We start from the raw sequence: 57,671 nt of genomic DNA on the forward strand, positions 1-57,671 counted from the left end.
CGAACACGGAAGTTAAGCTCTTTAGCGCCGATGGTAGTTGGGGGCTTCCCCCTGTGAGAGTAGGACGTCGCTAGGCACCTTAAAAAGTCGAGGATTTATTCCTCGGCTTTTTTTATTTGCAGTTTTTTAGTAAATATTAATCCAAACAATATTATTATGGTTCCTGCCAATTATATAGTCTTCAGGCGATGAAAGTGGGGTCGTAACACGTAAGGAGTAGATGAATTTCTACTTTACCCAAATTTTTAGCGGTAATATCCACAATTCACAAATTGTTCAATGAAAACGTTTAGAATTTGAACAGTTTGTGAAGACCTTCACATTAGGCTTTATTTTTTTATAAAAAGGAGTAGAATAGGAATCAGTAAGAAGTTGTTATAAAACAGTTTATCAAAAGAATCACATTTTTAGTGGTTGTTATAATACAAAAACGTATATTTGAAGGGAGATTTTACAATGTGGGTTATTACAGTATTTGAGAAAAAGGACGTTCGTATTTTTGAATACACAAATAAAAATGAAGCAACAAAAGCTTTAGGCGGATTTAAGAAAAACGCAATTTTATCTTTCACAAAATAAGCTAACAAAAAACTCGTAACCATGAAAATTTGGTTACGGGTTTTTATTATGTAGAAAAACAAAATGGTTAGAGATCTAGTTTGATTTCACGATCTTACCGCACTGTTACGCGGGATAAATTTATAAAAATTCTACACTATTGCTGATTGGAGTGGAAGGCGACTCAGCTCCCGTGGGAAAGCGAGACAGGCGAGACCCTTCACGGAGCGAATGTTTTTTGTGCGAAAGCGTAGTGTCAACGTAGCGGCAGCAAATGTTTTATCTGCGCGAAAGCAAAGCGAGTAGCCTAGAACTGAAATCACCCCTTCGATATGCCGAAGCCATTAAAGAACCCCACATTCCAATGAAGGCCAACACAGGCGTAATTAGGCCACTATGCTTAAAAAATTTTTCAATGCCAATACATAGCATTTACTTGCTCTTTATTTTAAAGCGTATTATAATAAAGTTGTAAGTGGGACATAATTTTATATAGTGGGACAAAAAGTAACCCACTACTATTAAAAAGGGAGTAGGTTAATATGTTATCTGTACCTGAGGCACAGCAAAGGCTACTTCCAGAAATGTATCCGCTTCTACAATCGAGATATCGTATTTTGCAAACAGTTCAGCTTATGCAGCCAATTGGGCGTCGAACACTTGCAGATTCACTTAAAATGACCGAACGAGAAATTCGTAAAGAAACGGATATTTTACGTGAGCAAGGGTTATTAGATTCTCAAAAGTCGGGTATGGTATGTACAGACGAAGGTGAAGCAGTTATTGATAAGCTACGAGCACTAGTTTATGAATGGTCTGGTCTGACACAGCTAGCTAAATTACTGGAAAACCATTTTGGCTTACAGCATGTAATTGTTGTTCCAGGTGATTACAATGAAGACGATACGATATTAACATTGCTTGGAAAAGAGGCAGCACAACAATTTATGGCAACTAGCTTTGATGGTCAAACAGTAGCTGTTACAGGTGGAAAGTCGGTTGCATCACTTGCGCAATTTTTACATCCAGCTGATACACACAACATCAAATTTGTTGCTGCTCGTGGTGGTATTGGACATGAAATGCAAATGCAAGCCAATACACTTGTCTCAACATTTGCCATGCAGATGAATGCACAGTATCGCACGTTGTTTTTACCGGAGCATTTAAGTGAGCAGGCCTATCAAGCAATGTTAACAGAGCCAATGGTAACTGAAATGATGAATTATTATGATCATGCAGATTGTGTTATCCATGGTATTGGCTCGGCAGAGGAAATGGCTGTTCGTCGCAATTCATCGGCTGAAGATTTACGGATACTCGAAGAAAAGGGTGCAGTTAGTGAAGCATTTGGCTATTATTTCAATGCAGAAGGCGAAATTGTACATCGAATTCGAACAATCGGTATTCAGTTTGAGCAAGTTCAAAGAAGTAAGCATGTTATAGCAGTTGCTGCTGGTAAACAAAAAGTGAAGGCAATGCTATCGTACTTTAAGGTTGCTCCAAAGCAAACCATTTTTATAACGGATGAGGTAGCCGCAAAAGCGATTGCTGAAGGTTTACCTTCTTTATAAATGACTAAGGAACTCGTATTTAAGCGGGTGTTAAAAACCTTTGAATGAGAATAAAGCCAATTGCGGATATTATAAATGTCCGAGGCAAAAATAAATTATTTAAACAATATTGGAGGAATTGACAATGGCATTAAAATTAGCGATTAACGGATTTGGACGTATTGGACGATTAGTATTTCGTGAAGCTATGAAACACGATGAAATCGAAGTGGTTGCAGTAAATGATCTAACAGATGCAGGTCAACTTGCACACTTATTAACTTATGATTCAGTACACGGTATCTATGATGCTGATGTTTATGCAGAAGGCGATTCTTTCGTAGTAAATGGAAAGAAAATTAACGTGTATGCAGAAAAAGATCCTGCTAATTTACCTTGGGGTGAACTAGGTGTTGATGTAGTACTTGAATGTACAGGTAGATTCCGCTCTATGGAAGAAGTCGGAAAACATGTTCAAGCAGGTGCAAAAAAAGCTATCCTTTCGGCTCCAGCGAAGGGCGATATGCCAACGTTTGTAATGGGTGTTAACCATGAAGATTATAACCCTGAAACAGATGATGTTATTTCAAACGCTTCTTGTACAACAAACTGTCTAGCGCCAGTTGCAAAAATACTTGATGAAAAATTTGGTATTGAACGTGGTATGATGACGACAATTCACTCATATACAAACGATCAACGTATCCTTGACTTCCCGCACTCTGATCCACGTCGCGCACGTGCTGGTGCAGTGTCAATGATTCCAACAACAACAGGGGCAGCAGTAGCAGTTTCAAAAGTATTACCTCAATTAAAAGGTAAATTAGACGGCTTCTCTATGCGTGTACCAACACCAAACGTGTCATGTGTTGACTTAGTAGTGGAGCTAAAATCAGAAGTAACAAAAGAATCCATTAATGCTACATTAAAAGAAGCTTCAGAAAAAGAGCTTAAAGGTATTTTAGGATACAACGAGCTACCATTAGTGTCAATTGACTACAATGGTAACCATAACTCTTCAACTGTAGATGGTCTTTCTACAATGGTATTAGAAAATAGTATGGTAAAGGTTCTAGCATGGTATGATAACGAAATTGGTTACTCTACTCGTTTAATGGACTTAGCTTTATATATCGCAGAAAAAGGATTTAACAATAAATAAGTGTCATAATTCGATAACTAAAGTAAAAAGTGTGACATAATACTGCTTTTTGCGCACAAAAAGTATAGCCTTTATAATATCTAACAGATATAATATACAAGGGTAATGGAGTAAGGGAAATTTACCCTTACTCCTTTTTTATACGTAATATAAAATCGACGTGCAGGTTATGCAATTGCAAGACATAGAACGTGACTTTTGCTACTATAAAGGCAAGTAAAGGGTACTCTCCATAATGTGGGTTGATGTCCGTTCCGACTGGGCGACTCCTTGAGTACATATTTTAACAAATGTCATGTCTAACTTTTGGTGATAGGTGAGATAAAGAGTATTTCATTAAAGGTTTGGATGATACTAGCTGAAAAGGCTTGTTATAACTTTATGTGTTGATGGAACAATAAAACAGTTACGTGAATGATGTGAGGAGCCAAGATGGGTGAATCCAGGAACTTCACGACTTAAACTTTGAAGGGGGTTTCTTCATGTTAAATAAGAAGACGATGAAAGATATTGATGTAAAAGGGAAGCGCGTATTTGTACGTGTAGATTTTAATGTACCGATGGCAGATGGTGCGATTACTGACGAAACACGTATCCGAGCAGCAATCCCTACAATTGAATATTTAGTGGAGCAAGGTGCCAAAGTCATTTTAGCCTCTCATTTAGGACGTCCAAAGGGTGAAGTAAAAGAGGATATGCGCTTAACTGCAGTAGGTGTACGTTTAGCGGAATTAATGGGTAAGCCTGTTACTAAATTAGATGAGTCAATTGGTGATAAAGTAGAAGAAGCTGTTGCAAATATGCAAAATGGTGACATTATGCTACTTGAAAATGTGCGCTTCCACGCTGGTGAAGAGAAAAATGATGCTGCATTAGCAGAGCAATTTGCAAAATTAGCGGACGTTTACGTTAATGATGCGTTTGGCGCAGCTCACCGTGCACACGCGTCAACTGAAGGAATTGCTAAACATGTACCGGCAGTATCTGGTTTCCTTATGCAAAAGGAATTAGATGTGCTAGGTAAAGCATTATCTAAGCCAGAGCATCCATTTACAGCCATTATCGGTGGTGCCAAAGTAAAAGACAAAATCGGTGTAATTGAAAGCTTATTAGAAAAAGTAGATCACTTAATTATCGGTGGCGGTTTATCATTCACATTCATTAAAGCGCAAGGCTATGATATCGGTAAATCTTTATTAGAGGAAGATAAAATCGACTTAGCAAAATCCTTTATTGAAAAGGCAAAGGCAAAAGGCGTGCAATTACATATGCCAATCGATGCAGTTGTCGCAAACGAATTTTCAAAAGATGCTGAAACAAAAATTGTTGGTGTAGACGCTATTCCAGCAGATTGGATGGGCTTAGATATTGGTCCGAAAACGGCTGCTAAATATGCAGAAGTTATTAAAGATTCTAAATTAATCATTTGGAATGGACCAATGGGTGTCTTTGAAATGGATAAATTTGCGAATGGTACAAAAACTGTAGCGGAAGCTATGGCAACAACAACTGGTTATACAGTAATCGGTGGCGGGGATTCTGCAGCAGCAGTGGAAAAATTTGAAGTTGCCGATAAAATGGACCATATTTCTACAGGTGGCGGTGCATCACTTGAATTGATGGAAGGGAAAGAACTTCCGGGAATTGTGGCATTAAACGATAAGTAAAACGGAATAAAACATATAGGAGGCAAAAACAATGCGTAAACCAATTATTGCAGGTAACTGGAAAATGTATAAAACATTTGAAGAGGCTATTCAGTTTGTCGATGCGGTACAGGACAAAATTCCTTCAAACGATAAAGTAGACGCTGTTGTTTGTGCACCAGCACTTTACCTACCTACGCTTGTGCAAATTGCGAGTGAATCTGAGTTAGCTATTGGTGCACAAACGATGCACTATGAAAACGAAGGTGCCTTTACTGGAGAAGTTAGTCCAGCTCAGTTAGCAAGTGTGGAAGTAGACTATGTTATTTTAGGACATTCTGAACGACGTGAATATTATAACGAAACAGATGAAGCCATCAATAAAAAGGTTGCTGCAGCACTTGCACATAATATCGTACCAATTATTTGCTGTGGAGAAACGCTTGAGGAACGTGAAGCGGGAACTACTGAGCAAAAGGTTGCTCATCAAATTACAGCTGCACTTGCTGGATTTGGGGCACAAGAAGTAGAGCATATGGTAATTGCCTACGAGCCTATTTGGGCAATTGGTACAGGTAAAACAGCTACAGCAGAAGATGCTAACCAAGTATGCGGTGCAATTCGTGCAGTAATTAAGGAATTATATAATGCTGAAACGGCCGCTGCTGTACGTATTCAATATGGCGGTAGCGTAAAGCCTGAAAACATTCAGGAATTATTATCAAAAGAGCATATCGATGGCGCTTTAGTTGGTGGTGCAAGCCTACAACCAGATTCATATTTAAAATTATTGGAGGCGGCAGCAAATGCCTAAAAAGCCAGTAGCATTAATTATTTTAGACGGCTTTGCATTCCGTGATGAAACGTTCGGAAATGCAGTAGCGCAGGCAAACAAACCTAATTTCGATCGTTTTTGGAATGAGTTCTCGCACTCAACATTAACGGCAGCAGGTGAAGCGGTGGGGTTACCCGATGGACAAATGGGGAACTCTGAAGTTGGACACCTGAATATCGGAGCTGGACGTATTGTCTATCAAAGCTTAACACGCTTAAACAAATCAATTCGTGATGGAGATTTCTTTACGAATCAAGCATTTTTGGATGCAATGGCACATGTGAAAGCACATCAATCTAAGCTTCATATTATGGGCTTACTATCAGATGGTGGCGTACATAGTCACTATGAGCATATGTTTGCACTATTAAAGCTTGCAAAGCAACAAGGCTTAGACAAAGTCTTTGTACATGGTTTCTTAGATGGTCGTGATGTTGGACCGACAACAGCTTTAGACTATATTAAAGAAACTGAAAAACAAATGGAGGAAATTGGCGTAGGTCAATTCGCTTCCATTCATGGTCGTTATTATGCGATGGATCGTGATAAACGATGGGATCGTGTAGCCCTTACGTACAATGTACTAGTTGATGGTGTTGGTCAAACAGCCGATAGTGCAACAAGTGGTGTAGCTGAATCATATGAACGTGATGTAACAGATGAGTTTGTTATTCCATTTAGCGTTCAAGAGCATGGTGAAGAAGTGGCAACGATTGACGATAATGACGCAGTTATTTTCTTCAATTTCCGCCCTGACCGTGCAATTCAACTATCTAAAGTGTTTACAAATGATGAATTTGATGGCTTTGCAATATCAGCTAAACATCCAAAGAATTTAAAATTTGTATCTTTCACACATTATAGTGATGAAGTAAATGCACAAGTTGCGTATGAAAGCGACAACTTGAAAAATACGATTGGTGAAGTGTTAGCTTCTAATGGTAAAACACAGCTTCGTATTGCAGAAACAGAAAAGTATCCGCATGTTACATTCTTTATGAGTGGTGGTCGTGAGGATAAATTTGACGGGGAAGAACGTATTTTAATTGCATCTCCAAAGGTTGCAACATACGATTTAAAACCTGAAATGAGTGCCTATGAGGTAACAGAAGCATTGCTTGCAGAGATTGAGGCCGATAAATTTGATGGCATTATTCTTAATTTCGCTAACCCTGACATGGTTGGGCATAGCGGAATGTTAGAGCCAACAATCAAGGCCATTGAAACAGTCGATGAATGTCTTGGGAAAGTAGTAGATGCACTCCTTGCAAAAGGTGGCGCAGCTATTATTACAGCTGACCATGGTAACTCTGATGAAGTACTTACTTTAGAAGGGGCTCCAATGACAGCTCATACAACAAATCCTGTTCCAGTAATTGTGACAAAACCAAATTTAATGTTAAGAAATGGTGGCATTTTAGCCGATTTGGCGCCAACCATGTTAGAATTATTAGAGGTGTCACAACCTTCTGAAATGACAGGTCAATCATTAATTGAAAAAGAGGAGAATTAATTATGCCATTTATTACACAGATTTATGCGCGCGAAGTTTTAGACTCACGTGGGAACCCAACAGTAGAAGTTGAAGTATTTACAGAATCAGGCGCTTTTGGACGCTCTATCGTACCATCAGGTGCATCTACAGGTGAATATGAGGCAGTAGAATTACGCGACGGTGACAATTCACGTTACCTAGGCAAAGGTGTATTAAAAGCAGTTGAAAATGTAAACACAATTATTGCTCAAGAGCTAGAAGGTAACTACTCAGTTCTTGATCAAGTAGTCATCGACAAAGCTTTAATCGAGCTAGATGGCACAGAAAACAAAGGTAAGTTAGGTGCCAACGCTATTCTAGGTGTATCAATGGCAGTTGCACATGCTGCGGCAGATTATTTAGATGTACCTCTTTATCAATATCTTGGTGGGTTTAACGCAAAACAACTACCAGTACCAATGATGAACATCATCAATGGTGGCGCTCACGCTGATAACAACGTAGACATTCAAGAATTCATGGTAATGCCTGTAGGAGCAGAATCATTCCGTCATGCATTACGTATGGGTGCTGAAATCTTCCACAGCTTAAAAGCAGTACTTAAAGCGAAAGGCTATAATACAGCTGTAGGTGATGAAGGTGGTTTTGCACCAAACCTTGGTTCTAACGAAGAAGCAATTACTGTAATTTTAGAAGCAATCGAAAAAGCTGGCTATAAAGCAGGTGAAGAAGTGAAACTTGCAATGGACGTTGCTTCATCTGAATTATTCAATAAAGAAGATGGCAAATATCACTTAGAGGGTGAAGGTGTTGTCAAAACTTCTGAAGAAATGGTTGACTGGTACGAAGAGTTAACTGCTAAATACCCAATCATCTCAATTGAAGATGGCTTAGACGAAAACGACTGGGCAGGACACAAATTATTAACAGACCGCATTGGCGCTCGCGTACAATTAGTAGGTGACGATCTATTCGTAACAAATACGAAAAAATTAGCGGCTGGTATTGAGCAAGGTGTTGGTAATGCAATCCTTATCAAAGTTAACCAAATCGGTACGTTAACAGAAACATTTGAAGCGATCGAAATGGCAAAACGCGCTGGTTACACAGCAGTTATCTCACACCGTTCTGGTGAATCTGAGGATGCAACAATTGCTGATATCGCAGTTGCTACAAACGCTGGTCAAATTAAAACAGGTGCTCCATCACGTACAGACCGCGTAGCTAAATACAACCAACTTCTTCGCATCGAAGATCAACTTGGTTCAACAGCTGAGTATCTTGGTTTAAATTCATTCTATAACTTAAAATAAGCTATTCCTTAGTAGCTTTACTGGTATCGCCTCAAAGGTATGAAAATACTTTTGAGGCGATTTTTTATTGCTTGGGCGGTTTACAGATGGCAGCTTTTGGCAAAGTGATCGGATCCCCAATAGAACAGAGGAAAGGCTATGCAAGTGCAATAGTTAGTCTATTATTATATATTTAATTCGTTAGTAAAACATACATTACATATAGGGGAAAAGCTTAGAAAATGTAGAATACTATACTAAGAGGAGAGTGAAATTATGAAAGTTATTGAAACAGAACGGCTTACCCTTCGTCTACAAACAACAGAGGATGCAGATTTTATCCTTGAGCTCGTGAATGATCCTTCATGGCTAGAGTTCATTGGTGATCGCGGTGTAAGAACAGTAGAGGATGCGCGTGAATATATAGTGAATGGAGCAATTCGTACGTATGAGCAATCTGGCTTTTGTTTTTATTTAGTTGAAAGAAAAGAAGATCAAAGCCCGTTAGGAATTTGTGGTTTTGTTAAAAGAGAGTCGCTAGAAGATGTGGATATTGGTTTCGCTTTTCTTCCTAAGTATTGGGGAAAAGGGTACGCCTATGAAGCAGCATCAGCGACATTAGCATATGGTCTAGATACACTAGGACTAAATCGTGTTGTAGCTATCACAACTCAAGATAATCATGCTTCAGGCAAGTTACTCGAAAAAATTGGCTTACAGTTTGAAGGATTGGTTCAACTTTCCAATGATTCTGAAGAACTTAGACTTTTTTCGTTCAATAGTCACTCGAAAATATTATGAAAGCAAAGGTGAGCATGTGAATATTAGAGAAGCGAATGAATTAGATTACCCGGAATTAAGAAGAATTTATTTGGAATCGCGTCGTGAAAATTTCCATTGGGCCGCATTAGAAGAAATGACTTTAGACGATTTTGATAAAGATACTATAGGAGAGCATATAATTGTAGCGGAAGAGGATAATCATCTACTTGGATTTGCTTCATTATACTTGCCAGATAACTTTATTCATAATTTATTTATTAATCCAAATTACTTTGGAAAAGGAATAGGGGGTCACTTACTGAATGCCTCCATAAAAAAAATGAATAAACCATTAAGATTAAAATGTGTATCCGAAAATCATATGGCGTTGAAATTTTATGAGAAGAATGGTTGGAAGAAGGTAAACGAAGAAGGGGAAAAGGAAAAATATTGGGTTATGATATTTGAATAAAAGAACTTAGTTTCTTTCGTTTAGAACTGACCCCCTAATAGGTTCACTTTTTTTAAAGTGTCACTATTAGGGGGTTAGTTCAATTCAACCTTCCGTATCCTTATTTATGTTGTATTATTTGGTTGGGAGGATCAAAACCTAAACCTTGATAGTATTTATTTCATTGGGAGGGAGCATGAATTTTAATATGATTGAGGGAGAGAAAAATAACTGGATGCCACGGTTAGAATTTATCCTTAAGGAAGGTGAAGGGAAGGCATTTCCTTCATTTGATCGATATGCTCACTTATACAAAGAAAATAAAGATTCTATTAAACAAGCATTATTGGACTTTAAAGGGATTAGAGCTTTAAATATAAACAAGCTTCAGACTCAACTTAAGCCTTTGCATCTAGAATGGAAAGGGTACCATCCTGATTTTGGCGTAGTAAAAGTAAGAGAATTACTTTCTACTTGGGTTGTTCATGATTTAACACATATAGCTCAAATTGTTCGAGTAATGGCCAATCGATATACAACAGATGTCGGGCCGTGGAGTGAATACTTAGGCATATTGAAAAGGAATTGAGGGATGGGCTGAAATCATACAAAAGTAAACCTTCCTTCATCGTTCTAAAGGAAGGCTTACTTTTGTTAAACATTGCCCTTCGTTTGAAAAGAAGTTTTTTGGTCTAAATGATAGCTGATAAATGTTAGCAATGAGGCAAAGATTGCGACAATTCCTCCTAACCAAGATACATCAATAAGCTTCATATTCGTTGTGACAAAACCTCCAAGAGCTGATCCAAGTGCAATACCAACGTTTACAGAGACAGGAGTTAGAGATGAAGCTAAATCTCTCGCAGCTGGATAGTGCTTATCCGCCAAATCAATAAAATACAATTGCATGCTAGAGTTCATTGTATAAACTATAAGGGCTATAAAAGATATGTTCAACAGTCCTAAAACAATGGAATTTGAAGAAAAATAAAATAGCCCAAGAATCATTGCTTGTATAAGAAATATATATCGAAGCTTGCCGATTCCATTACGTGTCACCAATTTTCCACCTATTATCGTACTAAAGATTGATACTACCCCATAAAGCAAGAATACTAGACTAATATATCTTCCCGGGACAACTAGTACGTCAAGCAACAAAGGGGTTAAATAAGTGTATACGGTATATGTAGCTCCAATACTCAAAGCTGGAATAAAGAACGCTATGATAATACGCAAATTAATTAATAAGCCAATTTGTTTCTTTAAAGAGCTTTTTGCTCCTGTTAGCCCTTTAGGTACTGTAGTTGAGCTAGCAATTAACGAAATAATCCCTAATAGAGCGGTAAACCAAAAGGTTATCCGCCAGCCACCTAATTGTCCAATAAAGGTACCAATCGGCACTCCAATTACACTAGCTATAGTAAAACCTGTAAAGATGATTGAAATAACAGGTCCTCTCTTTTCAGTTGGCATTACCTCGCTAGCAACAGCCATTGCAAGTGCAATTAAAACCCCTGTCACAACAGCAGTAAGTATTCTCGAAATAATAAGTAGCCCATACGTTGCCGATAAAGCCGATAAAATATTTCCTGCAATAAATAGTACGATTAATGTGAGCATGAGTGGATACTTTGAGAATCGGCTGGATATTGCTGTTAAAATCGGCGTACCGATTGCAAAAGATATGGCAAAAGTCGATACAAGAGCGCCAGCTGTAGAGATGGAGATTTTTAAGTCGGTTGACACTTCGGATAATAGCCCGACAATGACAAATTCACTCGTTCCAAGGACAAAGGTCAATAAAAATAAATTTAAAGTCAAAAATTTCTGCTGCTTAGTCAAAGCGATACCTCCTCCCTTACCATTTCAAAACTAAGCTCTTTCAACAGCAATCTGAACCTCTGCAACGTAAGATTCAGGATCGTCTAATTTTTCATGAGGAATGCAGATTTCACGGCGAGGCTCATTGTCCTTTAAGCGATAGCCATTTCGTTCAATCCATAATGCTAGTTCCGTACTTGCGGTGCATCGGCTAGTTGTGGAGCAATGATGAACAAGCGTGGCCATCATCGGAGCTTCTGGCAATCTTTTTACTGTAAAGAGAGAATGACTTGGTATATCGAGCGTTAACGGACGAGCTACCTCTATATCAATAGCATCCTCACACTCTTCACAGCCATGCCAAAGAACCAATTGGGACAAAGAAGAATGTCCAAAGGACCCTAAATAATCATCCAAAAGTTGTAACATCTCAGGGATTTCTCTAAATGATGCTTTTTTACGATAAGACAATACGAGTTGTGGCTGAACTTCTTTTAGAACGACATCAAGTGAAGCTCCATTTTTTTCCTCATTCTCAATAGTACACAGACTTTCCTTAATTCGAGCCATTCTAGCGTTTTCAACATCTAAAATGGATTGAATCTCATTTTGCTTCACTCTGAACATCCCTCTAATTTGATCAAGAGAGATATTCTCTCCCTGCATTTGACGAATTTGCTCCAAGGAGAACCCCAATTCTTTGAACGCTAATATACGATGGATTTGAAACATTTGGTCAGCTGAGTAATACCGATATCCTGAAAATTTGTCAGTATAAGCAGGCTTCAGCAAATTTAATTGGTCGTAGTAACGTAATGTCTTTACAGATACTTGGCTAAGTTTTGAAAACTCGCTAATTTTAAACATCGAATCATCTCCAATACTTTTTTATCCTGTTGCTTTTATGAGTATATCTGTCCAGCTAAGGGGAGAGTCAAGGGAAATACAGAAGATTTGTTAGAAAAGGGTACGTATTGCTTAATCCACAAAAAAAAGAGACAGCCTATAGTGATTAACACTGTAGACTGTCTCTACGATTTATTGCTCTGCCCAGTATTTATCTAGCTCTTGGTCTAGATATACCCAGCCCTTCCATGCGATATGAATCGTATCCATAATGAAATAAGGATCATAGTCATGGTCTGAGTAATCAACAAATGGAACATCATTATCAGTCAAGATCTGCTCCATTTTTTCGTAATACTTTTGTCGACGCTCCTCAGGATATTCCGTGTAGTCATACCAATGACCATTTACTGGAATAGAAACAAATAGTGGCTTTGCACCAGCGTCCTTTAAAACATCGATGACTAGCTGTAAATCCTCATATTCAGGTGAGGTTGTATAATCTTCGTTTTTGCGCATACCTTGAAACTTTTTAATATTCGCGTTTACAAGTCGTTTATAAAACTTATTTTCAATCATTAAATCGTTGGATACACGTTTCTCGCCGTATTTCTCGGCGTTTTCAAGTTGTTGCTCAAATGTTTGGTCAACAACTAGCTTGTCATTATTTTTTAATTTATGCGGCTCTCGAGGGAATAAAGAGTAATACAAATCTTTTTTCTCTAAAAGCGCCTTTTGGACATGGCCTGCCATCATGGCAAGTCGTCCAATGATAGGTTTTTCTTTACCGCCAGATATTTTATATTCGTAAATTGTTTTTAGCAAATCATCGCGATTGACTGTATCGAAGGCAAGAAGGCGTTCCATTCCTCGTTTTCGAAGATCCTCGTCAATGTCTTTATTGTATGCTAAATCATAAGCATGCAACATCGAATAGTTAGGAGAAAAATGTAATTCATTCATTCCCTTTTTCGTAAACCATTGAGGAGAAATGATGAAGACAATTTTCTTATCCTTTAAATTCTTTTCCTGTGCAGCAAAATTTAAAAAGTGTGTAATAGACTGCATTCCACCACGCCCGACCATAAATGTCGTATACGGAGCATTTGTAGCTCGAGCATAATTGTAAGGGTGGAAAGGGTCAAAACGATTTAATTCAGAAGAGCCATATAAAGGCATAGTACTAGGCTCTTGCAACATCCGCTCTTGGAAATACATTCCTTGGAATACTAACGGAGACATACTCGTCTTTGCCTGCTCTACATCTTCATCTGAAATCCAAGCTTCTATCCAGGAATTAGGGAAGAATATAACGCCAGCAAAAAGAGCAAAAGCAATTAATAATGATAGAAAGCCTTTCTTAATCATTGTCTTTCAGCTAATTCCGCTACAATACGATTTGGCGTGTTCCATTCCTCACGGTTGAAATCAGTAATTGGTACAGAAATATTAAAGCGGTTTTCAATTTCCACTAATAAATTAATTGTACCGAATGAATCAAGAAGACCTTCTTCAAATAAATCGATATCTGGATTTTCTAAAACGATTTCATCCTCACATAACTCTACTAGCATTTCTAAAACTTGTTGTTTATCCATTGTATAAATCTCCTTTAGTGTTTAGGCTGCGTTATTCATAAAAACATGAATAGAGCCGTTAATTAAAATAATGTTCCTGAGAAAATATAGAAACCAAAGCAAACGGCATTAAAAGTAATAAATACGCCAATTGCATGCGTCCATTTATTTTTCGGCCAAAGCTTACGCTTTTTATTCCAACGTTCAAATTTATCGAAGCTGATAATTAACAGGGCATGGTAGAGTCCATAGACAACATAGTGCAATTCTAATCCGTGCCAAATCCCCATTAAAAAGAACAGTAAAAAGAAGCCGATATAAGAAACTGTATATTTGTTTTTAATCCATTTTTTCTTTGTCATCCAAAGCACGAAACGCATATAAACATAATCCCTGAACCAGAAGGAAAGACTCATATGCCAACGGTTCCAAAAGTCTTTAATATTGCGACTCGAGAATGGACGGTTAAAGTTAATAGGCGTTTGAACACCCATAATGCGACTGACACCAACGGCAAACGCACTATAACCCGCAAAATCGAAAAATAAATAAAAACTATACATATACATATACGCTATTTGCCCTTGGAAAGGTGTCAAATAGTTATACGTTTGACTTGGTAAATAAATAAGTGTGTAATTGTAGATTAAATAAGCCAAAATAAACTTATATAAAAAGCCTACAAATATATAATTGATCCCGCTTAACAGCAACTTTTGATAGTCTTGCCCAGACGGCGCTGTGTGCATATCTTTATAAAAGCGTCTCCAACGATCAATAGGTCCTGATGATACTGTTGGGAAGAACAGTAAGAAATAGGCAAGCTCAACTGGTGAGATTTTATCCTTAATTAAGCCATCTCGCGTTTCTAAAATCATCTGTACTGATTTAAAAGTAATATAGGATACCCCTAAAAATCCAAATAAATTCTGAAGGCCAAGCATTGGCAGAACCTTCACAAGCACAAGTGGCAAAATGGACAGTAGTACAGCAATGACGAATACAGAAGTGTTATTCTTCTGGGAGCGATATTTTTGGTAACCGATAATTAATAATAACTGAAATACTGTAAACAGTATAAGAGAAATGGAACCGTTAAGGGAGCTACCAAAAATAAGAGCTAAAACGACGATCGAAATAACGATATTATAGCCTTTAGCTGATTTCCCGCGCAGTCCTAAAATAATTGTTGGCAGCAACAAAATACCAATGATGATGAAAAAAACTATATTTCCGTAAGGCGTCATACTGTTTCCATAACCGCCAATCCTTTACGATCAACTTTACCGTTTGTATTTAAAGGTAAAGTGTCAATGTATTTGAATGTTTTCGGAATCATATAGGATGGTAAATACTCCGATAACAATGCTTTAAGCTGCTTCGTCATTTTGAAAGCAGAGTCCGTCAATGGTTCGCGAAGCACAATATACGCACTCAATGATACAATCTCACCATTTTTTGAAACAGGTATAATAACACAGCTAGATACAGGTGGAAGATTGCCCATTTGTTTTTCAATTTCCTCAATTTCTAAACGATAACCGTGTAGCTTCACCTGGAAATCTTTTCGACCAGAGAAGAACAGATAGCCATCTTTTTCATAACCAACGTCTCCAGTTTTATAAATACGTTGATCCCCTATTGTAGGAAACGCTTGAAGTGTTAAATCAGGCGCACCAAGATAACCTGCACTTACAGTCGGTCCAGAAATAATAATCTCGCTATCTTCTAACAAGGATAGATTAGGCTCAGATATAGGGGCGATTGGTAATTGGTCAAACTGCTCCAGAAGCTCCTTCGTTACTTCCACATAAGAAACGGCAACAGTTGTTTCTGTAGGACCGTATAAATTAAAAATAGAAGCTTGAGGGAAGCGCTGCATTAATTCCGTAGCTACGGATACCGGTAACACTTCTCCGCAGAATAAAAATGTATCTAAAGAAGGCATTAACGCTTGATTCCACTCCTTGTTCATTAAACAGATCTTCGCGAAGGAAGGTGTGGAAGTCCAAACGCGAACATTAGATGAAGCTAATGACTCAAATAACGCTTTTGGATTAGCAATTTGCTCTTGTTTAATCGCGTAAAGGGTTTGCCCGCTTACTAGTGCAGGATATAAATCCATTACAGATAAATCGAAGGAATAAGGCGCTTGATTTAGAAACACTCCAGATTCCTGTAAAGGGAAATGTTCATGCATCCAAGCGACAAAATGCGCTAAATTATCAGCTGTAATTTGAACACCTTTTGGTTTACCAGTAGAACCAGATGTGTAAATAATATAATAAATTTCTTGATCCTTAACCCATGTTGAAGGCTCAGTCGAAATGCTAGTAGGTTGAGCTACTAAATCGCTTACTTCTACTACAGGGACATGTAAGTTCAAACTTAACGTTTCAGTTTTTAGTAGCAAGCAAGCCTCAGAAGCTTCTATAATAATCTGTAACCTTTCAGACGGTGTGGAAGAGTCAACAGGCACGTACGGATGACCCGCCTTTACCGCACCTAAAAAGGCAACGATTTGTAAAGGTGACATATGCCCATAGACGACGATAGGTTGTTGTCTTTTTAAATCAAGAGCCATTAAATATTGTGCTACACAATCAGACAAATGCCAAAGCTCACCAAACGTTAAGGAATCACTGTCGGTTTGATAGGCAGTGCGATGTGGATGCTGTTGTGCCACTTTTTGAATAGCCTCTAAAATGCTTAACATAGTTTATATCTCCTTTTCTTAAAATTCCGTATATATAAATGGTCCTGCGTTCATATCATGGAAGCCATGAATAAGAAACAAGAGCACTAAAATCATGAAATAAAATAACGTAAAGCCTATAAAACGAAAAAGCTCATTATTTTTAATGGATTGCATTAGTCCACCTCCAATTAAAAATGAAAAAAGATTGTAACTTTGTAAATATACTAAATAAATTGATATTTTTTCAAGTTATTTCTAAATTATTTTTACCTTAATTCAATTTTTAACACTGATTTGACGGATTGTAGAGAAAATTGTTGCTAAATTCCTGTTTATTCATGAAATCATAAGATTAATTTAAGGTAAAATTAAGGTTTCGGAAATCATGACTATTATTATGGAAGAAAGTGATTTTTGATTCACCGCAACTTGAATTTTTCTAAACGTGATCCTTATTCATTATCGCTGATTTTCCGCTTCATTTGTACTTAAGAAATCCTTAAATTTCGTGACAGAACATTCGGAAATATTTTCATCATTTTCCGACAGAAGACTCCCAACTAATGAATAAGCCGGAGATGAATGTCGGTTGGCGACAATCAAAACGAAAATGGAAGTTGTTTAATTCGTTACATTAAGCATAATCAATGAATGTAAAATCAAAGTAAATTTGATGAAAAATGTTGGTATAAAATATGAAGAGTTACCACGAAAAATGAAGCCACAAGCCAAACATATGAAGGATCAAGAATCTCACGAAGACTGTTGTAAAGGCATATTTGAGCAACAACAAAAGCGCCATCATTAGTTGAGCACCTCAACTTTGATAGCACTTTGTTGTCCTACTTTATGGGGCGTAATTTATTTGTACCAAAAGCGAAGAGAATCTCCACTGATTAAGTTTCACTTTATTTGAGAAGCTTTAATACTTTTTTGGAAACGTAAAAGTCTGTGCCGTTGTAGACATTGATTGTTTCAAACGTATGTGTTTTTGCGGTTTTGTCTTGTTCGTATAGTACTGTGTTCTTATTAACTGGGATTGTGATGGTTACATTCTTTTTTTGTGCAATAAACTTAGGGTTTTCTTTATCACTTAAGTCAATTTTAGAAGTGTAGCCTTTTTCTGTGAACGCTTTTGTTGCAGGTATATATAAATCATCTGAAAGCTTATTTAAATCGAAGCCCATAAACTTTGCCATCGTATGTGCTAAATCCGTATTTTCGACAAGGCCTGTAATTTTAGATGGTCCGAATGAGTATAAGAATACATCCTCACCCGTGTGCCCACCAGTTGTATAACCAATATTGGCGCGATTCGCAAGCATTTTCACCATTTCTTTGCCTAAATCTTTAGTCGATTTTAAAGTTGCAAGCTCATTCTCAGATAGATTATCTAAGCCATAAAGTGCAGCAACTTCTACAATATTCGATTTGTCTTCTTTTAATTGGCTCAATGCACCTTCGATTGTCATTTTAGCCTTCTTCAGAGGATCGATATAAGCAGATACAGGTGTGTAGGAATAAGTGCTTGTCGTGTTAACATTACCCATTGTAATCCCACTATTGCCGTGGTCTGTAACAGCAATGACCATTGTATTGCCATCTTTTTTTGCAAAATCAACGGCTTCTTTGACTGCAGCATCAAACGATAAAATATCACTAATGATACCGACCGTGTCATTTGCGTGTGCCGCCCAATCCACCTTACTGCCTTCTACAAATAAGAAGAAACCATCTTCATCCTTTTTAAGCGTATTAATCGCTTTATTTGTCATCTCAGCGAGTGTAGGCTCAGATGCTCTTGTTGTAGCACGATCTAAATCGTAGGCAAGATCACTTGGAGCAAAACTTCCCCAAATTTTTGACGATTTACTTTTGAAAAGCTCATCACGAGTCTTAACAATGTCATAATTTTTTTCTTTTAAGACATCCACTAAATGCTCGCCATCTTTACGAGCATTTTTAGTAGTGCCCGGTGCCAGAGACTCTAAGCCACCACCTAACACGACATCTATGTTTTGATAAACTTGCTGCTCAGCAATGTCATCGTATTGGCTTCTATTTTTCACATGTGCAGAAAAGCCAGCTGGTGTAGCATGCTGAATTTCTGAAGTAGAAATCAATCCAGTTGCCTTGCCTTGTTGCTTAGCGCCTTCTAACACATTAGCTACAGGTCTATAAGCATCTTCTTTAGCAATTGGCTCTAGCCCTGGCGAATTAATAACGGCTGGTAGCACACCTACAAATTTATCATTTGATTTATGACCAGTTGCTAACGCAGTAGCGGCAGGGGCTGAGTCAGTAATAGCTGAATCGGCAGAGTATGTACGTACTGCCCCTGATAAAATTTCATCCATAGCCAAGCTTTGCCCTTTGTACCAACGAGAAAGGGTAACTGCATTATTACTACTACCATCCATCACGAGCATAATCACATTTGTTGGTTTCTTCACTTCGGCTGCTTGTACTTGCGGCTGAGCGATACTAATCGACGATAAAGCAATAGCACTTGCTAAAAATAATGAACTCCATTTTTTTGAGACTTTCATGATTTTCCTCCTTTTGGTCAATTCACAAGTAAGTGTAAAGGAAGTTTGTAAAGCTAGGATGAAATTATTGTTATGAATTGTGGGGGATTGTTAAATATATAATGATGAGCACTAAAGGGGAAAATAGAATCTGCTTACTATCCATTGATGGAAGCTTGCAGATTCTGGAATTTGCTATAAAGTTTGTGAATGTTTTTCACCGTCAATGGTTTCGTAAAATAATACCCCTTTATCATCAACGAACAAGTTTAAAACCTCTTCCTCTAATAACACTTCTTCTGAACCATCGTTTATAAATATTTTCGTTAAAAAGCCGGCATTATCATAATCACTGCAATAAATAGCATCTTCAAAAGCCGCCAAGTAGTAGCAGGCTGTTTCTGTAACTTGCCTATTTTGCTTTGTTGCTAAGTCATAGACGTATACCATGTCATCGTCCAAGCTATTATAATAAATAACATTTCCAATAGTATCTGCGTACCACATATCATGCATGAAATCGTACGTGTTGCTTGTAGCAGCAAAATAGTTTTCATTTGCCCATATATGGTCTTCACTTAGTTTCTCGTCATTCACTAAAAAATATGCGTAGGAAATAGCATAAGGTTCACTAGGAGTGATATCATTCCAAGTCGTATCAATATGATACCAATCACCATTAACACTGACTAAATTCCATGCGTGAAGCTGATTATCGCTATAACCATATACATATTTAGCATCAAGACCTGCAGCTAAAAATAAACGATAGGCTAATAGTGTATAAGCTTGGCAAACACCAGTTTCTTTACTAATTAATTCATAAACCGCTTGCCCTTGTGAATCACCTTTTTCAGTATAAGTGGCTAGTTGTACGACAAAGTCATTAACGGCTTTAGCGCGATGAAAATCATCCATGTCATCTGTAATAAACTTCTTAGCAAAGTCCTGAACATAAGCATCAACTTTCTTTTCCTTCTTGGCATCTGTTATATATGTAAAGTCAAACTCAACCTCGTAACCATTATCTACTTCCCAAGCTTCCCAGTTGTAATCTTGGATATAGCCTGTTGTATAAGGATTAACAAAATTAAGTATGTTATAAAGATCATTAATTTGTTCTTCGAATGTATCCCAATCTAATTTTCCTTTATATATAACTGTAAAGTTTGGGTCGAACGATGAAATATGTTTTTCAATTTTTTTTGAAAACTGCAGCATAGCAGGATCTTCCTTGAATAATGTTGTTGAAAAAAGGTCTTCAGCAGAATACTCGGCTGATGGGGCTTTATTAGCAAGCTCCTTTGGGTCCATAGAGCTTTCTTCTTCTTCTTCTTCTGATTCAAGTTCATCTTGTAATAGTACTTCGGCGACCTTGATAGCAGCTGAACAAGCGCTAAGCGTGCTTAATAGAATAAGTAAAAAAATCAGCAATATACTCTTTTTCATAATTCCTCCCATTATAATTATATTTTTGGGTCATGACTAAAACGTAGATTGATTTCCGTTCCGACTGGGGGCGTCGGATGAACCGCTTGGGGTAACAAATGTTTTCTGTGAAAAAGTGTAGTGTTAACGTAGCGGCAGCGACACGAGGTTGGTCACAAAAGCATTATCACAGGACGTGATGCTTTTATACTGCTGACCTCCAAGGAGTTACCCAGTTTCACATTAACTACCTTAAATAATGGATATATTCCTAGATTTTAGAGATGACTTCTATTTTAACTATTATAGGGTAAGATGGTGAGAGTGTGGTGTGCTATATTTTAGTAAAACTAGCCGATATAGGGCGAAAAATGGCAATTATTAATCTCGGTTTGTCAAGAGAACCTTTTTTTGTTATAATGTGATATGTTGTGATGTTCGAAGTTCGGGAGGTGCAGTGTATGCATACAGTAGTATTAGTTTCATTAGTTATCGTTTCAATAGCGTTGATCGTTGTAGTATTACTTCAATCTAGTAAAAGTGCAGGCTTGTCAGGTGCCATCTCGGGTGGAGCTGAACAACTATTCGGAAAGCAAAAAGCACGCGGTATGGATCTAATCCTTCACCGTACAACAATTGTGTTAGCAATATTATTCTTTGTTTTAGCAATTGCTATTACAAAAATCTAATAGTTGAAGATATTTCGCCTAACCTTACTGGTTGGGCGTTTTCTTTTATAGTTCAAATTTTTTGAACGTCGATACATTGTTTGTTAGGACTGTAAAGTGAATACTCGCGCGGAGTAGGGCGAATACCCGCGGAAGCAAGGTGAATACCCGCGAAAGCAAAGCAAATACCCAAGGAAGCAGGGTAAATACCCTCGAAGCAACGCAATACCCGCGGAAGCGAAGCGAATACCCGCGGAAGCAGGGCAAATACCCGCGAAAGCAAAGAAAATCCTCGGGAATCACGAAATCCACCGCACGTTTGCCGAGGATTCCCATATAGCAACTTGAAGAAACAGACCCCAAAACTTTTGAGGAAGCTTCAGTATGGCTATAATAAGAATAAGTATGTATTTGGATGAAGGAGAGCTCGACATGAAAAAATCGTTATCACAGCCTTTTTTCTTTCAAGCAGGACATCGAGCAGTTTTATTATTGCATGGGTTTACGGGAAGCTCGGCGGATGTGCGCATGCTTGGTAGATTTTTAGAGAAAAAAGGGTATACTACATTAGCACCTCATTATAAAGGTCACGGTGTGGAACCTGAGGAACTTATTACAACAGGTCCTGCTGATTGGTGGCAGGATGTCGTAGCCGCGTACAAACAGTTACAGGAAGCGGGCTATCAGGAAATTGCGGTTGCTGGCTTGTCATTGGGTGGTGTCATGGCTTTGAACGTTGCGCTGAATAACCCAGTGAAAGGGTTAGTGACTATGTGTGCTCCGATGACGATGCGTACAACGGATGTCATGTTTGAAGGTGTCCTGAAATATGCGAGGGACTACAAAAAGTTCCAAGGTAAAGATGAGGCGCAAATCGAAGCTGAGGTTGCGTTAATTGCTGAAAAGGGCATGCCATCTTTACAAGAGTTGCGAGAGTTTATTGCTCAGACACGTCAGGAAATTGACATGATTTATGCACCAATTTTTGTCGTGCAAGCGACAAACGATGAGGTAATTGAGACAGAATCTGCCAACATTATATATAATCAAACTGAGTCACTTGAAAAACAGATCAAGTGGTATGAAAACTCAAAACATGTTATTACGTTAGATCAAGAAAAAGATCAGTTACATGAAGATATTTATTGCTTTTTAGAAAGCTTAAATTGGGCACAATAAAACATATAAGGATTTTCTCATGAAGGAGGGAAATTATGAAAGACCAAAAAGATACACTACAAAGTCGTTTACTCGATTTTTTCGGTGGAGAAGAATATAAGCCATTAACAGTTGGCGAAATCGAGGATTTATTCGGCTTTGAGGATGCTGACGAATTTAAAGAATTAGTAAAAACGTTAGTACGTATGGAGGGGCAGGGCTTAGTTGTACGTTCTCGCTCCAATCGTTATGGCCTGCCAGAGCGTATGAATTTACTTCGAGGTAAATTTATCGGACATGCGAAAGGCTTTGGCTTTGTGGCACCTGATATTGAGGGAATGGACGATGTTTTCATTCCACCACATGAAATAAATGGTGCGATTAATGGCGATACGGTGTTAATCCGTGTGTTAAAGGAATCATTCGGTGATCGCCGTGAAGGAACTATAACAAAGGTAGTGGAACGTGGGCAAACGAGCTTTGTTGGAACGTTCCAAGCAAATCGAGGCTTCGGCTTTGTTGTGTTAGATGATAAAAAACTACCGATGGACATTTTCATTGCTAAAGGCGATACATTAGGGGCTGTTGACGGACACAAGGTTGTCGTTGAGGTAGCTACTTGGCCAGAGGATTTAAAATCAGCAACAGGCTATATTACGAAAATTTTAGGCCACAAAAATGACCCAGGTGTGGATATTCTATCTATTTTATATAAGCACGACATTCCACCTGAATTCCCAGAAGAAGTAGTTGCTGCTGCGCAACGCGTGCCAGATGAAATTACAGAGGCAGATTTAGAAGGTCGCCGTGATTTACGCCACGAAACGATTGTGACAATCGATGGAGCGGATGCGAAGGACTTGGATGATGCTGTAACCGTAACGAAAAATGTAGATGGTACTTATAAACTTGGCGTACATATTGCAGATGTTAGTTATTATGTAACACAAGGCTCTGTAATAGATGTTGAAGCTTATGATCGTGCGACAAGTGTATATTTAACAGACCGCGTTATCCCAATGATTCCACACCGATTATCGAATGGAATCTGTTCATTAAATCCACAAGTTGACCGTCTAGTACTATCTTGTGAAATGATTATTGATGGAAATGGTAATGTAGTATCACATGAAATATTCCAAAGTGTCATTAAAACAACTGAGCGTATGACGTATAAGGACGTTTATAAAATTTTAGAGGAGCAAGACGCAGAGCTAATTGCCCGCTATGAGCCACTAGTGCCAATGTTTAAACATATGGCAGAGCTGTCTAACATTTTACGTAATAAACGTCAAACGCGTGGTGCCATTGATTTTGACTTTAAAGAATCAAAAGTGATCGTGGACGAAGATGGCTGGCCAGTAGATATTGAATTACGTGAACGTACTGTCGCAGAGAAATTAATTGAAGATTTCATGCTAGCAGCTAATGAAACGGTAGCGGAGCATTTCCATTGGATGAATATACCGTTCCTTTACCGTATTCACGAAGATCCAAAGCCAGAAAAGCTACAACGCTTCTTTGAATTTGTTACGAACTTCGGTATTTTAATCAAAGGTACAGGAAACACAATTCATCCGAAAGCTTTACAAGATGTATTAAAAGCTATCGAAGGTATGCCAGAGGAGCCTGTTATTTCAACGATGCTACTACGCTCGATGCAACAGGCAAAATATTATCCTGAAAGCTTAGGCCACTTTGGTTTATCAACTGATTTTTATACACACTTTACGTCACCGATTCGACGTTATCCGGACTTAATTGTCCATCGTTTAATTCGAACGTATTTAATTAATAAAGATACATCGAAAGAAACAGTGGCACAGTGGAGTATGGCAATGGATGAAATTGCGGATCATACGTCAGAACGTGAACGTCGTGCTGTTGATGCAGAACGTGATACAGACGCACTGAAAAAAGCACAATACATGTCCGATAAAATTGGAGAAGAGTTTGAAGGAATCGTTTCGTCGATTACAAACTTCGGGATTTTCGTGGAGCTTCCTAACACGATTGAAGGACTTGTCCATATTAGCAATATGACAGATGACTACTATCGTTTTGACGACCGTCAAATGATTATGATCGGTGAGCGTACAAATCGTCAATTCCGTATTGGTGATGAAGTTACAGTCCGTGTAGCAAATGTTATTATTGAGGAGTCATCTGTTGACTTTGAAATCGTCGGAATGGTAACGTCGTTTGGACGAACACGAAAAGCAGCACCTACTGTCATTCACGCACGTAAAAACTATAGCGACAACAAAGGTGGTCGTAATAGCCGCAGAGGTGGTCGCGAAGAAGAAAGAGGCGGACGTGGCAGCCGCAGTGGTCGCAACGAAGAAGAAAGAGGCGGACGTGGCAGCCGCGGTGGTCGCAACGAAGAAGAAAGAGGTGGACGTGGTAGCCGCAGTGGTCGTAACGAAGAAGGCCGAGGCGGACAAGGAGAGCGACGTGAAAACGACCGTGATCCACGAGGACGCCGCAAAGATGGCTCAAACTCAAGCCCAGGCCCTAAAAAAGGCGTGAAGCAAAAGCAAAAGTTCTACGAGGGCGTCGCCAAGAAAAACAAAAAGAAAAAAACAAAACGTAAATAAGTAAAAGTATAGGTGAAGGCACCATTAGCGCTTTAATGCAATTTGGAGCGGGTGCTTTCACTTTATCAATAACAGCAGGTTAACCCTGCTCAACCTTTAAGTAGAGGTGAACATTATGGCAAAAGGTACTGGGAAAGTATTAGCGCAAAACAAAAAAGCCGGGCACGATTACTTCATTGAAGAAACAATCGAAGCGGGCATGGTGCTAACAGGCACAGAAATTAAATCCATCCGTGCAGGAAGGGTTCAACTAAAAGAATCCTATGTACAAATCCGTAGCGGTGAAGCTTGGATCAACAATATGCATGTCAGCTCATTCGAACAAGGCAACCGCTTTAACCACGACCCACTGCGCGCCCGCAAATTACTGCTTCATAAAAAGCAAATCGGCGAGCTAGTCGGTGCCGTAAAACGTGACGGTTACACAATTGTCCCGTTAAAGATGTACATTAAAGATGGCTATGCCAAACTATTAATCGGGGTCGGCAAAGGTAAAAAAGATTACGACAAACGTAACGACATGCGCAAAAAAGAAGCGAAACGCGATATGGAACGCGCCTTCAAATCTAAAAATCAATAATCATAGATTGTTAGAGAGCTCACTATATTTACATAGTGAGCTTTTTGTATTTGGCCAGATAGAATTCTAAGAGAGGTTCTAAAAGATATCCAGTTAAAAATATAATAAAGAACTACCGCATACAATAGGAGGGAATCCGCATTCTTACAATAGGACGGAAATTTATGTTTATGAACATAGAGCACATATATTTTGCCGAGGAACGTAACGATGCCAGCGAAAGAAAAAAGCTAGTTTGCTACCACCAAACAAAGCGACCAGCACAATCGCTCCAAACCCAAAAGACAATGCAAATCATGCTACAACAAGATGAAGAAATCCTATTAGCGAATCTCTCAAAAATGAATCGCTATATGCTTCGCCGTGCCAAAAAAGAGCCTTACGAAGTCATCAAAAAAGAAAATCCATCTGATCAAGAGCTAGTAGAATTCCAACAATTTTACAACGCCTTCGCCAAAATAAAAAACACTAATCGCGTTCGAAAATTTCACATGCAAACGTTAAAGCTACTGCGCGAAAAAGGCGCACTCGTCTATACAAAGCTTCAAAACGACAAAGGTGAAGCACTATGCTATCGACTGTACATTGCCGACGAAGATATCGTTTATAATTTATATACAGGAACGGCTGTCTGGATCAAAGATAGACCAGATCTAAAGCAACAAATCCGCTTCGCCAATCGCTATTTACTATGGGAAAATATTATGATGTTCCGCAGCAAAGGATACACACATTATGATTTCGGCGCAGTAACAAACAAGGACGAAATTAATGAGTTCAAGCTCGGCTTTGGCGCACAAGAGGTAGAAGTCTATTACGGCTATCTTACAGAATCTAAATTAGGAAAGCTCATTTTACGATTAAGAGACTTAAAATTTAAGATGATGAAATAAGAAAATCATTGTGGTCTAGCCAATTATTTCTACTATGCGGGACACTTGAACTATAGATAGATTTGCTTTATAATAAGTATTACTGAATGCCAGATTACATGGAAGCGTACTTTTAGCTCCCACCGTACTAGAAGAAATTCTAGCTCCTTTGCTTGAACGAAGCTACGTGCTTCGATTCATATTCAAGGGGACGTTACGGATTCGACAGGGATGGTTCAAGCTTTGGTCGCGCGTCGGAGGTCTCGGCTCCGTCATCAACGGAAGTTATATAATAACTGGCAAACAACAAAACTTAGCTTTCGCAGCGTAAGCTCTTAAGCGCTCTGCCTCTCTATCGCCCATGTAGAGAACGTAGGGCCCAACTTTAGTGGGATACGGTCGATGGTGCCACCTGAGTCACCGACAAGAGATTTCCAGGTTAGCGTACAGGACGCCTGTTTGTCGGCATAATGCTACGTGAATCGTAAATAGGCAAACTACACGCGTAGAAGCTGAAGTATTGGAGTTTCTGGACGCGGGTTCGACTCCCGCCGTCTCCATAATACGAGTTCATTGAGTTTCAATGAACGTCAAAACCCTTGTATATCAAGGGTTTTTTATTTTGCTTATGTCATACGATTTCATTGAATTTCAAATAAACCTTGGTCATTTTCTTGGTCAAAATGAGTGACCATGTTATCCGTTTATGAGGTAATTAGTAAATTTATCTACTGTGCTAGATTTTGTTTGTTTTGTTACGTGAGTGTATACGTCAAGGGTAGTTTGTACATCTTTATGTCCTAAGCGATATTGTACTTCTTTAATCGATGCTCCTGCTTCAAATAGTAGGGAGCAGTGTGTATGACGAAAACCGTGTGCAGTAAGTGGCTCTAAATTGTAATTATCTAATACTTTCTTTAGCCAATTATGGGTTTTACTTGGTTCTGGTATCTCGTTATTTTTATATGTTGGGAATACAAAATGTTTTTGAGTCATTTTATTACCCCCTAGTTGGAGAATTTCTTTAGATTGTTGTTTTCTCCACTCCTGTAACAGTTCAATTGTTTTGGCTTCCATTGTAATTATACGTGGCAAGTCATTCTTAACTGGTCCAATATAAAGTCCATCTTCACCGCGAGCTACTGCTTTATAAATATTAATCTCGCGAGTTTTAAAATTTATATCTTTCCAAGTAAGAGCAAAAGCCTCACCTTTACGCATACCAGAGTATGCCAGAAGATGGAAGAAGGCGTATTGTTTCAGATTTCCTTCTTCCTTGAAACATTCGAGTAATTCGAGTAACTGTTCACGAGTATAGAATTTTTCCTTCTCTTTCTTTAAGAAATCTTTCTTTTTAGAAATAGGCATCTCAACCGCATCAAAGGGGTTTGTTTGAATATAGCCGCGCTTAATTGCAAAGGTTAGCACCTTGGCAGCATAAGATTTGACCATCTTAAATCCCTTTAATTTTTTTGACCATTGATTAACTAGTTCTTGGCAAGTCGAAATGTCGATTTTATCAATTCGATAGTTACTCATCAGAGGTAAGATGTGGTTTTTGAAAATTCGTACAGTTTTTTAAAAAGTGCTATCTTGTACAGAACCTCCATACGGACCAATCCACATATCATATAAGTCTTGATATGTTTCGACAGCTTTTTTTCTATAGGTACCATTATTGATTTCCGCCTTTAAAGCAGCAAGAGCAACCTTTGCTTCTCTTTGTGTTTTAAATCCACGACGTGTTGTATGAAGTTCTTTTCCTGTTAACTGGTTAACGCCGGCATATAATTTGAACATGTAACGTGTATCTCCATTTGTTAATGTGTACTCTTTGATTGTTTTAGATTTTGTCATTTTCATCTCTCCATTTTCTGGCTTTACGGAGGCAAGAGATAGGAGATTGTCTGCTAGTTAAAATAGCATTAACTGTATCTTACAACATGCAGTTATTGATAATCTACTTTTGAACCTCGTCGCTTTCTGATGATATTTTGCTTGATATTAATAACTATTGTTATTGAGGAAATTATCAATTTCGGTTTTTGATACACGCTTTACGCCGTCAATTTCACTTATTTTTAACCCTTTTATTCGGAATTTCATAAAAGTGTTATAAGAAACACCTGCATAATTTGCTCCTTCCTTTAAGCTCATCCACTCTTTTTGTGTATTTTGAATTTGGATGTCTTGAACAATCTGTTTTAATGTGGAATTAATTAAAGTTTGTAAATCATTATCGAATTCAGTAGGTAGGTCTAGTGTTAATGGCAATGTAATCCGCTCCTTTAAATGTTAGTTTCCGAGTTAGTTGTGAGTAATTGACATCAGTGTACAATAAATTTTGATGTTAAAAATGAAAAACATGTCGTACACCTTCACAAGCCCGTATCATTAAAGGTTTTGAAGTTTTTGATAAGTATTTTTTTCCTGCTAATAAGTATTAAAATATAAAAAAGACCCTTATCGTTATGATAAAAGGTCTTAATTGGTTTATTTTTTTACTCCTTCAAATTGAACTGTATCAAAAAATATCAGTGGACTAACGTCGTATGCTATTGATAATCTTTTTACAATCTCAATACTTGGCATTTTGTTAGTCACCTCAACGTAATGATAATATGTGGCACGAACACCACTAGCGTTTTCCATTTCTTTTAAAGTCCAATTTCTTGTTGTTCGCAATTCTAAAAATAGTTCCCCAATTTTCTTCATTAAGAGTCCCGCCTTTCAAATTACTTTTGTAAAGCTCCAAGTTTAAGTTAGAACTTTGTATTGTATGCGGGTTCGTAAAATATATAATAGATTTTTATATGTTTGCTTCTAAACAATTTCCTTCATTTATCATTTAAATAAGTCATTCAACAAATTAGGTAGATAGGAAGTTTTTTTGCTCATCGGAATTGTAATGGGATTAATATTTTTTTCATTGAATAACTTGATTCGTTTAACCCAAGTAGCTTCGGACATACTTTTTGTGTAGATTGTATTTTTGGGAGTGTCTAGTGTTCCATGAGAGACAGTTCTCATAAAATCTTTTAGACTGTCTTTAAGCACTTTCGAAATATCAGTTTTGTTAACTAGTTTTTCTGCAAGATTAAAACTGTAAAAATCTCCAGTTGGAAAAATTTTAAGTAAATATTCCCGCATATAGTATTCAAATTTGGCTTGTTTAAAAAAGTTGTAAAGACATTTTTTCTCTGAATTTTTTTTGATTTGATAATATATATGGGAATTCTTTATACGCGTTTCGAAGCGGAGGACATCTTTTTCCCAGCACTCCGGTTCTCTATTTTTAGCTTCACATTCTTCATTTTTACTATATAAAACTGTTTCGATACTTTTACAAGAATGATAGATTGATGTTTTGTATGTATCTCTCCCAGTTCTTTTCAAACGACTATATTTTCCTCTTGTCTTGTGATACAGATATAAATATAACGTTCTATCCAAAGGGTTCGGTACTGTAACATCATAACGGTAATCTATGCGAACCAAATTGTGATTATCATATAAATCCTCATCTCCATATACAATAGCAAGAGAGCGTTTTATTGCTGCTTTGATACGATAATAATCATTTTCGACAATTAACCCAGTTTGCAAGATGACTGTGGCATCGATAAAAATACTACATCTGGGTATTCTGTCGTCTTTCGCACAGTACTGTCTGGCTTTTATGCCAAAGATATTATTTTGTAACATAATTTTGTTAAATGTTAATTTGCCATGTAAGTGTGTTTTTTGTGCGACGTGATAATCAGATAATGTGATAAGTAATTGTGCTGTGTGTATCATTATTATTCCTCCACTATTTGTAGTGTGTAATCTCCATATTCTTTAGTCATGTCAATGGTTTGAAAGAAAAACTTTAAAAGATTTAGACCAATATTTATTTTCTATAAAAAGCATTGCTATCAAACGAATCCATGCAGTATTAGTTTTGAAGAATTATCTTTGAGAATCATATACAACTGGTTGAAGAATAATTCCGGTTTATATGTCGAACACCAAAACTAGGAGTTAAAGGTTAAATAAATTAAAGAGCGTTGTTGAACTTTAATTTCAGTAACGCTCTTGTCTCTGGTGTTTGTTTTGATTTACGGTATTGGAAGATTGGATGAATTTTTTAGAGGGTGATGAGGGCTATTTTACATTTCAATTTGGGGTTGAAGAATACTGTGATATAAGTCGCCTAACACTTGTAAAGTGGAATTAATACAATGGGTTGATTATTGGGAATATAGCTTAGTAGCTGAAGCGGCATTAATCTTACTAGGACCAATGAAGATAGAAATGTAAGTTATGCTATATTAGGTGATGGCTTAGAATTGTACTATGATTTATGCGAATGCTGTAATTAGGAAAAAACAACATTATTAAAATATTATATTGGTTAACATTGGGAGTCGTTTTGACTCTCAGTGTTTTTTTATTTAAAATTATCTTTTTCTTAGACTGTTATGTTACAAAGAGGGGTATATTAGCATTCAGAAACGTTGCTATTAATGGGTTTCTAGAAAATTTGTTGAAAGTGAAATTTAAGTATATTGGTGGTTTAAGGTTGAATAATGTAATCCTGAAATTATCAAATGATATAAAGAACCTATATAAGTTATATATAAGTTATATATATATCCTAAATATATCCTAATTAACTTATATATAAGTTTTTAATACATGTTAGAGGTACTCCAAATCAAATATATTTTTCTAAAATGTTTGGAACCATACAATTACCGATATCTTTCATGAGGTTTAAAACAATGAAAATATTGTATTGAAAATTATTTTCTGAATCGTTACTTATTACCTAAGTTAATGCGTTTAATATATTCAACAAATGAAGTTAGATATTATTCTTGTTCTTGTAAAGTTCCTAACGAAGAATATAATCGAGATACTAAACAGTTGTAATATTTGTTGCATATAATTTACATACTCAAATCTTCCACGACTAAATCTCTGTTTAAAGTTAAAACTGTATATCTTTAGACCAATTGATACTAAATCGCTAGCAATATATATTTCATTTTGAGGAGGAACTATTATGAATAATATTTCGCTGGAAGACTTAAAATCATCTATCAATGACATTGAAAAAAAGCAGCAAGATACATGGGAACAGGTTTGTGCAGTTTTTAAACCTATGAAACCGCCATTTCAAATATCACATGTGGATACAATGTTTTTGTACGCTATTATACAAAACAATATCTTTGGGTTTGAAAATAACAACGAAGAAGTATTAGTCAGTTTTGATGATTTAGATTTACAAGTTAAGTTGCAAGAATACGATATTAATCTTACGACGAGTGAGATTGTTGATAAGGTTAAATATCTGCATAGAGAAGGAGGCTACTTTTTTGTAGATAAAAAGATACTACGATGTAGTAATATAATGGATTTTGTTCGAACGGAACTAATGTTTGTTAATGGGTATTATACTGAAGCAGAGGCTAAATATTACTTAGATAGAGGGGTTAAAGAAGTAGTAAGAATTAGTATAAGGTTTACACAACTATTCTCAAAGATTATTAAAAACTCTATTAAATCAAAGGATAATTAACGATACAATGACAGAATTAATTGGTGATACTTTGAAAAGTTCGCTCAAATTTGCAATATCCTTCAAAAAGGAGTGTGGTTTTATACATCTTCGTTTCAAAAGTTTGGATTTTCCAAGCCTTTCGTTGAAAATGTTAAATGAGAGCATAGGCATTATGGGCAAGGGTATGTAAGGGTAATATTTTACGAGAATAGATATCTGATTATTCAAACAAATAGGTTTAGCGGCTTGAAAGGTATTAAAGTGAAAAAAGTTAGCGAAAGAAGATGTTTAGATGAATTACTTTGAGATTGGAATAGAAATGACTGAAGAAAGTCTTTCTTATTATAAAAAAATAATTGAAACGGAGGACTTAGAACTAATAAATGAAAAATATCTACAAGTAACTGTAAATTGTTTATACGACGCTATAGAAGCGTTTAACAAACATATATTGACTAATTATAATACGTTACTCACTTTAAAAGACTTATCTGATACTGATGTATTAAAAAATGTAAAATTAGATGGAAGTATTTCACATCATATTTTGTATCAAAACAGTCGAAAAATTGATTATACAGAATCACTGAAACGTGTTCAACATCTTTTCAAAATTAGTCGTTATACTTTTATAGTGCTTAATAATTTCTATCAAGGAAAGATATATTTGGTTAACAATAGACGTGCAGATGTAATATCTGTAGTTAAAATACTAGATTCCATTAACCAAGCATTTATTTATATTAATGAAATATTAATGAATTTAGATGGATATGAAGATGATGTATATGATTCGGGCTATGTTGAGGCGATGATTACAAGTATAAATAACATTATTAAATTAGGTAAGTCGTTGTCGTACCAGTATTGGTTTTGTTTTTATGGAGATACATTTGAAACGGTTTATGAAATATTAAATAAATGGGAAAAAGAAATTTTACCAGATTCCAAAAAGATAAAAGTTAGTAAACAAAAGCTTGAATATAATAATCCAGTAGTTTATACCGTAACGAATACTTCTAATGTAAAAGAGAGCTGTGAAGTATATTTCGGTATGATACCTATGTTAGAGGTAAGTGTATTTGCACTCAACGATATGCAGGGTCCAATTTTTGCTTTAATTAACCATCGGCAAAGAGATAAGGGAAAAGTAATCTTCGAATACTGTCTCTTTGCATCACCAATTGAACAAAGTGAATTATATGGAGAAGAGTTAGGTGAATTGAATTTAGAAGGAAAACAATATGAAAAAGTTATTTTGAAAGAAACTCAAATAACTAAATTGTTTAGCTATTTATTTGAATTGTAAAATATCTTTCCTATTAACAACTATAGAAGAAATTCGATGGGAGAATATGAATTTAAAAGGGAGGGTTTATATTTGAATATTAAAGAGTATCGAGCATTGGATTTACAGTCACAAATCGAGGTTGCTAATGCTAGAATGCTTGAGTTGAAAGCTGAAGGTAAAACTACAAAGGATTTTAAAAATGGTGAGTATAATGTTTCTCATCAGTTCGTGCAAAGTATTTTAAAAGAACAGGGTTATTTGTACGATGTAAAAATAAAGCAGTTTGTTCCAGAAGACAAAATTTTTCACAGTAATCTAATAATCGGAAGTAGAAAACAAAAAACAATAGAATCTAATTTGGAAGATGAATTGACAACTACAACAACAGAACCAATTAATGACACAAATACAATGCCGAATGATGTAGATTGGGATTTATTAAAACTCATGTTGGTAGATTATAAACAATTGCAAGAGGATGAGCATAAATCTTTTGAGCCGTTGTTACAACAAGTGATTGGTCAAGATGCTAAAGCGACGAGTTTCAAGCTTCGCTCGAAAGTTCTCGATGATTGGACTCAATACGTTAAGGATTGGGGCTATGTAACGTCGATTGATTTAACTTCTGCTGCTTTGTTGCATTTTATGCAGCAGTTTCCGTTGCCTAAAAAATGAAATCTTTATTTATTATTAGAGCGATTATTAAATAATCTTGAGTTAGATTCTATGATATAGAAAGCATTTCAAACTGCTAAAGATTATATCAAGGAGGATAGTAACGATGAGTTTTATAATATTATTCGTAGACAATATCCTAAATCGACTCCATCTCAAGATTTTACTTTAATAATAATACAAATAAAGGAGCATTGTTGGACTTATTAGGTTCAGTAGTGCTCCTTTTAGACGTACTTGAGCAACAAGTAGGATGTAATAATTGGGAAAATGCATTAGTTAAATCTGTATTAGAATCTGATGAGTTTTGGAATAGTCCAATTTAATTAATATAGTACATAAAACCTTCGTTTAGTAGATAAATTAAAGATAGAGCATAAATTAACGTTTATGCTCTATTTTTTTGTGGAATTTGTCTATAAACTCGTCTATTATTAAAAGTATATAAAACATATAAGTTTATAGAAATGGGGGTTTAATTTTGAGTAGAATTATTGGTTATTGTCGTGTAAGTACTGAAGAACAGAATTTAGATATGCAGGAACGAGCAATTCAAAATTATGCAGACCAAAAAGAATTAGAGCTTGTTTTATATGTAGAGAAAGTGTCGAGCCGTAAGAATGAGCGAACGGAATTAATCAATGCAATGAAAGCAGCAACAAAAGGTGACTTGTTCGTTGTATATAAGCTAGACCGTTTAGCACGAAGTACAAAAGAATTGTATGAGCTAACAGACCGACTAAAAGAAAAGGAAGTAGATTTTGTATCGGTATATGATTCATTTGATACTTCAACACCTACTGGAAAAGCTATGTTTGGAATGCTAGCTGTATTTGCTGAGTTTGAGCGTGATATTATCCAACAAAGAACAAAGGCAGGTTTAGAAGCTGCTCGTAAGCGCGGTAGAGTTGGAGGCAGACCTGCAATTGATGATAAGGTAAAAAAGCATGTAAGAGCGTTGTTTGTAGCAGGAGAAAGTGCTACAGATATTGCAAAAGAATACGGAATAGGGAGAGCAACAGTTTATAAAATTATTAATGAAGCGCAGGTGTGAAAATAGTTTTTACTATTCATAAATATTGAAGGGGCAAATTTCAATTTGTTAAAAATTATGTTTAAAATAAAATCAAATATTGTATTTTATATTTTATATTCAAAAAAATAGCGTTTCTCATTTTATATAGAGAAACGCTTAAGGAAATCAAATAACTTGTAGTCAAACCAATGTGCAGAGAGTATTTGTATCAATTTTTGTGGATGGATGAGGAATACCATGCCATGACTCACTATAACCTCTATCTAATTTGAAATTAGTAATTTTATCAGCTAAGTCAGCCTCATCATCTACACCAAAAATAGATTTTACTTCGTTAAAATGACTTTTTGATTTAAGCTTTGTTAAGAAGCGAATTGGCTTATCTATTGATAAATAGAAATAAGAGATTGGGAACCAAGAGTAGTAGTTATCAAATTTAGAATTAATTTTAGAAACATAATAAAGAATTAAATCAGTTTCGAAAAGCTCGTTACCATACTTTTTATGTTTGAAGTTATTGATTAAGTCGGCATGTAAGCTTAATCGTTTTGCTTTTGCTCCAACTCTTTCTAATGATTCCAAATAGAATCTGAAATGAACGAAGCTTGCAGACCTTTGGCTAGAGGTACGAAATTCTAAATGGAAATCTGAATTAATAATTTCAGAAATAATGTGATATTTTTTTGTTTTGAATAAAATCGTCATAACATATAAAAAGGATTCCATTATAAAAAATTTGAAATGGTCATGTTGGGACTCATAGAATCTTCCATTTCCTCGGAACTCACTGAATTTGAAAATTTCCTCAAAGAATTCAATGATAGTATCACTATCGATAGAGTTTGTCATGACTAATAGTTCAATTGCATCTACAAAATCATTCCTTAAAGGAATCATTAACTGGATTTTTTCGACTATTAAATTATCTAATCCTTCTGGATTATCAATATTTAATTGAAAAGTATCTAGTGTATCAAAGAGGCTTTCCTTAAATTCTCCCCATAAAAACTGCATTTTGTGAGGGAATTTCTCGCTGGCTACTCGCATTTTATTTAAGATAGGGGTAGTCAAGTATCTAGGTGCATGCTCCTCTAATAGAAAGCTTGGTGTTTTCCCTAAAGTTGGTTTCCTATACATAGGTTTATTGTAAATGCTTCGTAATAATCTTTCATAATTATCTTCAAATGCTTCTGTTGAAGATAAATCGATATATAATCTAGAGGCAATGTAATTAGGAATAAAATGTGCACCACTTATATCTCTTTCAGCAATAATGGGAATGAATTTTTCTTGTTGTACATCAGTATAAATATTTGGTGTAATTATCTGTGACTCGACACCAACGCCACCTTGACGATTATCTGCCTTTTCTTTATAACCTCTATCACATATTATTAATACTTTATCAATTGCATCATCATCATGAACCATAGTTTCCATAAATCTATGTATATCATGCCCTTCCCTAAGGTCCCATTTATCTAAAATTACTTGTACACCATCTGAAATCAATCGAGTGGCTAATTCAAGTACCCATTCCTCATGTTCAGGTGTTGTCCAACTGTACGATATAAAAGTCTTTGGAGCAACTAATTCATTTGTGCTCAAGATACATACCTCCAATTAATTTAACTAAAATTCTTTCTTCTTTATACTATTATACAATATAAACAGAATTATCCAAAATTGAAATACTCTATTTCACCATTTAAAACAAAGGTACCATGGGTAATATTTTAAGGGTGGCTACTACTCAAAAACTCTATATAATGAATGAGGATACTTTTCGTTGAAATTGTTTATTTGATGTAACAGTACAGAGGAAATAAGTTAAAATTAAGTTGGATATTTTAATGAAATGCAAGATTAAAATTATATATTATGCTTACTGTTTTATTGAGAAATCGTATTTTTGTACAAATCTAAAGAATACCCCAAAAATATCTGAGAAATTGTGCTATGATAAAGTTCTTGTATTTCTAATTATTGGGATTTTATAGGACTCTTAGATGTGTGTTGGGTATATTATGGAATATATTAATGGAATAAGGTGGAGAAATAAATTATGCCTACACTAGAGTGGATTGGAAAAGAAAAAGTGGTAAATCATCATTTGGATGTGCCATATCGTGTGTTAGAACACAAATATAGTTATGATGAAAACGGGCAACACACTGAAGATAATAATAGTGAGAATATGATTATTAATGGAGACAATCTTGCTGCGTTGAAATCGCTGTTACCCCAATATGAAGGTCGTATTAAATGCATTTATATTGACCCACCGTACAATACAGGTAATGAAGGCTGGATATATAATGATAATGTAAATGACCCTCGAATCAAAAAATGGCTTGGTGAGGTAGTTGGAAAAGATGGTGAAGATTTATCACGTCATGACAAATGGCTATCTATGATGTATCCGCGTCTTAAATTATTACAACGTTTACTTACTGAAGATGGCTGCCTAATACTAAGTATTAGTTATCATGAGTTACACAATTTAATTGGAATATGTAAAGAAATTTTTGCAACTCGACAAATAGTTACTGTAACTGTACAGACATCTGGTGGAAAACCATCAGGAGGGTTTAACTATGTTCATGAGTATTTGATTTTTGTGGTGCCAAAAGATTTTAAAGCGAATTCTATAGATTTTTGGGGTGGAAAGAGACGTTCACCATTTGAAGGCTTAACACTGAGCACATTTGATAAGACACAACGTCCTAACCAAACATATCCAATTTTCGTTGATACTGAAACAGGCTTGTTTGTAGGTACAGGTAAATCTCTTCAAGAACAAATAGAAGATGGTTCGTATTTAGGAGATAAAGCCGATTTTCCGTATGATTATTCGGTTGCACCTGAAGGTACTGTGGCTGTATATCCTATTACTACAAAAGGGAAGCATTGTGTTTGGCGTCAAATACCACAGAGACTGAAAAGCGATTGGGAAAAAGGTTATATCAAGATAAGTTTAAATAAATCAGCTAACAGCCCTAATAAATACAGTGTCCAATATTTACCTAGTGGAGTTATTAAGAAAATTAATTCAGGAGAATTACAGGTAATAGGACATGAAGACAATGCGCCAACTTTACGTTTTGGAAATAATCAAACTGTAGGGGGGCAAATACCAACGATTTGGAGTGAAAAATCGTTTTATACAGTAAATGGAACAAAAATGCTGGAAACAATCTTTCCGGAAGTAGCTAAAGTTTTTGACTATCCTAAACCTCTCGATTTAATTTCTAGTGTTATCCAGGCTGTAACTTCGGATGGGGATATAATTCTGGATTCCTTCGCTGGGTCTGGTACAACAGCACATGCAGTATTAAGTATGAATAAAATTAATGAAGGTAACAGAAAATTCATTCTAATAGAAATGATGGATTATGCAAGTAGTATTACGGCTGAACGTGTGAAACGCGTTATTACTGGATATGGGACGGAAGAAGACTCTATAGAAGGAACTGGTGGCGGATTCAGTTACTACGAATTGGGGGAGCCTTTACTTGAGGGAGAAAACCTTAATAATAAAGTTGAATTAGAAAAAATTCGTGAATATGTATATTTTACTGAAACAAAATGTAAGTTGAACTCTCTTAAAATAGATGAACCATATTACTTAGGTACGCATATTAATACAGCTTACTACTTATGCTACGAAAAAGTGCATACAATTACATTGAATCGAGAGTTACTTCACTTAGTAAAAACTAAAGCCGATAGCTATGTTATTTATGCGGATTTATGTACATTAAGTGATGTGGAATTAGATAAATATAACATAACGTTTAAGAAAATACCTCGAGATATTTCAAGATTATAGGAGGATGACAAATGGAACTAAAGAATTATCAGAAAAAAGTTATAAATAATCTTTATTCTTACCTAAATTGTGTTAATGATAGCAGTAATATTATAACTGCTTGGTCTGATTATTGGCAGGCACAAGATGTTAATGTTGGTTTTGGTGGAGTTCCAGTATATAACAACGACATTTCTGGAGTCCCACATATTTGTATGAAAGTTCCCACTGGTGGTGGTAAAACTTTTTTGGCTTGTGCTTCAATAAAACGTATATTTGATAGAATGCCATCTGATAAGTCTCATTTTGTTGTATGGCTAGTTCCGTCTGATGCTATTTTGGTTCAAACAATTCAAACATTGTCGGATGTTAATCATCCATATCGTAAAAGACTAGATGCAGACTTTGCTGGACGTGTCGGTGTATATACGAAAGAGATGTTGCTTAATGGAGAAAATTTTTCTCCAGATACAGTGCGTGAGATGTTAACAATATGCGTTTTAAGTTATGGTTCTTTACGAATAAATAGTACCAAAAAAGATGTTCGTAAGGTTTATCAAGAAAATGGAAACCTATTACGATTTGCAGAGTACTTTATAGATAATGAGGTTTTACTAGCTGATACGCCTGATACCGCATTGATTCAAGTGATTAGACATCTTTCTCCGGTAACGATTGTTGACGAAAGTCACAATGCTGGGTCCAATTTAAGTATAGAAATGTTGGGTAATCTGAATCCGTCGTTAATTTTAGATTTAACTGCTACCCCAAGAAGGAGTAGTAACATTATTTCTTATGTGGATGCTCGAGAACTTAAGCAAGAAAATATGGTTAAATTACCAGTCGTAGTATATAACCGTACATCTCGTCAAAGTGTAATTCAAGATGCAATTCAACTTCGTGGAAGTATTGAACAACAAGCAATTGAAGAAGAAAAAGAGAGTGGGAAATATATACGACCTATCGTATTATTTCAAGCGCAACCAAAAATAAGTGAGGATAGTGAGACCTTCGATAAAATTAAATCCTTACTAATAGAAATGGGAATTCCTGAGGAGCAGATTGCTATTAAGACATCTACAATAGATGAAATAGGTGATATAGACTTAATGCGCAAGGACTGTCCTATTCGATATATAATCACGGTAAACGCATTAAAAGAGGGATGGGATTGTCCGTTTGCATATATTTTGGCTTCACTAGCTAATAAAACTTCAGCTGTTGATGTAGAACAGATATTAGGTCGTATACTACGTCTACCTTATGTAACTAAACATAATTCACCATTGCTAAATACTTCTTATGTACTTACTTGTTCAAATGATTTTCACAAAACTTTAGAAAATATTGTAGTGGGTTTAAATAATGCTGGTTTTAGTAGAAAGGATTTTCGAGTTGGAGAATTATCTGAAGCGGAAACTACTTCTAGTACATCGCAAATTGAATTAGATGAAGATGTACATGAAATAAAGGAGGAAGTAATAGGTAATGAAGCAATAGAAGTACATAAGGAAGTAATCGATAATAAAGAAATAGAAGTAAGTGAAGAAACAGTAAATAATGAAGAAGAGAGTAATGATAACTTTGATGATATCGACTCTAGTGAAGTATATGTTACTGTACAAGGTAATGCTGATAATCGTGATAGTACACTTTCAGAAATGATACGAGATGCCACAATCCAATCAGTAGGTTATAACTCTGAGATAATAGAAAACAATAATTCTGAATTTACTGGAGGGGAACTTGGGAGAATGTTAAACCAGTTTACAATTCAATCACAATTTTCAGAAGATGTAAATAAAATTAAGGTGCCACAGTTCTTCCTTCGAACTGAAGCGGATTTGTTCGGTGAGGAATATAGCCTATTAGAACCGGAAAACTTATCTGATGGTTTTACATTAAGCGGTCAAGATGCAAATATTAGTTTTGAACTAGCAATCGGGGAAATGTATCAAATAGATGTACAAGAACAAGGAGAAGCAGTTCCGAAATATAAACGTGCTTCAAGAAGTGAGAGCGAATTTTTTAGAGAACATCTTGCCAAATTGCCCGCGGAAATGAAGATTAAACAATGTACTGATATGATTAGCAAACAAATAAATAAAAACAATCGATATGCTACTTCAGAAATTAGTGATTACGTCCGCCGAATCATATCTAATATGAAAGATGATGAGTTAGCAGCGATGGAAACTGCAATTCCTGTATATGCACGTAAAATACTTCAAAAAATTGAGGTTTTGGAAAGTAAATATCGAGAAAGTCAGTTTTATAGATGGTTAGATAGTGGAAAAATAGTTTGTAGAGAGTCATATAAATTTCCAACCATTATTACACCTGCAGTGATTATAGATTCTATTCCAAACTCTTTATACGAGGCGGAAAAAAATGATTTAAATAATTTTGAAAGAAAACTTATTGATATAATCGTGGGTATAGACAATATAACTTGGTGGCATAGAATAATTGAAAGAAAAGGCATCCGAATTAATGGGTGTATTAATCATTATCCGGATTTTATAGTCAGAACCAAGTCAGGTAAAATTATTCTTGTTGAAGCCAAAGGTGATTATCTAGATGGTGATGACAGTAAAACAAAGCTTAAATTAGGAAGGAAATGGGCGGCAGAGTCTGGAACCTCATACCGATATTTCATGGTATTTAAAGATAAAGAATTAGGTTTAGATGGGGCATATACATTAGATAATTTCGTAGAAGTTATGAAGGCACTGTAAGAGTCGATTTTAATTTAAAAAAATAATAATTGAGAGCAGCAGAAATATTGATTTCGCTGCTCTATTATTTATCTTGTCAAGATGAAATATTTTTATCTAATTAAGGGGGATACTATGAGAAGGTATTTCGGTTGGAAGGGATTAAGTTTAATAATAAAACTAGAAAGTATAAATGATTTGGAAGTGTTACTTCATAATACAAACGATATGTGCAAACAACAATATGAAACCTTAGTTAAACTTGCAGAGGAAATTGAGGATGAAGAAGCAAAACAACAGTTCTATGATTTTTCTAGTGATAATTTTATTCTTTATGAAGATACTCTACCTAGAATCAATAAATACAGTATTTTGATTAACTTATGGACACATTTAGAGTATAGTGTTTTCCAATTGGCGAACGAAGCAATTAGTGAATTAAGACTTAATGCTGTGAATGTCCGTGGTCAAGGGTTTAATGATTATTTAAATTTCCTTAGAGATAATGTTGAAAAAAACCTAGTTAGTTCAGAAAAAGAAGAAGAAATAGAGATTCTAAGGGTAATACGTAACCGAATTGTACACAGTAATGGTTTTGTTGATAGAGAAAATAAAGCGAAACAACAGGTTGATGCAATTAAGTATGTTGAATCTAATGAATTATTAAGTTTTTCAGAAGATGATAGAATAATTATGTCTAATTACTTTGTTGAAGAATGTTTAGATTTAGCAAGTGAAATTATAGAAGAAATACATAATGAAATTTATAAGTCAGGCGAGTAAAATTCACATTTTATATGAAGGAGAGAGTGTTATGGAGTTTACTTTTGCTGAGTTCCAATCGCAAAAAGAAAAAAAGGGGAATGTTTTATCTACAGTTAAAAAAATTTCAGGTGTCTTGTCTGATATACCAATAGTGGGTAACACACTCAAAACAAGTACAGATTTAGTAACAGATACTTTAGAGAGTAGAAGTGAGTTTGCAAAAGCATTTGGTGATGGAAAGAAAGATAGTACATATTTTGTATTAAATTCAAATGACTATTACGGAGAACTATTTGAAAAAGTGTTTAAAATTCTTGAGATTAAGGAAATTGGAGAGAACTTTGATTTTAAGATTGATGAACTTAAAGTTTCTATTGAAGAATGGTTCAATGATGATTTTGAATTGATAGAAGAAGTTTTAACTATTATTTTCTTAGATGATTTCTTTGTAAACGACAGAACTAATCAAGAAACTTATGGGACAGTTTATATTTCGTTTCAAGAAAGATTTAAACAAATCAACTTTGAGGATGGTAATGTATATAGCGCATTTGAAACGTTAGCACTTGGGGCGAATCATCATCAAGCCAAAAGGGATTACTGTAAGTTGGCAGAACTTATCTGTCACTTTCTTGGTAATAGCAAGTTATTAAGATAAGTGGATACCGCCATATTTCCGATATTTAAAGGGTTTTTCACAATGATTTTTTGATATGATTTTTTTAATAAAGAATACATACTATATTCTTAGAACTACATTTATCAAACTGTAGTTCTATTTTTATTTTTAGATTAAATTAAATCTTAATTTTATAGAGTTTAATTTTTGCTCCTATATTATTACGCTTATATCATATTATAAGCGTAATAATGGTATAAGCTTCAATCCATAATACAACAAAGTCCTTTCATTATGATTAACTTTTGCTTTAGATTAGTTTTTACTCAATTTTTTAAGTGCGTCGCCATTAGCCTTGACAGCTTTTTCAAAACTAGAATTTATTTTTTCTTTACGCAATGTTTGATTTTTTTTTGATGTCGAGTTTTCTTTGTTGTTATTTTTGTTATTAGACATTATTACATCAGCCTCCTTTTAAATATAGCTATTGATATCTTTTCTCTATCTTTAAGGACTTCTCCTCTAAATTTTATATTTCAATTTTTATGTTCGTAATTTGTTTGTTGGTTCCGACGTTACGGTGAACAGTAATATAAATAAACGAAATAAATGTTAAATGGAGCTTGAAAAAAGATGATTTTAAATGTTCTCTCGTAAACATTTAAAACCGGTGAGTTATAATGACTACCTATCGACCTCTTTATATTGTAAGTGATTTCCTGAAAGTTGGTAGTAAGAAATAGAAAATGTTATCACTAAAAAATCTTGCCTCCGTAAAGTTTTTTAGAACCTTGGTCAAAACCTTGGTCAAAGATTTTCATGAGTAGCTTAAAACTGTTAATAATACTGCTATTACAGTTCTTTTAGAAGAAGGTGATTCAACTCCCGCCGTCTCCATATATATAGTGACTACAGGCGTAATCATATCATATGACGTAAAGTATAAATTTTCCGTTTGGAATTTTTATGCTTTATTTCATTTTAGGAATTTTTATTATCGATTGAGTGTAAGGTAACGGGAATAATGTTTAGTTTTGTGTGATTTTGTTATTAAAAGCATAGCTTTGCCTTGTTGGCAGGTGATAATACAGCTGTAGTTCAATAAAACTCACAGAATGGCAATTATATAACTATAAGAGACCTATTAAATAAAATGGGATATTTTAAATTTAAAATCTAATTTATTACAAAATTTAATTAATGTAAAAGTGATAAAAAAATTTCAGGGGGATTGCCAATATTTTTGTGTAATTGATAATCTAACCTTTTCCAATAGATCATCACCACAAAGTTTTATATCCTTCTAACTGTGGAACAAGGAAGCGTCAGGTGATTCTTCTTTTGAAGATGCTCTTTGCGTTTTGTATATTTCTTAATTCTTTGATTAAACTACACAAATTCCCTTGGGAATCTTAACTACACATCCTATATATTGTAATATATAGATTGAAGGGAGAGGTTATTATGAGCTTTCAAACACCAATGACAATCAAAGAAGTAATTGATAATATTCGTCGACATGAATATGTGCTACCAGCAATTCAGCGTGAATTCGTGTGGGATACAGAGCAAATTGAGCATTTATTTGATTCAATTATGCAAGGCTATCCAGTGGGGTCGTTTTTATTTTGGAAGGTATATAAGGAAAATAATTCAAAGTTTCAATTTTATGAATTTATTCGTGATTATCATGAGAAGACGAATAAACATAACAGGGTAGCAGAAATTGATCGTGATACGGATTTAACGGCTATTTTAGATGGTCAGCAACGTTTAACATCATTATTTCTTGGCTTGTTAGGTAGCTATTCCTATAAAATGCCGCGCATGCGTAGAGAAAATCCGAATGCCTATCCGAAACGTTTTTTATATTTAGACATATTAGCAGAGTCTGAAGATTTTGATATGAAATATGACTTTTTATTTTTGGCTGAAAAAGAGGCAGCTGAGGATAATGCGAAAGGTGTAGCACATTGGTTCAAGGTTGGAGATATTTTAAAGTATGAGGAGCCATTTGAAATTAATAATTACATTATGGATAAAGAGTTAAATGCGTTGCCGCAATATAAATTTATTAGTTCTACACTATTTAATCTACATAAGGTAATTCATCAGTCACCGATTGTTAATTACTATTTGGAGAAAGATCAAGAGTTAGATAAGGTGCTCAATATTTTTATCCGAGTAAATAGTGGAGGAACGGAGTTAAGTTATTCAGATTTATTGTTATCAATTGCGACTGCACAGTGGAAGCAAAAGGATGCACGTAAAGAAATCACAGAATTTGTAGATGAAATTAATCAAATAGGCAATGGTTTTTATTTCAATAAGGATTTCGTATTAAAAACGAGCCTTGTGCTATGTGATTTCCCTGATATTGCGTTTAAGGTGGATAATTTTAATGCTTCAACAATGCAAAAAATTGAGGAGAATTGGGATTCTATTAAAGAATCGATTCGCAAAGGTGTCCAGCTAATTGCAAGCTTCGGCTACTCAGAGCAGACATTAACTTCTAATAATGCGATAATACCGATCATTTATTATTTACATAAAGCGCAAGTTTCGAGTAATTATTATATTGATCAAAACTATAAAATTGATTGTAGCGATATTAAAAAGTGGTTAAACATCGCACTATTAAAGAAAGCATTTGGCGGTGCACCAGATACGATTATTATTAAGCTGCGTAAAATTATTGCAGAAAATCATCAGCAATTCCCGTTAACTGAAATTGTGCAAGCTTTCCGTGGAGAGGTGAAAAATTTCAGTTTCGATGATGATGAAATTGATAATTTATTGACCGCAAAATGTGGAAACAGTCGTACATTCTCGATTTTAGCAATTTTATATCCAACGCTAGATTATCGTAATCTGTTCCATTTAGATCATATTTTCCCTCGAAGCAGCTTTACGAAAAAGCGACTGCTAAATGCAGGTGTGGATGAGGAGAAAGTAGACGGTTATATAGCACAAGTAGATTCCATAGCGAATATTCAATTGCTCGAGGGCATCCCGAATATTCAAAAATCGGATAGTCCATTTAAAGAATGGCTTCAAAAAACGTACACAACAAATATGGAACAGAACTACTATATGAAATTGAATTACATTCCAAATATTGATTTAGAACTCACTAACTTCGAAGTATTTGTAATTGAACGAGAGAAATTACTCAAGCACAAGTTAAAACAAATTTTGCAGTAGTTAAATGGAATTGATTTGTGGTGTTTGTAATCTTAAATTTCGTATTTGATAGAGCACAGAGGGAAGGGTTTAGGAAACCTTTCCCTCTGTAATTTTCAAATAATAAATCTTGTTTAAGATATATACGTTGGGTGTATAATCCCACATTTCGTTTTGTAGAGTTATTTTGAATCAAAGATTTATAAAATAAAGGAATATCGTTTAAAAAAGAGAGGAGTATTATATGGATTTAACAAAGCTTATCAAGGAGAATATTCAGATTTCTTTCGCAGTAGCTCTTTCCTTATTTTTTATTCAGATCTTTATTATGCAGGTCTATACAAGCCTGAGAAACAAACTTATGTACACTAACTTTTGGAAGTATTTAACTGAGAGGAATATTTCACGAACGATTACATATGTAGTACTACCTATAGTTTTACTATCTTCGCTCACAGCTTTTCAACAAAAATATGGTATTATACAGCTTGGGAAAGAGGATAATTATATTGCGTTGGTTATTAGCATTCTAACTTTATACGGTATTTTATATACTTTTCTGCAGTTTACAATTGGTTATGCCCTTCAAAATAAAAATGATAAGTACTGGGGGCGAAGTATAACTAAGGATTTCATTCTTAAACGTCTAGGTTTCGAAATATTTAAATCCACATTTTTTAAGATACTTTTGCTATATGCTGTTATTTACCCAACTATAAGTAAGACTACTATTTTAAGAATTAAAAACTTTAACATTCCCCTTAGCAATACAATTCCTCAAGCCTTTTGGGAAGTGAGTGTATCGTTCATTTATATTCTGTATGCATATTTATTTTTACAAAGCCTAAGCAGCATGAAAACGTTATATAATACTCTGGAGAGAAGAGACTCGAGGTTAGAATGGAAAATAGAATCGGCTGTAGCTGAAGAATATAAGTATTATTTCGATTATTCTTACAAGAATAATCGTGATTATTTTTTAAATAAACTGTTTGATGAGTTAAAACCATTAGATCAAAAAGAACAAGGTAAAATGTTGATGTATATTTTAGGAGAGATATTCAGCTCAGAATCTTTTCCTAAAAATCAACAAGGAGGTCTATTTAAACTTTTCAAACAGGATGAATATTTATTTAGATAGATTATTTAATAGCCTTTATGTAAAAATAGAAGAGTGTAATATTCAATTAAGTTTACGTGAGTTATTAGCTATATATAGATGGCATGATAATGCTATTTATAGCAGTTTAAGAAGTTCGAATAAACATGATGATTTACTGAATGGAGATGTTCTCGATGAACTAATTAGTGTCTACTCTAGAAAAAAAAATTTATCTTATAATGAAGACTGTCCTTATTTTAAGTTGCCATCTATCATCGAAAAGCGTATATCCTCCTACAAAGATATTGAGGAAATTCATAGTCAAATTATCCAAAAACAAGGTTTCAAATTTGTCTTAGATAACAAAGTAAATGCTTCAGAACATACAGACTCTTATGACATGATGGTTAATAGTTACTATCAATATTTTTATAAAATGTTGGATTATTATGGGGATTATTTAAGCATTCTAAAATACAATCATTATTCCGGATTCTTTGGAACATTTGGAAAAAGTATAATGAATGAACAGGAAAGTGAAATTATTTATGGTTATTTAATTAATATGGAATTTACAGAACAAAATAAAGATTATGCTATTTTTTTAACAAGTAAGCTAGATTTTAAGTATAGAGCATCCTTCATTTTCTATAACATTCTATACACAGGACCTTCGCGAAAATGGGAAAAAGAAATTCTGTTTTTTAAATATATAATAAATAGAAATATGATGGATGAATCAGTTCGTGATGAACATATACTAGAATTTGTTTGTAATAAAATTAAAAAACATAGAATCGATAGTGACTTGATTAAATGGATAATTAAAAATATCACTATTTCACAACTTAATGAAGAGATTCTTAAAAGATGTCTATCAGAGCAACATATGTCTTATGCTAAATTTCTTAAATTAAAATATATTTTTACTGAACATCATTTTTGCTCATTATATTTCTATGATTTTGATTTTGACATAGTGAATTTTAAACCTCATTCAAATTGGGAACTAGATTTATTAAAGGATATTATGCAAACTCCTGAGTTATTAAAAGAACAATTTTTTTCTCAACATTTGTTTTATTATTGCCAGAAAATTTCATATGAAACAGAGCATTTTCATTACGAACGTAATTTTAGATTATTCCTTATCAATAGTTCCTTCCAGCTCTCGGAAAAACAATTCATTGATTTGCTTGATAACCGTTATTTAGGCAGAGGTATCATAGATTTTTTAATTTTACAATTAGTTAAATCAAAGTACAAATATCTAACGGAAGGGGTAGCCTACAAATCGTTTTCTACTGAGGTGAGAAAAATCATAAGGGAAGCAAATATGTCTGTTAATAGCTATATAAATGAATTAGTTAGTCAGGCTAATAAATGTAGGGATGGAATTATTTACGAAGAAGAAAAGAATGAAATTGTCCAAATAGTAGAGAAGATGATTAAGATAACAAAATAAAAGTAGTGATCTGATTAAGGAAATATAAAAAAAGCAAGTAATTATAAAAAAACCTTCTCTGTAATAGAAATGGCAAGAATAGATGAGGGAATTGCAACTTGGAGGATTTGATTATCAAATCCTCTTTTCTTGTTATACCCTTAGGCTTTCTTAATGTCTATAATAAAATAAATTAGTACAAAGATTGTCTTTCATGTCTAACACGTTTTTTTGAAAAATCCTCTTTGTTGCATTAGCTTTCTTTTAAATATAGATCTATTCGATTTCACTACATCTATATACTTTATAAAAAACAACTAAATTAATGGAAAACGATTATGCCAAAATAAAGAGACGTTGTTTTTGCAACGGTTTTTTATACAAAAAAAAGCATGAATTATAATAGGTTAAATACAAAAAAAGAGTATTTAAAAGTAATTAGTTATTTAAATAAACTAGAAGTAGTGTGTAATTTTGAAAATCATTCAGAATTTTTGAGATTCTTACAAATTTATATGCGATCTTTAACGAGATTAGGAATTTGTCATGCAAGGGAGTATCTCGATGACTATTCTAATTTTGAGCAAGCAAGTACACAAATAGCTAAATTAGAATTGATAAAAAAACAATTAGTCAATACCAAAATCCATCACCAAAGTTTAGGGATTGTAGCAATGCAAGATGATTTGACTATAATTATTGCTTTTTTAGATAAATTGTTAGAAATCATCCAATTCAATATTAATTTAGCTAATTTACAGAGTAACAATGATAGGAGAGCTGGTTTACAAGTTAATAGAAGTCATTTGGAATCATTTGATAATTTAGAAAACTGTTAAATGAACAAATAGATCTTAATTCCGTTTTTAATGATCTTAACGAGAGTTATATAAAAGTGAAATTTCTTATAACAAATAACGGAATTAGTAAAGAGGAAAGAACTACAAATAAAGAATGGATCGAAGTAAAAAATCCAATCGTTTTGATGAATCTTTTTTCAAAACGATTGGATTATTCAATGAAAATCAATAGTTTTTAAAGCAACACCCATCACATTAAAGTGATAAAGTTCAGGCTTTCCTTGGTTTCGGATATCCAATAAGGATAGCGATAATCCCGCAAATCCCTATCAAAATCGGATAGAAAGAGTATTGCAACATGCTCACTGGCGATATTCCAGCAACGCTTGCGGCTGCCAGGAACTGGGCTCCGTATGGCAGAAGACCTTGGGTTGTACAGGAGAAAATATCTAATATACTTGCGGACTTTCTCGGCTCAATCCCATACTGGTCAGCAATATTTTTTGCAAGCGGACCAGCAATTAAAATAGCAATTGTATTATTGGCTGTAGATAAATTAGTTAGCCCCACAAGACCGGCAATCCCGAATTCAGCACCCTTTTTCGATTTAATTCTTCGTGTGGCAAGGTGAAGTAGGAAGTCAATCCCTCCGTTAAGCTTAATAATTTCCACCATTCCAGCTATTAAGATCGCAAGAAATGCCATTTCATACATGCCTGACATTCCTTCGCCGATCTTTTGAAAAAGGTCCATTAACTGATAGCTGCCATCCGCTAAGCCGACAGCCCCGGCCAGAACAATCCCAAATGCAAGAACAAGGAAAACATTCATGCCAATTAGCGCAAAAATAATAACTAATACATAAGGAACAATTTTTATCCAACTATAGCTTAAATGCTCTACTTGTGTCGCAGTTCCACCCATTGTGATAATTCCTAAAATAATGCTCGTTACAATAGCTGCTGGCAACACAATCCAAAAATTCACCTTAAATTTATCTTTCATTTGTGCGCCTTGTGAACGAACGGCAGTAATGGTTGTATCTGAAATAAAGGATAAATTATCGCCAAACATCGATCCTCCAACAATAGCTGCCATTACTAAAGCCATTGAAAAGTCGGTATGCTCACTGATCCCAACTCCAATTGGCGCCAGTGCAACAATCGTTCCTACTGAAGTACCCATTGATAGGGAGATAAAGCAGGCGATGATGAATAAGCCTACGACAAGGAGATTTTGCGGAATGACCGACAAAGCAAAGTTAACAGTGGAGTCCACTGCTCCCATACCTTTTGCTACTTCTGAAAAGGCGCCAGCTAATAGAAAAATAACAACCATCAGCATGACATTTAAATTTCCTGCGCCTTTACAAAAAATATCAACTTTATGTGAAAATGATTCTTTTCGATTCATCGCCAGAGCCACAGCGCCCGCAATGGCAATGGCTACAATGACTGGGAAGGCGTAAAAATCACCTGTAATAACCCCTGAACCAATAAATAAAATCAAAAAAACAACAAATGGGATTAGCGCCCATGGATTTTCTTTCTTCATTGTTCTACCTCCAAAAATTAAAAATGGATCGTCTTTGTCCATTTTTCTCTAAAAAAAGACCTCTTCTTGAAAAACAAGAAGAGGTCTTATATTTATAAAACACTCCTCTTATCTATCAAGCCTTTGCTTGCTGGATTTGGCACAGTAACTTAATCACAAAGTTCCGCTGCCGAGATTTCATAGGGCCAGTCCCTCCATCTCTCTTGATAAGAAGAAAAACATATTATTTTTTGCACAATAATGAAATATTATAATAAAACATCTATATTTGCAACTTATTTTTAATCAAATTGAATTTCAAAACGACATAAAAGTACTTTTTCTCAAAAAGGTCTGCTTTAAGGCTACTAAGAGAAGCTTTAAATTCTCGCGAAATTTAGTGCCTTTAATCTCTTGAAACTGAAAAAGATTTAATATTATTCATCTGGTAATGGATTTTTTTGACAATATAGTAATCGTAAACTATAGTAAAAATACAATATTTAAATAATATTAAAAATGAAATGGAACGTTTCCTAAAGCTAAGGGTGAATTTATGAGTAATTTTATTGTAATGCAAAATGCTACACACGAGGAAGAAATTATCGGAGGATATATGTGGTCCCCGCAAAAAAATAAAAATGGAAATAGCAATCATGCGTATGAACGAATGGCTACAATTAAGGCTGGTAATAAAATTTACAGCTGTTATGGTCAAGCGATTCGTGCGGTAGGTATAGCGACGTCAGATTGTTATATTGCAGAACAACCACATGAGCTACAAGAGAAAAATCTATGGTCAGACGATGGGTATAAAGTGGATGTAGATTTCACAATTTTAGAACATCCAATTATAATTAGAGCTGTTTGGGGAGATATGGAATCTGATCGTCCGCAAAAATATTCTGCCTTTCAAGAAAATGGACATGGAAATCAGGCTTACTTATTTCCATGTCCTGAAGCTTGGGCTAGCTTGTTTGACAGCTTTCTGAACGAAGATAGCTCAGAGGCTGGAGCAGAAGCAGAACTAATAGAAGATGGTGAAATTAACGAGGAAACGTTTGCGACTTCTAGTTACGAGCAGGGAGAGTCTAGAGTTAGTAATAGGGTAGCGGGTAGTACAAAGAAACGTGGTCGAGTAGTAAGCCAAGAACAGCTACAAAAAGACTTGAAAAAGCGTAAAAAAATTGGTGATATTGCAGAACAAAAAGTATTTGAATATGTAAAAAAGAAAGTAATAGAAGTATTCGGAGAACAATACGGAGAGCAGGTAGAGCATGTTGCGCAAACACAAGGTGACGGATTAGGATACGATATTACAGCGTTCGATTATTTACAGCCACAGTCTCCTCCAAGACCAATAAAAATTGAAGTGAAGGGTACAACATCAACAAGTACAAGCGCAGTCTATTCAATTTCTTATCCTGAATTGGAAAAATTTATTCAGTATAAGGATGAAATGTGGCTAGTACGTGTATATGGTGTAGGTAAGAAAAGTGAAATGAAAATGGAAATAGATAATGACTTTAGTAGTTATCACTCAGTAAGTGATTTGCTGACACGTAAGTATGCATATATTCCATCAACTATTGATGTATATGGCACACGAGTGGAGAGTAATAAATATAGATAAAAAATAGGGTTTGAAAATTCACTACATAAGAAAGACTCGACATACATAAAAAATGCAGCAAACTTCAAATAAGTTTGCTGCATTTTTCTTTCGGTTTATAAACCTTCCTCAAAAAAGTCTAAATCCATACGTTTTATTGTAAAGGTTTGTACATTCGATACACCTACATTGTATAAAAACATTAACTCAGTAAGTTTCATCCCATCAATTAAAATTAATGATTTCTCGATACTCTCGGAATATGCAATTGCTTCTTTCGTAAAACGAGAGGTAGTGATAAAAATGCCTTTGTTAGCTTTAAAGCCTACCAAGCTTCCAACAAATGCTTGGATATCAGGTCTTGAAACTGGATTTGTCCAACGTTTTCCCTGTAAGTAGATTTTATCTAATCCGAGGATGTCTTCTTTCACAATGCCATCGATTCCTCCATCACCCGATTTCCCTACTGCTTTCCCGGCATCTGAAATCGATCCCCCGTAACCCATTGCTACGATTAAGTTAACAATTAATTGCTCAAAGAATTGAGGGGAGCATTCCATAATTTTTTCTAATAGTTCAGTTTGCAATGACTGCTTTAAGATTTGATAGTTTTCATTCATAATTTCTAAGGGGGTTCTGGAATCCTCAGAAATAACTGTTTTTATATAAGAATCTGTGGAAGGTTTTGTCCGGTTTTTAAATTCTAAAAATTGAGGGTAACGTTCTAATACTTTCTGATTGATTTCTTTAACAGACGAATCTAGAAGAAGTCTTAAGCCTTCAGGTGTAATTTTAAATACAGCGCGTTTTGGACTACTAATGAGACCAGCATTTTTAAGGTATGTACGTGCCCAACCTATTCGATTGACGACAACTGTTTGATTTCCACTAGGGAGAAGTTCTTCTACTTGTTCTTCTGATAAATTGAAATATTGAGGTAGGAATTCATATAATTCTTTTAATGTATGCTCATTTTCATCTTTGAGATAGTCTAAAAACGGAAACATAAACTGTTCATAAGTAGGTATTTGCAAGTGAGTCATCCCTTTGTATTAATGTTAAAAAACCTATACTTTTATTTTACGATAATTGTATAAGATATGGGACATAATGTTAGATTATAAGGAAGATATATAAGTTATAAAACCTGAGAATTATAAGATAAAAAAACTCAATAGATATGGTAAGAACGACCAATACTATTGAGCTTTTTGTATTCAGCTTTTTAAACTTTAAAAGGTAGAGATTAAATTTCGTTAATCCCACGCTCTATTAATTTGGCATAATCTTTAATATAGGTTTTATACTACAATAAAGATTTTAACATTCCTGAAATTCTGTATACTTAGTCTAAAATAACTGCTAAATTATTTTTATCGACTTTACCATTTAACGTTAAAGGTAATTTATTTAATTCAACATAATAAGACGGTACCATAAAATCAGGCAAAAATTGCAGCAAGTATTCTTTTAATTCTACGGCAGAATTTTGCTCATTCATCACTATATAAGCCGTTAGATATTTATTTTTATTTTTATTTTCTCTTGCAATAACACAAGCCTCTTCAATGGAAGGATGTTGTAAAAGTTTTTCTTCAACTTCACCAGGCTCAGTTCTTCTCCCACCAATTTTTATTTGATTATCAATTCTACCCAAAAATTCAATATTCCCATCAGGTGACCATCGTGCTAAATCACCACAAATATACATTTTCTCATTTTCTACGAATGGATTTTGCGTATAACGTTCACTAGTCAAATCAGGACGATTTAAATATTCTCGAGAAACGCCTACGCCTGATATACATACTTCTCCAGGAACACCAATAGGGGCAGGCTGACGATTTTTATCTAAAATATAGACTTTATAGTTAGCAATAGGTTTACCAGTTGGAATATTATTTCCTACCTTCTCACTTGTTACTTCATAATATGAAATACAAACAGTAGTTTCAGAAGGGCCGTAGGTGTTATATATTTTTACTTTGTCAATCAAATTACTGATATATTCTTTTCTTAACACATCGCCGCCGCTAATCATTGTATGCAATGATTCAACAAGAGGATATTTATTTAATTCATTCAATAATAGTGGAAATCCACTAATCATTGTGACTTTATTATTTCTCATTATATCTAGAAGTTTTTCTGTAGAGGCTACATCATCCCTACAAGCTATAACTAAAGTTCCGCCTGTAAGCAAGATTGGGAAAATTTCTTCTACAGAAATATCAAATGATACTGTTGATTGTTGTAGCATAATATCATTTTCGTTTATGTTGAATTCATTTCTAAAACTATGATAATAGCCTACAACATTTCTATGTTCAACAGCAACTCCTTTTGGTTGGCCGGTTGAACCAGAAGTATATAAAGTATACATTAGATTATTTACATCATGTAATTTATCTAAATTACTAGTAGGATAATGATGTAAAGGGGAATCGTCTAAATATATTTTCTCGCAAGGAATTGATAATTCTATATTTATATGGCTATGAGTTAATAGTAAATTTATATCTGCTTGTCCAAACATATAATTAATACGTTCTAACGGGTAAGCTGGATCAACTGGGAGATATGCTCCTCCCGCTTTAAGGACAGCAAACATACAAATTATCAAATCTTCTGATCGTTCTACTATTAAACCAACTAATTTTTCTGGTTTAACACCTTTTTGGCGTAATAAATGTGCTAATTGATTTGATTTTTCATTTAGTTCTTTATAGGTTAATTTTCTATCTTGGCAAATCAATGCGATTCTATCTGGCCCTTTTTTAACTTGATATTCAAAAAATTCATCAATGGTTTTAGTTGAATCGTAATTAAGTAGATGGGAATTAAAATCATATAATACTTGATGTTTTTCTGTTTCTGAAAGAATATTGATGGCATTAAATGTTTTATGTGGGTTTGATAGTAGGTCAGTTAATATATTAATGAAATGTTCGTTCACTTTAGAAATTGTAAAAGTATTAAATAATTCAACATTATAAAGGACAGTACATTCCAATAAAGAATCTACCTCTAAACTTATATCAATCTTGTAAGTTTCACAGAGTCGTTGAATGTTTTCATCCTTTTCACCAATCAATAAAGCAGAACCAAATAGTCCATTTTTAAATTTTATTTGACTATAAGATGCAACTTCTTCTAAAGCCAGATCTTCATATTGCTGTCTTAGTTTCGTCTCGTATTCAATTTGCTTAACGTATTCTAATCCTGTTGTATTAATATTAGATTTAACACAAAAAGGTAAAATATTTTTATCAATAGTCATTGTACCGAACATAACATGATTTATATCATTATACTTTTGTAGTAAAATTCCCCATGCTGAATATAAAATAGAAGTAACATTAACACTGTAAGTTCTAGCAAATTTCCAAATTGACTGTTTGGTTTCCTCGTCTAAAATAAAGTTTTCTCTTGTCAATTGGAAACCATTATTATTAAATGTGCCTAAAGGTACAACCGTTTTCAATTCAAACTCTTGTAAAATAGTTTTCCAATACTTGTCCTTTGTATCTTGCTTTGCAACTTGCATTAATGTCATCCCCTTTAATAATATATTTCATACCATTGTATATAGGAGCCGTGTTCTATTTTGTTAATATATGTTCATTCTGAATCATGTCCTCTTTTATCTCTTGGCTAGTAACAGTTTTATTTTGGAAGTAAATCAATATTGTTAAACTGATTAAGAGAAAGAAACCTCCAGTAATTTGAGAAAAATGTAACCGTTCATTTAAAAATACAAGAGCAAATACAGAGGTAAAGACAGGTTCTACCATACTAATCATCGATACGTTAGAAGAACTTAATAATTCTAGTGACTTAAAAAATGCTATTTCAGCAATAATGGTTGAGAGAAATACCATACATGCTATGTATAGCCATGCATGAGCATTAAAATCAAAAGAAATTTCCTGCTTTACTAAACCAAATGTGAAAACACCCATTCCTGCAAATAGCGTTGTATAAGCACTGATTATCACAGGAGAATTATTGATCGTTACTTTTTTTCCAACAATCATATATATGGCAAATACTAAAGCTGCTAGAAGGGATAATACTACTCCATAAATATTCATTTTATCTAATGAAACTCCCAGTAAATAAATCATGCTAATGAAAGCTGCCACTAAAGAGATCATAGATCCAATATTCAACTTTTCTTTATATAAAAAATAGGAAATGATACAAACCAATAAAGGGAAACAATAGAGGAGTAGGACTGCCATAGATGAGGAGATATATTTTATTGATTCAAAATGAAAAATAGATAATAGTGTAAATAATACACCACCTAATAAGAAAAGATTTTTAATATCTTGTTTTCCTATTTTTATATTTATGCCTCTAAAAAGGAAAAACGAAAAAAATATCACGGAACTTAATGCAAATCTTAAAAAAAGCAATGTGTAAACTGTCACCCCATGCTCATAAGCTTTGACAGTAAAAATAGGCATAATCCCATAGCCTATAGCTGAAATAACAGCATATACAGCTCCTTTACTAAAGTTACTCATAGAGCTCACCTTCTTGTACATTATTTAGTAAGAGCCGTTCCGGACAGCTGAATCCTGTGAAAGGGAAACTATAGAAGTCAATTTTTATTCTTTAAATACATGAAACTTTTCCTCGAATGTTCCATTAGCCTCCTCCTTCGAATCTGATATTTTTTAATTATCATATGGAAAATCTTAGTTGTTTATATAAATATACATTTTTACCTTTTTATTGTAAATACAGTTTTTTTATTATATTTTTTTGTTACCAATAATCACCACCTGGTTTCGGGCGTAAATGTAAGAAAATGATGCAACAAAGTGATTATGAAAAGTACGAATAAAAAAAGAGACATATATAAAAAGCTCAATAGGTATGCCATAACTATTGAGCTTTTTATATTCAGAGAATTTCCACATGATTAATACAATAAATTTGACTGATCATCTAACAAAACATAAATATATTTAATTTAAACTAGTTTAATTTG

48 protein-coding genes, 1 rRNA gene, 1 other RNA gene, 1 pseudogene and 1 riboswitch are annotated in these 57,671 nt (G+C 34.7%); of the genes and pseudogenes, 31 read left to right on the forward strand and 20 right to left on the reverse strand.

What is annotated here, in order from left to right; translation table 11 throughout:
- From rrf to ACQKN4_RS17640, 11 genes and pseudogenes are all read left to right on the forward strand, one after another.
- A 5S ribosomal RNA gene (gene rrf / locus ACQKN4_RS17590) occupies positions 1-76 on the forward strand; the annotation flags it as partial.
- A gap of 380 nt (positions 77-456) precedes the next feature.
- Positions 457-579, forward strand: coding sequence for a hypothetical protein (locus tag ACQKN4_RS17595; protein WP_263297453.1), 123 nt, complete (start codon positions 457-459; stop codon positions 577-579).
- Between the two features lie 521 nt (positions 580-1,100).
- A complete protein-coding gene (locus tag ACQKN4_RS17600) occupies positions 1,101-2,132 on the forward strand; it encodes a sugar-binding transcriptional regulator (protein WP_427484347.1) in 1,032 nt (343 codons plus the stop codon).
- A gap of 124 nt (positions 2,133-2,256) precedes the next feature.
- Positions 2,257-3,273, forward strand: coding sequence for a type I glyceraldehyde-3-phosphate dehydrogenase (gene gap, locus ACQKN4_RS17605; protein WP_079561379.1), 1,017 nt, complete (start codon positions 2,257-2,259; stop codon positions 3,271-3,273).
- 482 nt (positions 3,274-3,755) lie between these two features.
- Positions 3,756-4,940 (forward strand): phosphoglycerate kinase, encoded by a 1,185-nt coding sequence (locus ACQKN4_RS17610; protein WP_079561380.1) that lies wholly within the window; start codon positions 3,756-3,758, stop codon positions 4,938-4,940.
- 31 nt (positions 4,941-4,971) lie between these two features.
- Positions 4,972-5,733, forward strand: coding sequence for a triose-phosphate isomerase (gene tpiA / locus ACQKN4_RS17615; protein ID WP_079561381.1), 762 nt, complete (start codon positions 4,972-4,974; stop codon positions 5,731-5,733).
- Positions 5,726-7,267 (forward strand): 2,3-bisphosphoglycerate-independent phosphoglycerate mutase, encoded by a 1,542-nt coding sequence (gpmI, locus tag ACQKN4_RS17620; protein WP_427484348.1) that lies wholly within the window; start codon positions 5,726-5,728, stop codon positions 7,265-7,267. Before tpiA ends, gpmI begins: the two co-directional genes overlap by 8 nt.
- A 2-nt stretch (positions 7,268-7,269) precedes the next feature.
- The gene (eno, locus tag ACQKN4_RS17625; RefSeq protein ID WP_079561383.1) at positions 7,270-8,562 is read left to right on the forward strand and encodes a phosphopyruvate hydratase; all 1,293 of its coding nucleotides are present in this window, start codon (positions 7,270-7,272) and stop codon (positions 8,560-8,562) included.
- A gap of 255 nt (positions 8,563-8,817) precedes the next feature.
- On the forward strand, positions 8,818-9,342 hold the full coding sequence (locus ACQKN4_RS17630; RefSeq protein WP_427484349.1) for a GNAT family N-acetyltransferase: 525 nt from the start codon (positions 8,818-8,820) through the stop codon (positions 9,340-9,342).
- A 16-nt stretch (positions 9,343-9,358) separates the two neighbouring features.
- Complete coding sequence (locus ACQKN4_RS17635) at positions 9,359-9,775, forward strand: N-acetyltransferase family protein (protein WP_427484350.1); 417 nt, start codon at positions 9,359-9,361, stop codon at positions 9,773-9,775.
- A gap of 184 nt (positions 9,776-9,959) precedes the next feature.
- Positions 9,960-10,343: pseudogene (locus ACQKN4_RS17640) on the forward strand (DinB family protein); the annotation flags it as partial.
- Positions 10,344-10,408: 65 nt separating this feature from the next.
- On the opposite strand, the gene ACQKN4_RS17645 reads toward ACQKN4_RS17640, so the two are convergent.
- The 9 genes from ACQKN4_RS17645 to ACQKN4_RS17685 form a co-directional block, all read right to left on the reverse strand.
- Positions 10,409-11,599 carry an MFS transporter gene (locus ACQKN4_RS17645; protein ID WP_427484351.1) on the reverse strand — a complete coding sequence of 397 codons (1,191 nt, stop codon included), beginning with the start codon at positions 11,597-11,599 and terminating at the stop codon, positions 10,409-10,411.
- A 30-nt stretch (positions 11,600-11,629) separates the two neighbouring features.
- Entirely contained in the window at positions 11,630-12,445 is an 816-nt protein-coding gene (locus ACQKN4_RS17650; RefSeq protein WP_427484352.1) for a MerR family transcriptional regulator, read from the reverse strand.
- A 171-nt stretch (positions 12,446-12,616) separates the two neighbouring features.
- Positions 12,617-13,792, reverse strand: coding sequence for a D-alanyl-lipoteichoic acid biosynthesis protein DltD (gene dltD, locus ACQKN4_RS17655; protein WP_079561389.1), 1,176 nt, complete (start codon positions 13,790-13,792; stop codon positions 12,617-12,619).
- Positions 13,789-14,022, reverse strand: a complete 234-nt coding sequence (gene dltC / locus ACQKN4_RS17660) for a D-alanine--poly(phosphoribitol) ligase subunit 2 (RefSeq protein WP_079561390.1) — start codon at positions 14,020-14,022, stop codon at positions 13,789-13,791. Before dltC ends, dltD begins: the two co-directional genes overlap by 4 nt.
- A gap of 62 nt (positions 14,023-14,084) precedes the next feature.
- Positions 14,085-15,248 (reverse strand): D-alanyl-lipoteichoic acid biosynthesis protein DltB, encoded by a 1,164-nt coding sequence (gene dltB / locus ACQKN4_RS17665; RefSeq protein ID WP_079561391.1) that lies wholly within the window; start codon positions 15,246-15,248, stop codon positions 14,085-14,087.
- Positions 15,245-16,717 carry a D-alanine--poly(phosphoribitol) ligase subunit DltA gene (gene dltA, locus ACQKN4_RS17670; protein WP_079561392.1) on the reverse strand — a complete coding sequence of 491 codons (1,473 nt, stop codon included), beginning with the start codon at positions 16,715-16,717 and terminating at the stop codon, positions 15,245-15,247. Before dltA ends, dltB begins: the two co-directional genes overlap by 4 nt.
- A gap of 18 nt (positions 16,718-16,735) precedes the next feature.
- Positions 16,736-16,873, reverse strand: coding sequence for a teichoic acid D-Ala incorporation-associated protein DltX (locus tag ACQKN4_RS17675; RefSeq protein WP_079561393.1), 138 nt, complete (start codon positions 16,871-16,873; stop codon positions 16,736-16,738).
- A 734-nt stretch (positions 16,874-17,607) separates the two neighbouring features.
- Positions 17,608-19,248: an alkaline phosphatase gene (locus ACQKN4_RS17680; protein ID WP_427484353.1), complete on the reverse strand. Its 1,641-nt coding sequence runs from the start codon at positions 19,246-19,248 to the stop codon at positions 17,608-17,610.
- Between the two features lie 174 nt (positions 19,249-19,422).
- The gene (locus ACQKN4_RS17685; protein WP_427484354.1) at positions 19,423-20,676 is read right to left on the reverse strand and encodes a transglutaminase domain-containing protein; all 1,254 of its coding nucleotides are present in this window, start codon (positions 20,674-20,676) and stop codon (positions 19,423-19,425) included.
- A 440-nt stretch (positions 20,677-21,116) separates the two neighbouring features.
- Between ACQKN4_RS17685 and secG the strand changes: the two genes are divergently transcribed.
- The 6 genes from secG (at position 21,117) to ssrA (ending at position 27,093) form a co-directional block, all read left to right on the forward strand.
- Positions 21,117-21,344, forward strand: coding sequence for a preprotein translocase subunit SecG (gene secG, locus ACQKN4_RS17690; RefSeq protein ID WP_079561395.1), 228 nt, complete (start codon positions 21,117-21,119; stop codon positions 21,342-21,344).
- Between the two features lie 411 nt (positions 21,345-21,755).
- Positions 21,756-22,502, forward strand: coding sequence for an alpha/beta hydrolase (locus ACQKN4_RS17695; protein ID WP_427484355.1), 747 nt, complete (start codon positions 21,756-21,758; stop codon positions 22,500-22,502).
- A 35-nt stretch (positions 22,503-22,537) separates the two neighbouring features.
- A complete protein-coding gene (gene rnr / locus ACQKN4_RS17700; protein WP_079561396.1) occupies positions 22,538-25,078 on the forward strand; it encodes a ribonuclease R in 2,541 nt (846 codons plus the stop codon).
- Positions 25,079-25,193: 115 nt separating this feature from the next.
- Positions 25,194-25,658 carry an SsrA-binding protein SmpB gene (gene smpB, locus ACQKN4_RS17705; protein ID WP_079561397.1) on the forward strand — a complete coding sequence of 155 codons (465 nt, stop codon included), beginning with the start codon at positions 25,194-25,196 and terminating at the stop codon, positions 25,656-25,658.
- Between the two features lie 164 nt (positions 25,659-25,822).
- Positions 25,823-26,551: a hypothetical protein gene (locus tag ACQKN4_RS17710; RefSeq protein WP_427484356.1), complete on the forward strand. Its 729-nt coding sequence runs from the start codon at positions 25,823-25,825 to the stop codon at positions 26,549-26,551.
- A gap of 186 nt (positions 26,552-26,737) precedes the next feature.
- Positions 26,738-27,093: a transfer-messenger RNA gene (gene ssrA / locus ACQKN4_RS17715) on the forward strand.
- Between the two features lie 133 nt (positions 27,094-27,226).
- Here ssrA and ACQKN4_RS17720 read toward each other — a convergent pair.
- From ACQKN4_RS17720 to ACQKN4_RS17740, 5 genes are all read right to left on the reverse strand, one after another.
- Positions 27,227-28,096, reverse strand: a complete 870-nt coding sequence (locus tag ACQKN4_RS17720) for a tyrosine-type recombinase/integrase (protein ID WP_427484402.1) — start codon at positions 28,094-28,096, stop codon at positions 27,227-27,229.
- Positions 28,097-28,108: 12 nt separating this feature from the next.
- Positions 28,109-28,387, reverse strand: coding sequence for an Arm DNA-binding domain-containing protein (locus ACQKN4_RS17725; protein ID WP_427484357.1), 279 nt, complete (start codon positions 28,385-28,387; stop codon positions 28,109-28,111).
- Between the two features lie 147 nt (positions 28,388-28,534).
- Complete coding sequence (locus ACQKN4_RS17730) at positions 28,535-28,804, reverse strand: DNA-binding protein (protein WP_427484358.1); 270 nt, start codon at positions 28,802-28,804, stop codon at positions 28,535-28,537.
- A gap of 219 nt (positions 28,805-29,023) precedes the next feature.
- On the reverse strand, positions 29,024-29,245 hold the full coding sequence (locus ACQKN4_RS17735) for a helix-turn-helix domain-containing protein (protein ID WP_427484359.1): 222 nt from the start codon (positions 29,243-29,245) through the stop codon (positions 29,024-29,026).
- A 129-nt stretch (positions 29,246-29,374) separates the two neighbouring features.
- On the reverse strand, positions 29,375-30,328 hold the full coding sequence (locus ACQKN4_RS17740; protein ID WP_427484360.1) for a phage/plasmid replication domain-containing protein: 954 nt from the start codon (positions 30,326-30,328) through the stop codon (positions 29,375-29,377).
- A gap of 1,252 nt (positions 30,329-31,580) precedes the next feature.
- Between ACQKN4_RS17740 and ACQKN4_RS17745 the strand changes: the two genes are divergently transcribed.
- From ACQKN4_RS17745 to ACQKN4_RS17765, 5 genes are all read left to right on the forward strand, one after another.
- Positions 31,581-32,099 (forward strand): hypothetical protein, encoded by a 519-nt coding sequence (locus ACQKN4_RS17745; RefSeq protein WP_427484361.1) that lies wholly within the window; start codon positions 31,581-31,583, stop codon positions 32,097-32,099.
- A 274-nt stretch (positions 32,100-32,373) separates the two neighbouring features.
- On the forward strand, positions 32,374-33,390 hold the full coding sequence (locus ACQKN4_RS17750) for a hypothetical protein (RefSeq protein WP_427484362.1): 1,017 nt from the start codon (positions 32,374-32,376) through the stop codon (positions 33,388-33,390).
- A gap of 72 nt (positions 33,391-33,462) precedes the next feature.
- Complete coding sequence (locus ACQKN4_RS17755; protein WP_427484363.1) at positions 33,463-34,047, forward strand: hypothetical protein; 585 nt, start codon at positions 33,463-33,465, stop codon at positions 34,045-34,047.
- A gap of 197 nt (positions 34,048-34,244) precedes the next feature.
- Positions 34,245-34,373 (forward strand): hypothetical protein, encoded by a 129-nt coding sequence (locus ACQKN4_RS17760; protein WP_427484364.1) that lies wholly within the window; start codon positions 34,245-34,247, stop codon positions 34,371-34,373.
- Between the two features lie 155 nt (positions 34,374-34,528).
- The gene (locus tag ACQKN4_RS17765) at positions 34,529-35,101 is read left to right on the forward strand and encodes a recombinase family protein (RefSeq protein ID WP_427484365.1); all 573 of its coding nucleotides are present in this window, start codon (positions 34,529-34,531) and stop codon (positions 35,099-35,101) included.
- 162 nt (positions 35,102-35,263) lie between these two features.
- Here ACQKN4_RS17765 and ACQKN4_RS17770 read toward each other — a convergent pair whose 3' ends face one another.
- Positions 35,264-36,691, reverse strand: a complete 1,428-nt coding sequence (locus ACQKN4_RS17770; protein ID WP_427484366.1) for an SEFIR domain-containing protein — start codon at positions 36,689-36,691, stop codon at positions 35,264-35,266.
- A gap of 457 nt (positions 36,692-37,148) precedes the next feature.
- On the opposite strand from ACQKN4_RS17770, the gene ACQKN4_RS17775 reads away from it, so the two are divergent.
- The 4 genes from ACQKN4_RS17775 (at position 37,149) to ACQKN4_RS17790 (ending at position 43,034) form a co-directional block, all read left to right on the forward strand.
- Positions 37,149-38,915: a site-specific DNA-methyltransferase gene (locus ACQKN4_RS17775; protein WP_427484367.1), complete on the forward strand. Its 1,767-nt coding sequence runs from the start codon at positions 37,149-37,151 to the stop codon at positions 38,913-38,915.
- An 11-nt stretch (positions 38,916-38,926) separates the two neighbouring features.
- Entirely contained in the window at positions 38,927-41,632 is a 2,706-nt protein-coding gene (locus tag ACQKN4_RS17780; RefSeq protein WP_427484368.1) for a DEAD/DEAH box helicase family protein, read from the forward strand.
- 114 nt (positions 41,633-41,746) lie between these two features.
- Positions 41,747-42,394, forward strand: coding sequence for a hypothetical protein (locus tag ACQKN4_RS17785; protein ID WP_427484369.1), 648 nt, complete (start codon positions 41,747-41,749; stop codon positions 42,392-42,394).
- Positions 42,369-43,034, forward strand: a complete 666-nt coding sequence (locus ACQKN4_RS17790; RefSeq protein WP_427484370.1) for a hypothetical protein — start codon at positions 42,369-42,371, stop codon at positions 43,032-43,034. The genes ACQKN4_RS17785 and ACQKN4_RS17790 overlap by 26 nt, the downstream gene beginning before the upstream one ends.
- A gap of 276 nt (positions 43,035-43,310) precedes the next feature.
- On the opposite strand, the gene ACQKN4_RS17795 is transcribed toward ACQKN4_RS17790, so the two are convergent.
- Positions 43,311-43,451 (reverse strand): hypothetical protein, encoded by a 141-nt coding sequence (locus tag ACQKN4_RS17795; RefSeq protein ID WP_427484371.1) that lies wholly within the window; start codon positions 43,449-43,451, stop codon positions 43,311-43,313.
- Between the two features lie 1,008 nt (positions 43,452-44,459).
- Between ACQKN4_RS17795 and ACQKN4_RS17800 the strand changes: the two genes are divergently transcribed.
- The 4 genes from ACQKN4_RS17800 (at position 44,460) to ACQKN4_RS17815 (ending at position 49,563) form a co-directional block, all read left to right on the forward strand.
- Positions 44,460-46,199, forward strand: coding sequence for a DUF262 domain-containing protein (locus ACQKN4_RS17800; RefSeq protein ID WP_427484372.1), 1,740 nt, complete (start codon positions 44,460-44,462; stop codon positions 46,197-46,199).
- A 223-nt stretch (positions 46,200-46,422) separates the two neighbouring features.
- The gene (locus tag ACQKN4_RS17805; RefSeq protein WP_427484373.1) at positions 46,423-47,319 is read left to right on the forward strand and encodes a hypothetical protein; all 897 of its coding nucleotides are present in this window, start codon (positions 46,423-46,425) and stop codon (positions 47,317-47,319) included.
- Positions 47,300-48,745, forward strand: a complete 1,446-nt coding sequence (locus ACQKN4_RS17810) for a hypothetical protein (protein ID WP_427484374.1) — start codon at positions 47,300-47,302, stop codon at positions 48,743-48,745. The genes ACQKN4_RS17805 and ACQKN4_RS17810 overlap by 20 nt, the downstream gene beginning before the upstream one ends.
- 371 nt (positions 48,746-49,116) lie before the next feature.
- Positions 49,117-49,563 carry a hypothetical protein gene (locus tag ACQKN4_RS17815; protein ID WP_427484375.1) on the forward strand — a complete coding sequence of 149 codons (447 nt, stop codon included), beginning with the start codon at positions 49,117-49,119 and terminating at the stop codon, positions 49,561-49,563.
- A gap of 231 nt (positions 49,564-49,794) precedes the next feature.
- Here ACQKN4_RS17815 and ACQKN4_RS17820 read toward each other — a convergent pair whose 3' ends face one another.
- Positions 49,795-51,078 carry a Na+/H+ antiporter NhaC family protein gene (locus ACQKN4_RS17820; RefSeq protein WP_427484376.1) on the reverse strand — a complete coding sequence of 428 codons (1,284 nt, stop codon included), beginning with the start codon at positions 51,076-51,078 and terminating at the stop codon, positions 49,795-49,797.
- Between the two features lie 105 nt (positions 51,079-51,183).
- Positions 51,184-51,291: riboswitch (SAM riboswitch) on the reverse strand.
- Positions 51,292-51,613: 322 nt separating this feature from the next.
- On the opposite strand from ACQKN4_RS17820, the gene ACQKN4_RS17825 reads away from it, so the two are divergent.
- Positions 51,614-52,690: a DUF3883 domain-containing protein gene (locus tag ACQKN4_RS17825; RefSeq protein ID WP_427484377.1), complete on the forward strand. Its 1,077-nt coding sequence runs from the start codon at positions 51,614-51,616 to the stop codon at positions 52,688-52,690.
- A gap of 95 nt (positions 52,691-52,785) precedes the next feature.
- Here the strand turns inward: ACQKN4_RS17825 and ACQKN4_RS17830 are convergent, their stop codons facing one another.
- The 3 genes from ACQKN4_RS17830 to ACQKN4_RS17840 form a co-directional block, all read right to left on the reverse strand.
- Positions 52,786-53,712 carry a restriction endonuclease gene (locus ACQKN4_RS17830; protein WP_427484378.1) on the reverse strand — a complete coding sequence of 309 codons (927 nt, stop codon included), beginning with the start codon at positions 53,710-53,712 and terminating at the stop codon, positions 52,786-52,788.
- A gap of 302 nt (positions 53,713-54,014) precedes the next feature.
- On the reverse strand, positions 54,015-56,216 hold the full coding sequence (locus ACQKN4_RS17835) for a non-ribosomal peptide synthetase (RefSeq protein ID WP_427484379.1): 2,202 nt from the start codon (positions 56,214-56,216) through the stop codon (positions 54,015-54,017).
- Between the two features lie 55 nt (positions 56,217-56,271).
- Positions 56,272-57,201, reverse strand: a complete 930-nt coding sequence (locus ACQKN4_RS17840) for a DMT family transporter (RefSeq protein ID WP_170938961.1) — start codon at positions 57,199-57,201, stop codon at positions 56,272-56,274.
- Between the last annotated feature and the right edge of the window lie 470 nt (positions 57,202-57,671).

It is taken from the genome of Lysinibacillus sp. NPDC093692 (genome assembly GCF_050280125.1).
In the GTDB taxonomy this organism is placed as follows: Bacteria; Bacillota; Bacilli; order Bacillales_A; family Planococcaceae; genus Lysinibacillus.

Excerpts from the sequence above, each read along its gene's own strand:
- gap (WP_079561379.1), top strand. The coding sequence starts at position 2,257 with ATGGCATTAAAATTAGCGATTAACGGATTTGGACGTATTGGACGATTA.
- ACQKN4_RS17775 (WP_427484367.1), top strand. The coding sequence starts at position 37,149 with ATGCCTACACTAGAGTGGATTGGAAAAGAAAAAGTGGTAAATCATCAT.
- ACQKN4_RS17710 (WP_427484356.1), top strand. The coding sequence starts at position 25,823 with ATGTTTATGAACATAGAGCACATATATTTTGCCGAGGAACGTAACGAT.
- ACQKN4_RS17835 (WP_427484379.1), bottom strand. The coding sequence starts at position 56,216 with ATGCAAGTTGCAAAGCAAGATACAAAGGACAAGTATTGGAAAACTATT.
- ACQKN4_RS17595 (WP_263297453.1), top strand. The coding sequence starts at position 457 with ATGTGGGTTATTACAGTATTTGAGAAAAAGGACGTTCGTATTTTTGAA.
- ACQKN4_RS17735 (WP_427484359.1), bottom strand. The coding sequence starts at position 29,245 with ATGAAGAAAATTGGGGAACTATTTTTAGAATTGCGAACAACAAGAAAT.
- ACQKN4_RS17610 (WP_079561380.1), top strand. The coding sequence starts at position 3,756 with ATGTTAAATAAGAAGACGATGAAAGATATTGATGTAAAAGGGAAGCGC.
- ACQKN4_RS17675 (WP_079561393.1), bottom strand. The coding sequence starts at position 16,873 with ATGCAATCCATTAAAAATAATGAGCTTTTTCGTTTTATAGGCTTTACG.
- ACQKN4_RS17815 (WP_427484375.1), top strand. The coding sequence starts at position 49,117 with ATGAATTATAATAGGTTAAATACAAAAAAAGAGTATTTAAAAGTAATT.
- smpB (WP_079561397.1), top strand. The coding sequence starts at position 25,194 with ATGGCAAAAGGTACTGGGAAAGTATTAGCGCAAAACAAAAAAGCCGGG.
- ACQKN4_RS17600 (WP_427484347.1), top strand. The coding sequence starts at position 1,101 with ATGTTATCTGTACCTGAGGCACAGCAAAGGCTACTTCCAGAAATGTAT.
- ACQKN4_RS17840 (WP_170938961.1), bottom strand. The coding sequence starts at position 57,201 with ATGAGTAACTTTAGTAAAGGAGCTGTATATGCTGTTATTTCAGCTATA.
- ACQKN4_RS17820 (WP_427484376.1), bottom strand. The coding sequence starts at position 51,078 with ATGAAGAAAGAAAATCCATGGGCGCTAATCCCATTTGTTGTTTTTTTG.
- tpiA (WP_079561381.1), top strand. The coding sequence starts at position 4,972 with ATGCGTAAACCAATTATTGCAGGTAACTGGAAAATGTATAAAACATTT.
- dltC (WP_079561390.1), bottom strand. The coding sequence starts at position 14,022 with ATGGATAAACAACAAGTTTTAGAAATGCTAGTAGAGTTATGTGAGGAT.
- rnr (WP_079561396.1), top strand. The coding sequence starts at position 22,538 with ATGAAAGACCAAAAAGATACACTACAAAGTCGTTTACTCGATTTTTTC.
- ACQKN4_RS17695 (WP_427484355.1), top strand. The coding sequence starts at position 21,756 with ATGAAAAAATCGTTATCACAGCCTTTTTTCTTTCAAGCAGGACATCGA.
- eno (WP_079561383.1), top strand. The coding sequence starts at position 7,270 with ATGCCATTTATTACACAGATTTATGCGCGCGAAGTTTTAGACTCACGT.
- ACQKN4_RS17680 (WP_427484353.1), bottom strand. The coding sequence starts at position 19,248 with ATGAAAGTCTCAAAAAAATGGAGTTCATTATTTTTAGCAAGTGCTATT.
- ACQKN4_RS17795 (WP_427484371.1), bottom strand. The coding sequence starts at position 43,451 with ATGTCTAATAACAAAAATAACAACAAAGAAAACTCGACATCAAAAAAA.
- ACQKN4_RS17805 (WP_427484373.1), top strand. The coding sequence starts at position 46,423 with ATGGATTTAACAAAGCTTATCAAGGAGAATATTCAGATTTCTTTCGCA.
- dltA (WP_079561392.1), bottom strand. The coding sequence starts at position 16,717 with ATGTTAAGCATTTTAGAGGCTATTCAAAAAGTGGCACAACAGCATCCA.
- dltD (WP_079561389.1), bottom strand. The coding sequence starts at position 13,792 with ATGATTAAGAAAGGCTTTCTATCATTATTAATTGCTTTTGCTCTTTTT.
- ACQKN4_RS17790 (WP_427484370.1), top strand. The coding sequence starts at position 42,369 with ATGAAATTTATAAGTCAGGCGAGTAAAATTCACATTTTATATGAAGGA.
- ACQKN4_RS17740 (WP_427484360.1), bottom strand. The coding sequence starts at position 30,328 with ATGATACACACAGCACAATTACTTATCACATTATCTGATTATCACGTC.
- ACQKN4_RS17800 (WP_427484372.1), top strand. The coding sequence starts at position 44,460 with ATGAGCTTTCAAACACCAATGACAATCAAAGAAGTAATTGATAATATT.
- ACQKN4_RS17785 (WP_427484369.1), top strand. The coding sequence starts at position 41,747 with ATGAGAAGGTATTTCGGTTGGAAGGGATTAAGTTTAATAATAAAACTA.
- secG (WP_079561395.1), top strand. The coding sequence starts at position 21,117 with ATGCATACAGTAGTATTAGTTTCATTAGTTATCGTTTCAATAGCGTTG.
- ACQKN4_RS17630 (WP_427484349.1), top strand. The coding sequence starts at position 8,818 with ATGAAAGTTATTGAAACAGAACGGCTTACCCTTCGTCTACAAACAACA.
- gpmI (WP_427484348.1), top strand. The coding sequence starts at position 5,726 with ATGCCTAAAAAGCCAGTAGCATTAATTATTTTAGACGGCTTTGCATTC.
- ACQKN4_RS17830 (WP_427484378.1), bottom strand. The coding sequence starts at position 53,712 with ATGACTCACTTGCAAATACCTACTTATGAACAGTTTATGTTTCCGTTT.
- ACQKN4_RS17750 (WP_427484362.1), top strand. The coding sequence starts at position 32,374 with ATGAATTACTTTGAGATTGGAATAGAAATGACTGAAGAAAGTCTTTCT.
- ACQKN4_RS17725 (WP_427484357.1), bottom strand. The coding sequence starts at position 28,387 with ATGACAAAATCTAAAACAATCAAAGAGTACACATTAACAAATGGAGAT.
- ACQKN4_RS17825 (WP_427484377.1), top strand. The coding sequence starts at position 51,614 with ATGAGTAATTTTATTGTAATGCAAAATGCTACACACGAGGAAGAAATT.
- ACQKN4_RS17745 (WP_427484361.1), top strand. The coding sequence starts at position 31,581 with ATGAATAATATTTCGCTGGAAGACTTAAAATCATCTATCAATGACATT.
- dltB (WP_079561391.1), bottom strand. The coding sequence starts at position 15,248 with ATGACGCCTTACGGAAATATAGTTTTTTTCATCATCATTGGTATTTTG.
- ACQKN4_RS17780 (WP_427484368.1), top strand. The coding sequence starts at position 38,927 with ATGGAACTAAAGAATTATCAGAAAAAAGTTATAAATAATCTTTATTCT.
- ACQKN4_RS17685 (WP_427484354.1), bottom strand. The coding sequence starts at position 20,676 with ATGAAAAAGAGTATATTGCTGATTTTTTTACTTATTCTATTAAGCACG.
- ACQKN4_RS17650 (WP_427484352.1), bottom strand. The coding sequence starts at position 12,445 with ATGTTTAAAATTAGCGAGTTTTCAAAACTTAGCCAAGTATCTGTAAAG.
- ACQKN4_RS17810 (WP_427484374.1), top strand. The coding sequence starts at position 47,300 with ATGAATATTTATTTAGATAGATTATTTAATAGCCTTTATGTAAAAATA.